The sequence below is a fragment of the Paenibacillus hubeiensis genome, from assembly GCF_032334105.1.
GTDB lineage: Bacteria > Bacillota > Bacilli > Paenibacillales > Paenibacillaceae > Paenibacillus > Paenibacillus hubeiensis.
In genome coordinates this window covers 634,388-692,058 of the sequence record NZ_JAVYAE020000002.1, presented here as the reverse complement: position 1 = coordinate 692,058, position 57,671 = coordinate 634,388, and the positions used below count along the sequence as shown (strand labels likewise).

Genomic DNA, 57,671 nt, shown 5'->3' with positions numbered 1-57,671 from the left:
CAGGTCTCGCCGCGACCGGCCGCGCCATCGGGGTGTCCCTGAACTACCGTCTCGGCCCGTTCGGCTGGCTCTCGCTCTCCCAATACGGTGGCGCGTTCGCGGACGCCACTAACCTCGGCCTGCAGGACATCATCACCGCGCTCAGATGGGTGCAGGAGAACATCTCTCGCTTCGGTGGCGACCCTCAGAACGTCACCGTCACCGGCCACAGCGCCGGCGCGTTCTCCTCGATAGCGCTCCTTGCAGCGCCGGCGGCCGACGGCCTCTACCAGCGCCTCGCTGCGTTCTCCGGCGGCGCATCCCGGATCGTTCCGGCCTGGTGGGCAGAAGAACTAGCGATCAAGTTTCTCACCGAACTCGGCATCGCGGACGAACCCGAACAACTGCTCACCCTGGATGGGAAGCTCCTCGCCGAGACGCTCGTTAAGATTAGCCCACGTGACATCGGCGACCGAAACGGCATCGACAACACGACGATTGGCATCGTGAACGACCACTCTCAGACCGGGGCCATTCTCGCAGACACGCCGCTGCGTGTACTCGAATCCGGGCGTCACCGCGACGTCGACATTCTCTTTAGCACGGCGACGAACGAGGGGGACTGGTGGGTTATCAACGCGACCGAGCAGTTCGACCCGGGCAGCATCGACAACCTCGTTGACGAATTGGTAACGAAGTCGCGGATCCCTCGAAGCCGTGCTCGGCGCATCGTCGCCGCCTACGACGTCAACGGACGCACTCCTGTCGAAGTACGCGGGGCGCTCTTGACCGACTATCTCTATACCCTGCCCGCCGCCCGTGCGGCACTCGCCCACGCCGCTGCAGGCGGCAACGCCCACCTGCTCGCCGTTGGCCCTGTCGAGGGTACGCCAGCCGTACACGGCACGGAGATGTACGGCATCGTCGGCCAGCAACGCCCCCGACATAGCGACGAGCAAGCCATCCGGGACACCTTCGTCCGCGACGCTCTCCTCGACTTTGCCGCAGGCAAGCACGATCGGCTTTGGAGCTCCGTGACCACGGAACCTATCACACATGGGATTGGCAACCCACCATTCGACCCCACCGCCCATGCGGCCGAGGTCCTGCGCATCTTCGAGGGCATTGAACGGCCCTGAACGGCCCCAACGCGCACGGGGTCCCGCACCGATCCAACTCACTTAGCAGCGCCGGCGGCCCGCCACAGCACGTGAGAACAGCTTCATGAACAGGGAATTGACTATGAACATCGGTACAAGTTATTGTCCTTGGATTGGGACAATAACTTGTACTTATAGAACAAAAAAGCCGCCAAAATAGCGACTTCAATGGGAATATGTTCTTGTCCCTCGACAGATCAGGCTGTCCGGGGACAGGAATATTGTTGCTTAAATGACAAAAACATAAACTTGCCCACAACTGTCCCGATACCTTATCAATCATCAGCACCGTTCCTCTAGTTCATCGTATATACCCAATAACGGAATTCGTTCCATGCTCTGGCCTCTCCGTCCTGAATAAATTCGATTCGAATATGCAGCTCCCTCTTGCCTCTGGTATAAGATGCAGGGATCACAAACTCATCATCCAACCATCGTTTGTAGGGATTTCGGTCCGCAGTGTACCACGTTCTTTCTGTTACTTTCACCCCATCTACATGAACGAAAGCCCGTTGTCTCCCTGTGATCTGATCGCATCGCCGCCGCAGCCTTACGCCGCTGTTGTCCTCCCTGATGCGGATTGTGAATTCACTATAACCGTCTGTTTCATGCCCACTATCGCGAATAATGATATCGTCTTGATCCCCTTCATAAGCTGAATCCAGAGTGTAGTAACCGCGGCTGCCTTCTGTTTTGTAATCATGGTTCCTCTCCGATGAGGAGTCGCCAATATCAATTTCATCCGTCAGAACCATTCCCGGATCGTCCACACAATAGTAGAACAGAATGCCTGAATGTTCGAGATACTGGTTGTTATGCTCGCCTGCTTCGATACCAAATACGAGCTCCGTCTGAAACGGATACCAGTCACCGCTGCACATTCTGACCATGGACCACGGGTTGTCAGGAATTCCGTCATAGGCGCTCGATGGATTACATTCAGGCGGCGTGGGAAACCCCCAACCATAACATATCCAGCTCTCGGAACCGTCGCTTTCAACTTGTGGTGTCGCATTGCCGTCAATATGCACACGGACATCGCCCTCACAGCTGATCGTGCCCGGTTTATGGGTAAAACCTGTTACATGACCAGCTACCATGTGTCCTCTTCCCTTAAGTTGACCGATGATGCTGTCCGATCCTACTGTTGCCTGGCGTTCATAATATTTCGATGTGCGAAAATAACCGGTTCGGCCCTTCTCATAAACAGCGTTCCGCTCTTCTGTAAATTCAATGTTTAATTCGGATAACCATACGTCACGGTTCCCTTTGTTCACCAGTTCAATCACCGCATGCTCCCAGTACGGCATGGAGAAATAGTTATAGAACAATCCGTCCCCTCGTCTTCCGTGCGACAATACGCCGACAGGATTCAATCCAAGCTCGTTGCCGAAGAATACACCTATGGGGCACCAAATATCCGGTTGTTCATGTTTATCCCAGCTTGCTTTGATCCAAAGGTGCTGCAGGTCTTCGGATGAAAAGGAGTGGGGATTGAATGCAGCGCTTATGGAGGCGATACTGCCTTGCCCGACCTCTTCCAGAATGGTTAGCTTCTCCCCTGCTTTAACGGTCAACATTTCGTAATATCGAGACTTGCATTCCACGGCCGTTTTGGGATCTTCACCAACCCGAGACCACATTTCGATCAGCGGGGCATAGTTTTCTTTTCCCGTGAACGTAACCACTTGATCAGAGTCACTATAGGAATGATAAATGACATGGCCCCAACCGCCATCTCCTTTGGCTGCTCCTTTCAGTTGAATATCCGAGGTAATTCTGCATGATTTCTTGAAGGGCATAGGGACATAACTTCGGACTACGCGAATAGGTCCGCGTCCATTGTCCTCGGGCCCAATATAAGCGTCTGCCAGTGGAGTTACGAAAGGAAATTTACTCCCGAATTCGGAGGCCTTGATCACAAATCGGGGCGTATCCTCACCGTCAAAATAAAAAGAAAAGGTAGGTTCCGGACTCTCGGGATAACGGTGTTGAACGAAATTATAGATGCATCCTGGACCGCAATAATCAAAAATCACCCACTCCTTCCCGTCCTTATAAAGCCACCAGTCCCAGTCCGCATTGCGTCCCTGCTTGTCGATGCTTCCTTCATAGTGAACCTGCACGCCGTCTTTTAGCACAGGAAGCAAGTCGAACTTTTCCATGTTGCCAATCCCTTTAGGCTGTAAATGGGTCATCATATGCCTGCAACCTCCGAGTCATGAAAGAATACCTGTCCATAGTCACAAAGGATTTCCAATCCTGCCATCCTCTCTGCTCAGCCATACAACGGGCCATATGCAGCACAAGCACGGTAGTCTGCAGCTTCCGGATCTTTCGTGCCAAATGCTGACCAGGCGCTAGGCCGGAAAATGCGCTTTGCTTCAACATTGTGCATGTTAACCGGAATGCGCAATATGCTCGCAAGCGTAATCAAGTCGGCTCCGATGTGGCCATAGCTTACAGCACAATGGTTCGAACCCCAGGCTTCCATCACGCTGTAGACGTCATCGAATATCGGATCACCTGCTACCCGTTTCGGAACAAACCATGTCGTCGGCCACGTTGGCGTCGTTCGCAGATCCAGTCGTTGATGTACTTCCTCCGGCAACTCCAAAGTATACCCTTCCGCAAGCTGAAGCACCGGCCCCAGCCCTGCTATGAGGTTAATGCGTGCCATCGTGACGGGCATTCCCCCTCGCGTTGTAAAGTCGGTAGAATAGCCTCCGCCTGCAAATTGGTCCATATAGGTTGATCGCCAGCTTACAGCATTTAGGCAAGCCTGAACCTCCTGTTCTTCAATCTCCCAGTGAGGCTTCATCGCGGGCTGACCGTCGCGAAGCTGCTCCCCCGTTCCATCAAGCGCCGCCGGTCCCGAATTGATCAGATGCATGAACCCTGCCGCAGCCAAGCCATCCGGCTGCCAGTCTGTCACTCGTTTCACAGCTTCCGGACTCCAAAACGCGCGAACATCGGCAAAAATCTGGGCGGTATGCGACAAATAGTGATTGAACAACATGGTGATGGCGTTCAGATTATCGTTCTCGGTGGCGACCATATAGGGTTCGCGAATGCCATTCCAGTCGAATGAACTGCACAGAATTGCTTCCAGCACATCCGCACTGGGAAGGTGATCGGTCCATTCACGCTGTCCCTGGAACCCGGAAGCAATGGCGTTATAACCATACGCCTCCTCTTCATATCCCAACTCGGCCAGTTTGGGATTGCCAATCATCAGATCACGCACGATCAACGTCATGCGGATGGAAGTTTTCCAGTTTTCCTTTTTGCTCTCTGGATCGATTTGAACCGATTCCGGATTGGGATCAGGTCCTTCTTTGCAATGAAGCTCGGCCCAATCCATAGCTGAGTGGAATTCCTGCTCGTCATAAATATGTTTCTCCAGCCTGCGCGCAACCTCAGTCATGTCCACATAGGCGTTGCGCATGCCCAGATAACGCTGGTAGAAATCTTCGTCTACAACACAACCTGCGATGCCCATGGAGACGGAGCCGATCGACAGATAGGATTTTCCTCGCAGCAGTGCAGCAGCCAGACCCGCACGGGTGAACCGGATCAGTTGATCCCTAACATCCTCTGGCAGATTGCGTTCCTCCCGGTCCTGAATATGCCTGCCGTAGATTTTGAAAATGGGCAGGCCTTTCTGGTTATGCGCCGCATGCAGCGCAGCCAGGTAGACCGCACCGGGCCGTTCGGTGCCATTGAATCCCCAGACGGCGTGCGGCAGGGTTGGATCCGTTTCCAACGTTTCAAGCGGATAACACCAACCGTTTGCCACCGTGACCAGGACGCCGACGCCTTCCTTCCTGAATTGCTCGGCACAGCGGGCTGCTTCGCTCATTCCGGAGATGCATGTATCAAAGATGACAACCTGCACTGGGGAGCCGTCCGGGTTCCGGAGAACGGAGGTAATCGCAGCAGCAGCTTCATGCGCCAGTTCCATCGTGCTGCCAGCTAGCGCAGCCTTTACAAGCTTGCGGCGATCCACGATCGGGCGAATGCCGATCTTTGGAAATCCGTTTTCATAACGATGCGTCATATCCGTCATCTGTATTTCCCCTTTTCTGCATATTTTATCGGATCGTACCGATTGGGATGGAGAAGACGTGTCGTCCCGGGTTCAATTTGTGAGAACGGCGCAGTTTCGCGGCATTTACTGTATCAGGAGGCACAACAAGCGTGGCTGTGGTTCCTTCAGGGATCGTCACCTCCATATGCAGGCCTGCCTCGTCTTTCTTCCATGCTACCGCAATGGTTCCATGTGCCGTCCTTAGCGAAGCGCTCACCCGTTCCAACTTTGAGGGGATGATCGGCTCGATCCATATTTTTTCATAACCTGGCGAGTCGGGCCTAATGCCAGCCAGTCGCGTGTAAAAAGAAACGCTGATGCCCCCGAACATGGCGTGGTCATGGGAATGCATGCCACCTTTCTCGCTCCATTGCTCCCAGAGCGTCGTGGCTCCGCGCTCAATCTGGTATCCGAAGCCGGGATATTCCTTCTTGCTCAGAAGCTCATAGGCAACATCGATGTACCCGTAGTCCGCCAATACGTCAATCAAATATCTTGTGCCATAGATGCCTGTATGAAGATGACCGCCGTGTTCCCAGATAGCTTCCACAAGCCGCTCTGCGGCTGAGGTCCGCTCTTTGACCGGCACCATGCCAAACGCGAGCGGCAGAAGCTGAGCGGTCTGGGAACCGCTGCCGTAAACACCGTTCCCCAAGTTCCAATGGCGATGAAAGGTCTGATTGATATCCCGAGCCAGCCCCGAATAATGTTCATGATCTGCGCTCATGCCCAGGATCACCGCCGTTTCGGCAACAATGGACGTGATTTTGTAGTAAATACTTGTATTCACCAGTTCGACTTCGTGAAAGTAGTTTTCCCAACCATCATCATTGGGAGGGCACCAGTCCCCAAAGCCATCCTTCACCTGATGGTCTGGCCATACCTGATGCAGATGGTCAATATATGCTTTCATGGACGGATAACTCTGGCGTAAAGTATCCAGATCGTTGTAATGCTGATAGAGACGCCAAGGAAGGAAGACTTTGTCCCCGCTCCAGTCCGGGTTGGTCATGCTTTCTTCAATATCTCCGAGCCATTTGCGGTAGTAATTCTGCATATGGAAATGGTGCATGCCGGCTTCCTCAACGACAGCGGAATCCATGAGACAAGGCGTGCGCTCATCACGCTGACAGCAATCCGTGGGTATGCTGACCAGATTGTTGAGGTACGACCAACGAATATTGCTGTAGAGCTGATTGATGCCTTCATCCGAACATTCAAAGCTGCCGGCCGGCTCGACATTTGCATGAATGGGAATGGCCTGAATGGAGAGTTGATCTGTTTCACCGCTGACTTCCACATAACGGAAGCCGTGATAAGTGAAGCGAGGTGCATAACGTTCTTCCGGCTCCCCGCGGAGAATGTACGTGTCGGTTGCTTTGGCATTTCGATTCGTCCAGGGATCGATGCTGCCTTGTTCATCGACCAGCTCGCTGTATCTCAGCCGCACTTGACTGCCTTCAGGACCGGTTACCTGAATGCGAACCCACCCTGCCATGTTTTGACCAAAATCGTATACGCCCACGCCCGGACGTGGCCGAAAGACAGCGATGGGCTCGACCGGGTTGCGAGGCACAACAGGAGGTTGGATGTTCGCTTCAAGCTTGCCGACAGGCGGTTCGGCAGTTACAGCCCTCGACCAATCCCCGTTTTCAAGAAATCCCGGTTGATCCCAACCGATGTGCTCCTGTTGTGCATCATAGGACTCCCCGTCATAGATATCGTTGGAAAGAATCGGGCTTGACGCGAATGACCAAGATTCGTCCGTCATGATAGTGCGCGTGCCGCCATCCTCAAACCGGAGGTCCAATTGCAGGATAAAGGCTTTATCCCGATTCCATTTCCATCCCCACCGCGAATAATTGAAATGGTAACCATTCCCGAGCCACACGCCGAGGACGTTTTCTCCTTCTTGAAGCAGATGGGTCACGTCATAGGTGTCATAGAGCATTCTGCGGGAATACGGCGAATTGGCTGGAGCCAGAACACGGTTGTCCGCCCGGTTCCCGTTGATGCAAAGCTCATACCAACCTACCGAATAGATCCGCAGTCTGGCTTCGAGTGCAGACGACGGCAATTCAAATGTTTTGCGAAACTGAGGGCTGTCAACAGGAAGGGGTGCCTTACAGATTGACAGCATGTTTTCCTCAAGCACGAGCCCATTCCCCGAAGGGCTAATCGTGCCTGTGGTAAAATGAGTCGTCTTCGGATCATAAAAGCGGTTGGAGTACAGCACACGGCCATCACCCCCGCTGAGCTTCAGATCACGGAAGGTTGCCTTTTGCCCGTCTGTCGTCCGGAATGCAATCGTTCCTTCATAATCCGCTGCCATGCAGCGATGCGTGTAATGTTCATCTATGGATACTTGCCATTCCCCGGCTTCCGTACGTATCTTGAGCGAAAGACGTGGAGGAAGTTTGTGCAACGCAGGTAAAACAATCTTCCCCAAAGCCAGGCGTACGTCTTCTTCAACGCGGTAAATGTACACGAGCGTCTGCTGTATGTCTTCTTCATGCTCATGCAGTTCAATACCGCAGTGATTGCCTTCATCACGATAACCGAACAGAAATGCGGCACCACCTTCTTCCACGCTGAGAATGACCTCTGCCTGATATGAAAACCAGTCATGATGCTGGACTACGGGGCGCGTAATCCACTTGGCATACCATTCGTCAGATCCTGATTTCTCCTTCATTTCCACCATGGTCTTCATGGATGTCATGTTATTGCTCCTTCCTGTCAGTCAGCACGATTTGCTTATGATGGGCACGCCGCTCCAGGATGTCTCAAACGCATTCCAAGCACTTACAGTAATTCCGTCCAGCATCACCTCAGGACTGATTTCAAACGGGATGCGTCTCTCTTCTCCCGCAAGCAGTCCAAAATCGTTGTCATCCAGATAACAACCCCACTCGTCGGGAAAATGGTGAATCATCACCCGAATCGCAGGCACGTTTCCCATGTTTCGAATGGCAATGAAACCGTTCTTGTCTTGGGTCTCGACAGACCATTCAAGCGTGGTGCGCGGAAGTTCACGCAGCGGTGCATCGGAAAGTTCGGCGTACAATGCAAACGCCTGCTTGGCCTGATCGCCCGGATATTCGTTTGCTTGATGCCGATGCTCCCTCTCAAAAGTTATCAGCTCTGGGGTCTTCGGCTGGGCATTGAACCAATACCACTGATCGGACACGAGCATTCCATTGCTTTCATGAAGCATGACGGCAATCAAGAACGGCCGAATTGCGGATTCTTCCGGCAAAGTTACTTCCAGCTGATCGATGCAGCTCGCCAGCCCGGGCTTCAAGGTTAGCGCCGGATAATTCCACGTTGTCATCTCGGTTAATTGGCTGTCGTACATCGAGACTTGGATAGCTGCATTTATAAGGACGTTACGCGAATCGTTCACGACATGCAGTGCTGCGCGGAACGTTTCATCTGGCTGCCACGCATCCGATTTGGCGCAGGTGATAAAAGCATTTTGCGGACGTGAAGCCTGTTTGGCACGATAATAGGACAGCTTCGGTGTACCGTAAAAATCGACCACCGCCCACGAATGTCCGGGAAAACAATCCGTGAATTTGTAGTACCAAAAGCCGCTCTTGTCTCTCCCTGTTCCTGCCCTCTGTACATCAGCGGTCAGCCGGATCGCATCACCTTGAGCGGTCTGGGAGTAGTTGATGTAGTCCTGCCAGTCGCGGATCGGTCCGTATGCGGCGTAACGCATGACTTTAATGACATCCTTCAGACCGAACTGGTGAAAATGCGCTTTCCAGCCCCTGCTGTCTTCGGTTGGAGGAAATGACGCCAGTTCTTCCTCCGGCATATAGCGGAGACAGCTTGAAACATTGGTCTGACTTGGAATGCCGAATTCGCCGTAAAACACTGAAGGCATCGCTAACGTTGCCTCATCCAAGGGTTCACCCCCGTGATATACGTTCCAATTATGCACGCTGCCGCCCCATGGATCGGTTCGATGGAACGGTCGGGACGGATCGTATCCGCGGCATCTTTTTCCAACCAGAAAGAGTCCTTCATCTGCACCGCCATGATTGCCGTTTTCGTTGCCGCCGCCCCACATGATCAAGGAAGGATGGTTCCTCAGCCGTTTCACCGAAAGCACGGTCTGCCGGTCGATGACGCCGAGGTCAGTCAGCGGTGAATCGGGCGGACCCCAGCAGAGCGGGAATTCCTGATAGACCATAATGCCTTTTTCATCACACAGATTATAAAATTCGTCACTTTCCACCAACCCGCCGCCCCATGCCCGGAGCATCTGCACATTTCCCCTGCGGGCGAGCTCCAGCAGTCGTTCATACTGCCCTTTCTGCTGGTCGAGCATGGCATCAGGCCAACACCAGTTAGCGCCTTTGATGAACATTGGCTCGCCATTGATGACAAACTGCCAGCGATATTCCGTTTCCGGAGCTGCATCGGTCATAGGGCGCATTTCAAGCGTGCGGATGCCAAAAGACGTGTGAGCTTCGCCAACTTTAATGGGCTCAAAATTTGATCCGGATAACACAAGCTCATAGAGAGGCTGTTCACCGTAACCCGCCGGCCACCAAACCTCGGGATCGGTCAGTCTGATCACGGTACTGAATTTGCTGCGACCATATGGCACTTCAATGGAATAAGTAAAATGGGTATCCCTTTGGCAGCATGTTTGGTTATCGGGGTCAAATGAATCAACATCCATTTTCGATTTCTTTGATCGGATATAACCTTTGATGGATAATTCCACTGGCTCAACGAGACTGCTCTCAGCCGTAAACTCCAAGTGAAGCACAGCTTCATCCGAGGTGTGGGACAGGGTTACAACATACGGATCAAGCAAAGCTATATCCGGTTCGGCCACCACCCGTACATCCTTCCAGATGCCGATTGAAATGAGGTGTCCATAATGCCAGCCAAAGCCCGGACTTGGCTTCATCAGGCCGTTCCAGCTTCGAGGTGCAGGGTCCAGCCGAACGACAACCACATTGGGTTTATCACATCGAACCAATTCTGTAATGTCATGAATGGGGCCGCCAAACATGCCCTGATGATGTCCCAGCGATGCGCCGTTGAGAAATACGGTGCCCGAATAGTCGATCCCGTCGAACTGCAAGGAAAGTCGGCGCCCCACCCATTCTTCAGGCAGTTCAAATGACGTAGCAAACCACCATTCCTTGCATTCCACACGTGTCCTGCGGAACCAGACGGGGGTCTCTTCAGGCATGCCGTGATGCTCCAGTTCATCGATAGTATTAGTATTCCAGTGGGGATCTTCCAGCAGCTCCTGATCAACCAGCGCTTTTTGCACCGTTGTGGGCACGCTGACTTCCAGCCAATCGCTCCGATCGTGAGCCGGTTCGTACCAACGTTCCCGCATGCCTTCACTCGCCCGGGCTTTTCGCCCAAACCAGCCCGTCGCAGGCGCCGGATCTCCATGATCAGCCGCCTCGCCTCCCTTCATTCGCCAGGTTCCGGACAGAAGTAATGTTTCTTCGGAGGAAGAATTGCGATCGTTGTGGGGATTGGCATATGTGAAATCAGGTGATGGCTCTGCACCGGCATGGCGGGATGCTATTGGAGTGTGCGCTTTATCTGTCGTATAGCGGACTGGAATGCGGCTGTCCATCTCCACCCATGCATCCCCATGCAGCGAGGAACGGGCATAGGCCTCGTCCTGAACTTCGTCCAGAAAGCGTTTGCTTTCATTTGTACGGTAATATGAGATGTGTGTCATCGCGCTAACTCTCCATTCTTGATCCGTTTCGCTTTAAATGTGCACTCATAAAGTCCTGTGTACAAGCACTGGTCGGTATCCTTCAGGTGCTTCCATTACAATTGCAATTTCTTTCGGAGCACATACCTCCAAATGAAACGTGGACTCGCTGCCTTCCTCTTCCCGAATCTCCCATTTCACGTCGATCCTTCCGTCGCCAGGAAGAGGCACAGCTCCTTTTGCCCATTGGAGATGGCCAGGCTGGGGAGCAACCCGAACTCGTGTCCAACCGTCTGCAATCGGGCGAACCCCGAGCACCGATATTCCCAAAAAGTAACCTGGTGCTGCCGACCAGGCGTGGCAATGACTGCGTGTCAGGTATTTCGGATTGGGCCGATTCTCGGCAAATCCCGGATACATCTCCCAGCAAGTGGTCGCCTCATGTTTCACCATTTCCCCAAACCTCTCTCTCATGTCCCGGAGCATATGATCCGTCTTGCCGTTCATCACTAGCGCCTCATAATAGAAGAACGTCATAAACGGACTGCCTATGGTTACAAAATCTTCAGGCGGCGATGTTAAATATGCGTTGAGCTTCTCCTTTCGCTCATTTGCTGCAATCCCGGTAACCAGCGCCATCACCTGCGTCTGCATACTATAGGTGCTGGAAAGAGAGCCATTGGCATGGATGCAGTCCATATAAGCCTGCCGATCATCACTCCATAGATAACGATTTATGGCGCGGGCCACTCTTTCCGATGCGGAACAGTAGTATGGGCTGTCTTCTGCGCACCCTGCCAATTCGGCCAATTGGGCCGCGTCTGCCAGCGTGCGCGCAAATATCGCATTTTGATGGGTGACCGTCCCGTCGTTCGGCTGCTCCAATGGTGCCCAGTCCAGCAGATTCCAGGCTTCAATGATCAATAGTCCTCTGGCATCGATATGTGAGATATAGTGATCGAGCGTGAACTTTACCTTGGGCCAGATTTTCGCTGCAAAGTTCCTGCTTCCCGTATGACGGGCATATTCAAGGCAAGCGGTGACCCAGAAAAACGTCCAATTCGGAATCACGCTGCTCCAGCCGCTGGGCACCTGATCCACATAGAGCGGCGTTTGCCGGCTTGATCCCGGAACAAGCTGCAGACAATGTTTTACGATATCCGTTGCACCGAATACATAGTAGTTCACGAGCGCTTCATTGCGGCTGTCGCCAACCCAAAACACCTGTTCATACGTGGGACAATCCACAAATGTATCCTCCATGCACAGCCGGGTGGTATGCTTGCTGATCTCCCAAATGTCGTTCAGGATCGCGTCCGAACTATGAAATCGGCCGATCTCTGCCACCGGATAGTTGCTTTGCACAAGGGTAATGCCGAACAGTCGCACAGGTCTCGCATTCCCGTGTATGGTAAGCATGAGATAACGAAGTCCGCGCCGAATCGGCGATTCGTAGCGTTGTCTGCCTTCGCGGCATACATAGCGAAGCGTATTATCCACGCCAAAGGTATCCTGTCGCCAGTCGCCGTCCATATACTCGAAGCCATACGCGTCGATGACGGTGCCGGCCGCCGCATCGACCTCGAATCGCAGATAGCCTGACCATTCGCGGCCAAAGTCCAGAATCAGCTCCGTGCTCCTTCCGGCAGAGCTTGCCGGAACGATTGCAGGCTGCCGATTTGCGGCGCATACCTGCTGCAAGGACGCAGGAACAGGACGCGCCTGCTCCTGCCTCTTCCAGATGCTGGACGCAAAGATTGAAGCATCCGAGCTTAACCTCTCGGGGAATGGCTTCATCCAGCCGCGGAATGGAGCAAGTTCAGGGACGGAAGCCAAACTGCGGCATCGCAGATATACATCGGCATCCGGAAATGCCTTCTCGTCCAGAGGCTGATTGCCGCCAAAGCCCTGATATGCTCGGATTGGATCGCGATCCGGCTGGTGGTCGATATGCACGAGGGTGGCAAACGGACCCATCAGGACAAACGGTGTTTTGCCCGTTTGCGCATCATCGAATGGCGATACAACCGTAAACGGAACATCGCAGTCGATTCCGAAGTGCAGACCGCCGCCATGATCCTGCCCTGCCAGCTCGATCAGCAGCAGATTGTCTCCCTGCTGCAACGTTACCCGCTGAAGACGGCGCGGCCGTTCTCCCTCCATAGCTGATGCAGGATAATATGAGCCGTTAAGCGCGATGCCGCGAAGAGCATGGAACGCGCTGAAAAATCCGACAACGGCTTCGGCTTCGCTACTTGCGCGAATGACCGCTGCGACATAACCGGCAAAGGATACCGGATTGGCGTGCATCCTGCTTGTCGGCTCCATCGCTTCACGTACATCGAGCACATACGTCCAGGGCACAAGAAATGCTTCTTTCAATGATTCCACGCGAACAGGCCATACTTCTTGCTCCGTCAGTTCGGGAATGTCACTTGCAACCAGGCATTCCCATGGCGCATCGCCAGGCGTGCCGATGATGCGGGCAGGAGTCCAAACGCCGTGCTCTGCGATCGGCAAGGTTTCGACTCCTTGCCAACGATCATTCCAGCGGCGCGCATCCACCTGTTCGGCAAAACCAAGCTGACAGGACATGCGCGCTGACCTTCGTTCATATCCGTCATGCAGAGCCGTCTGCCAGGATGCATCCGTACCCACGATAAGTTCTTTTCTCAGGTAACTCCCATCAGCCTCATAGCGAACCGACTCCAGTTGAGCGAGAAGCCCGCCCCTTCCCGGCAGATACGCGAACGTAGCTGCACCATAGCTGATGACAAGTACAGCCAGTGTATTACGACCGGAATGCAGCAGATGGCCCACTTCATGCACGTGATAGTTAAGTTCAGAAGGCCAAGAGCGATTGGGTCCTCTTCCGCACAGTACACCGTTGACATATAACACATATCTGGCATCTGCTGTGATGGTTACCTCGGCGCTTCCATACTCCCAATGATGCAATTCGAATTCCCGGCGAAAACAACGCCATTCGTTGCGCGGCCAGTCCTCGCCTTCTCCCCAGATCCATGAGGCACGCCACGTGAATGCTTCCGTCTGAACAACGCTTCCTTTCCGTTCCGTCGGCAGATCCCTCCCGCCAGTCGATAAAATGTGATCCATTGCTGCATCAACTCCCGTTCCCCTGTATGTTTCAATAATAAGGGGCTAAAACTTCACAGCTTTAGCCCCTCTTCATGACACTTGCCGTTGCGAGCGAAGTCGTATTACAGCCCGTGAGCTTGACGAAGCCGCTGCACTTCGGCGTTATACCAGGCCGTAAACTCATCTGCTCCTGCTTTTTTGAATGCCGCAAGCGCAGCCTGTTTATTTGCTTCGAATGCCTGTTCATCCTTGGAAAGAATAACTTTGGCCGCTTCGCGCGCAGCCAGCTCTTTAAGTTCGGCTTCCTGTTTCTTCAGCTTGTCGTCCAAGGTTACGCCCGGAACGGTGTTGCGCTGCACGATCTCCTCGTCCGTCATGCCATTCATCCAGGTGGTGAACGTATTTAGTTTGCCTTCATCGATCAACTTTTTGAATACCTCTCCCGAGTAAGAAGCACCATAGTGTTCTGCAAAATCTTTCTCAAGCGGGGTGGCCGCTTTGGACAGCGCCTCCTCCGAGGTAAAGAGGTCGACCGGCATCTTGTCATCGGGATTGATCATGTTGCCGCCAAGACCGATGATGTTGCGATCCAGCGAAAGTCCGGTTGCTTCGTAGGGAGCTCCGCCTGCTGCTTTCAATGCGAGTGTTTCGTCCGTGAGTGTCGGTTTGCCGTCCACCATCTTCCAGTGCTTGCCTTCTACGCCGTTATACATGGTGCGTGCACCCTCATAAGAGTAAATATAATTGAGGAATTCCATCGCTTTTTCAGGATGTTTTGATGTTTTGGATATGCTGTAGGCTTTATCCTGCCATCCGAGCGGATTGACTGCACCCGTCCAGGCCAGTTTGCCGGCAGGCACAACCAGATATCCTTTGCCATCATTGGCATGCTGTGCATTGAAATCCCCCATCGCCCAGGTGGCGGGACCAACAACGATCTGTCCTGCAGTTGCCTTTGCCATGTAGTCATTGTTCTTCATCGTCAGGGAATCCGGATCGAGCAATCCTCTGCGTTGAGCCTTGTTATAGAAGTCCAGTGCAGTCCAGAAGTTGGAGGACTCGTCGGTCAAGTTGCTGATGAAGTCGCTCCCGCCAACTTTGGATGCAGTCAGGTCGCTTGTAGCCCCTACATTCTCGGTAAAGATGATTGGCGGAATCGTATAAGGCCATAATCCCCAATCTTGCCACATGGACACGCCGTACACCTTTTTGCCGTCTTCGGTCTGCGGGTGCTTCTCCACAATTTTTTCGACAACGTCCAGCAAGTCATCCATTGTGGCCATTTCCGGTGTGCCAATCTCCTTGTACCAGTCCCAACGAATCGTCGGGCCTATAGTGATTGGCGCAATTGAAGTGCCCGGTTTGGATTGCACTTGGGGAGGCAGGAAATACAGGTTGCCGGTACCGTTGCTCCAGTTCTTTTTGCTGTATTCGACCACAGTACCGATGTTCGCCGTAATGTCTTTGCCGGATGTAGCGAGCAGATCGTCGAGCGGAACGATCAGATCCCCTTCAATCAGTTGTTTTTGATATTTGTTCACGTCCGTGCGCACCAGGTCGGGCAGATCGCCGCCAGCGAGCAATACATTGAATTTGTTTTCGTCTGCTTCAACGTATTCAATTTTGACACCGATCTTCTCGGCAATGGCTTCGGCCACTTCGTTGTTCTGCTGCGTATTCCACTTGGAACCGGTTTCCATGATGAGCACTCGCAGCGTCACGAGGTCTTTGTCCGAGCCCGTGTCTGACGAACCGGTTTCGCCCGTGCTGGTCTGGCCTGTTCCCGAGCCGCTGCCCGTACAAGCTGCCAGCAGCAAAGACGTCATCATGAGCAGTGCGATGACTTGGCGGAACGACTTTTTAGTTCTCATGTCATAACCCTCCTGTTTCTTCTTCTATAATTATCGGCGATTGCCGGATAATCCGGTTTGGTTGCACCATTTTTCAGCCTCAACCCTTGACGGCTCCCATCATGATGCCTTTGACAAAATACCGCTGCAGCATCGGATACACCAGTACAATCGGCAGCGTGACAAGCATCGTAATGGTCATGCGAATGGACTGCGGTGTGAGCGTCCGGACAACATCTCCGCGGGTCAACTCCTCTGTCGTCATATTGGACAGGTTGCTGGACTGGTTCAGAAAGTTGTAGAGCACCAGTTGCAACGTTTGCACCTTCGGATTTTCCACCAGGAAAAAGTTGTCGAACCAGGTATTCCACTGACCTACGGCGGAGAATACGGCAATGGTGGCGATGATCGGCATTGACAGCGGGAAAATGATGCTGCGATAGATCCGGAAGTAGCCGGCCCCATCGATTTTGGCCGATTCCTCCAGGGATGCGGGCAGCTGTTCGATGAACGTTTTGATCAAAATGATGTTAAAGCCCGACATCGCGCTTGGAATGATGTACAGCAGGAAATTGTTCTGCAATCCATAGGTTTTCATGGTCAGATACCATGGGATAAAGCCTGCATTGAAGTACATGGTAATCAGTACAAAACGGTAAATGATTTTGCGGAACGGCATCTCTTCTTTGGTAATGAGATAGGCAAAGAAGGAACAGCTGAACACCGTAATCAACGTTCCGAGCACGGTCCGGGAGACACTTACAATGGCAGCGTCCATGATGCCCGGCAACTGTACCGTCGCTTGGTATGCTTCAAGGGAGAAGCCGGCTGGCCAGAAATATACGCCTTTCTGAACCTCGATGGGATCGCTGATCGAATAGATGAAAATATAATAGAACGGATAAATGGTGATGATGACAAGCAGGGACAGCACGATGTAATTAAACAGGGTGAACGCAAGGTCTTTCCAGTCGGTATGGCGGACGGGACGAAGCGTCTGTCCTGTGGGTTGTGTGCGCATATTTGTTTTGCTCCTTTCCCTGGGGTCAGACGATGCCTTGACCGCGAACTTTCTTGGATAGAATGTTGACGCTGAAGAGCAGCAGAACACTGATTACGGTTTTGAAAATGCCCACAGCCGTCGAGTACGAGTAGTCGCCCGTCACAAGTCCGAGCCGGTATACGTAGAGGTCAAGCACTTCGATCCGGTCTGCAATCATAACGTTGCTGAACACGAGATATTGCTCAAACCCTGCGGACAGCAGGTTGCTGACGGAGAGCAGCAAAAGCACAATGAAGGTCGGCATGATGCTTGGCAGCGTAATGTGCCAGATCGTACGCATGCGCCCGGCGCCATCCACCTTGGCTGCATCGTACTGTTCGCTGTCTATGCCAACGATGGCAGCCAGATAGATGATGGCGCTCCATCCTGCAGACTTCCACAGCAGCAGCAACGTTTGCACCGTCCATACCCGGTCATAGTTACCGAGGATATCCACGGGTGGACTACCGATCCCCGTTTTCATCATGATGGAATTGACGGCTCCCTCCGTACTGAACATGCTGAATGCGAGAGAAAATACGATGATCCAGCTGATATAATTCGGCAGTGTAGAGACGGTCTGCACCAGCCGTTTGAACCAGCCGGAGCGAACTTCCGAGATCAGTATGGCAAGCAGCATCGGTACCGGGGCGGTGGCAATGGACAACAAGCTCAGTGCCAGCGTGTTCGCCAGCACGGGTCCCATCCGTGGATCATCGAACATGTTGCGGAAATTTTCCAGCCCCAGAAAAGGGGTTTGTTGAAGCGGTATGCCTGGTTTGTAATCAAAGAATGCGTAGATCCATCCGAATAAAGGGACATAGCTGAAGGCCAGCGTAAACAGTATGAATGGCGTGGCCAGAAGCAGGAGCTGCATGCCATCCTTGCGATTCAGCTTGCCGGTCCTTTGGGTTGCGGCGCCGTTCAGGGTCTTGGTACGTTGCATATGAATTTCTCCTTTGTGCGTGTGCTTTCGTTTTGGCTTATTCATATGATAACGCTTTCTTTATTACCCTTGAATGAAAGATCCCCTGATCTGCTTGAAAAAAACAAAGCTGCCCTGCGAGCCGACTTGAACAATTTTGAGGCTCCGCTTGAACGAATAAACAGGGCTCCAATATGAAAAAAACGCCCTCATGTGCTGCCTTCCGGCGAAGCTCACGAGAGCATGGATCATTCGAAGCCGCAGCTCCTCTTCTATAATCGATGTACAGGCAAGGTAACGATGGCCTCAGCGCCCTGATCGGCCGGAACGAAGTGAATGCCGAAGTCCGGTCCATAATACAAACGAATCCGTTTATTGACGTTATTCAGTCCGATTCCGCTCCCGCCAACGGTGGATTTGGGCGATTCCCCCTTGGCCAGCTTTTCGTTTAACATGAAGAGGCTCTCTGCATCCATTCCGACGCCGGAATCGGTGACGCTCAGCATCAGTCGGTCATGGTCGCCCGAGGCAGTAATTCCGATCTGGATGGCAAAATCCTCGCTCTGTCTGCCGGAAGCAATGGAATTTTCCAGCAGCGGCTGCAGAATAAAACGCGGCACCTGACAATCCATCCACTCTTCATCCACGTCCATCGTAAACGTAATATTATTGTTGAATCGCATGTTAATGATCTTCAGATAATTGTCCAGATACGACAGTTCGTCCCGCAGGGAACACATCGAGTCTTTGCTGGAGAATACGGGGCGCAAAATATTGCCCAGTGCTACAATCGTATTTACGATGTTGTCCGCCTTCACAATGACAGCCATCCAGCGGATCATGTTCAGGGTGTTGTACAGGAAATGCGGATTAATCTGATACTGTAGTGCCTCCAGTTCCAGCTCCCTCTTTTTCTCCTGAATCTCATTGTTTTTGTTCACCAGTTCTACCATGCTGAGCGACATCTCATTAAAGCGGCGGATGACCGTGCCCAGCTCATTATTCGGAACATGATCGACGGTAACCCCGAGTTCACCTCGGCTCATGTCTTTCATTTTGCCGGACAATTGGTTGAGCGGTTTGATGATTTTGCGAAGCCAGAAGTAGGAGGCTATGAATATCGCGAGCACACTGATCGTGAACACCAGTACAAGCATTCGTTGAACGCCTAGAATCTGGTCTGCGTACTGACTGAGCGGAATTTCTTTCAGCAGGTACCAACCGCCATCATGGAGTTTGTAATATACAACCTGCATGCTGTGTCCGGCCTTTTCGTCATCCAGGCTTCCGTAAGCTCCGTCCGTCAGTTCCGCACCCGGTTTGAAGTGGCTCTGCGTACCTACCCGATCCGCCTCACTGGCCGAAATGATTGTTCCGTCAGCGCTGGCGATATACATATCGCCTTCTTCACTGTTCAGCGCCGTCGCATAGATGGATGACAGATACCGTTCATCGATATTAAAAATCAGCGTGGCGCTTGTTGTTGGATCATAGATGGCACGCGTGCCCCGCATCAGGCTGATCAGGTAACCATCGTCTTCTCCGGTCAGATACGGATTGTAGAACGATTTCTTGATCCCGGAATGGATAACCAGATGAGGATACTGTTCAAGTGTTTGACGGAAGGGCTCAGAAGTAAAGAAACTCTCCTGCCATGCTTCCCGATCGTAAACGAGCGTCCGCTTCTGACTTCCTCCTACTGCCCCGAGATTGTTCGCCGTAATATAAATCGAGTCAATATAGTTGTAGTTGTCGATGAAATCGGCGATCACCCGCTGCACGTCGTTTTTCGATTCGAGAAATTCCTCTTCCGTTTTCTCCGAAATTTTGTACAAAAACTGCTGAATGTGATCATCCCGCAGAAAAAGCATGGATAAGCGATCGATCTCTTTCACCAGGCCGCCTATGTTATGGTCAAGCTGTTGGAATTGCTGGTAGAGCAACCGTTCGTTCTGGATTTTGATCATGTTCTGCATAAAGGAATAAATAAAATAAGAAGCCCCCGCCAGTACGGCGAGGCTGATGACCATAATATACAGAATAAGCTGTGTTCGGAGCTGTCTGGAGACAAACAGGGATTTGACGGATGTCCTCATTCATGGCACCCTCTGTCTTTGAGCGTCGTTTGGCGGCGGTATTCGTTCGGATTAAGACCTGTGATCTTTTTGAATACCTTGCTAAAATACGTATATTCGGGCGAAAAGCCGACCAGAGCCGGCACATCGGAAGAGCGCAGTTGATTTTGGGCAAGCAGTTCCTTGGCACGTTCAATCCGATAACGGTTCACATAATCAATATAAGTGATCTGCAGCTCTCTCCGGAACAGGTTGCTGAGATACCCCATGCTTAGACCTACATGATCTGCAACCATCTGGAGACTGATGTTTTCGGTATAATGACGCTTGATGTACTCAATGGCGCGGGTAATCTCGTCACTCATTTGTAAGCGTTTGCGAATCAATTCAACCAAGGTGTCCATATAGATAAGGACCTGGTCAAGCATATCCGGCATCGTGTCACAGGTTTCCAACTTTTCGTTCATGCTGAGCAGCAGCGTTTTCTCATTGTTATGATCGTATACATTCGTATTAATCCATTGCACAAGCTGGTAAATGGTGATCTCCATTGATTTTCGCTCTTCGTTCATGCCGCGTTCAATCTCATCCAGAAATTCGTCGTATTCTTTCTGTTTAAGTGACGGAAGCAATTCCCGAATAGGTGTGTGGCCTCGAAGCCGTTCAAGTCGCCCAAGCACGCCCGAATGGTCCGCACGCCCTATTCCTTGATGATGTTGTCCCGGGCCGGTGATGAATTTACGCTGCAATGCGCGCTGTGCTTCGGCGTATTGTCTCGGCAGCGAATCATAACCCCCGTTGATGCTGCTGATCCCGAACGAAACGGTACTGTTGAAATAATGACGAATCGTATCCTGAACATGTTCGAGCAACTGACGAAGCTCCTGCACGATGGCTTGTTCGGACAACATATCGGCAAAATGCAATACAAGCGCGTAATGCCGGTCGTTGATCTGAACCGCCTCTCCCCGTTTATAACCGGACATGATCTCGCTTAAAATGTTTAACAGCGACATCTTGACCAAATGGCCGTGTTCATCCCGAAAACGTTCCTTGAGCGAGGCATAACGGTCCACTTCCATTACGCACACGACAAGACGAACGGGCGAAAGGCGCAGACCGCTCTCCGAGACGAACCTGGCGAATTCCTCCGTTGAGAAAATGCGATAGAACATAAAATCTTTAAACATCTTTTCCTTCACAAGCTCCATATCCGGAGACGCCGTCCCTGTCCTGCCTTGCGGTTGAGGCGGGGTATGCTGCTGATCCAGCTCTTCCCTGACTCCTGTCAGCACCTGCTCAATCTCTTCTTCGGTCATGGTCAGCTTCAGAATATAGCTGGACACGTCCAGCGTCAGTGCTTTGCGGGCCAGCTCAAACTCTTCGAGACATGACAGCACAACGACGCGTGTATGTTTGTCTTGCTTGCGGATGTTGGAGATCAGCTCCATGCCATCCATTCTTGGCATACTGATATCGGTAATGACCACGTCGGGTTTCTCGCGTTCATAATAATCCCATGCGGCCAGGCCATCCGGGAAATCGGCAGTGACCTCCAACCCGAATTTGCTCCATTCGACGGAATTTTTCAGTCCGATGCGAACGAGCATTTCATCCTCGACGATCATCACCTTATACATGCATTAGACCCCCTTCAAAATCAAAATCCAGTCATTCCCTCTTCCGCTGGTTGGGGCTGCAAAACGTTGAATGCCTTGATTCGGTATTGTAGAATCTGAATCCGAATCTGAATCTGAATCTGAAGAAACCTTGGTCGTATCTCCTGTTCTGGGGCAAAACCACATGGCATTCGCTTGCTTGCCCTCAATATACCCCATGACGACGTCAACGTACAAGCCATTGGGCAGATAAATGTAAGCGTTATATTTATTCTGCGCAGCAACGGCTTGATTCGCGCCTGCACGGTTCTGATGAATCAGATTCGAATTGGGTCTCCAATCCGGGCCCAGCTCCCCTTCGAGCAATGCACGCGCATGGCGCATCTGCTTTGCTCCCGGACGATGCAGTGCTTCAAGCCATGGCATAATGAAATAATCGCCTTCGCTGTTCGATTCAATGAGATCATGCGGACCTTGGTACATTGACCATATCGAATGGTGTCCATACGTATGACCCAGCGCGCCGGCAAATAAAGCGTAATACGCAGCTTTCCTCACATCCGCCGCATCGAAATAGCCCTGTTCACCCCGGAACCCGACAGGAATATCCTCGTAACATGGCTCGGCATCAAGCGTGGGTTTCACCGGCTTGCGCTCATAATCTTGCTGCACACGTCTATCATTGGTAATCTCCCGCTCTCCGTGTCCGGATTGAATCATGTTGAAATCAAGCCATGACTCATCATGAAGTTGGCGGGAAGATGAATCGCATCCCGGTGGATGGAAAGCCATAAGCTGCCGGGCACCACCTTGTTTCAGCCCCTGTGCCATGGACGTGACGATGTCGAAATGGCGCTTCGTCTCCAGTGGACGGTCTCCCCCCAGTACCCAGATAATCTGAGGATATTCAGCGTATCGCTCACCCAGCCATTTTCCGTAATCAAAGGCCGTTTCCGGTGTAAATATTTCCGGCCCTTTCCCCCACTTCTTGTTGAACTTGTCACCCCAAGTCGGGAGCAGTGCAACATACAGCCCAAGGCTGCCTGCAAGTTTCAGCATGGCGTCCACATGATCCCAATAGGAGTAAGGTCCATCGGTATCCGGATGGGCTGGATCAGGTTGACCATTCTCGTCCATATGAAAAGGCAGTCTGCCTTGAGCATTGCCCGTTGTGGTACCGCTGAACTCGGCCAGCAGCACCGTTTGAATGACTGTGAAACGCTGTTCGGCCCTTGTACGGAGGTACAGTTCGCTCTCTTTCCGGTTCAAACGGTGCAGAAGTTCCCAAGCCGTGTCGCCGAGCCAAAAAAAAGGGACTCCTTCCGACGTTTCCAGATAGCGACCGTTGTCGGAAACCCGAAGCGCAGTGATGGCAGATTGTGGATTGGTGGACATGTTATTGGACCCTCCCTGTTTTACAGTTCCATGGGCGTTGCTATGGCGATCATTCATGTTTCTGACGAATCACTCTCTAATGAAAAGCATAAAATGCACATTTGTTTTCGTAAAGGGCCTTTACCGAACAGAATCGTTCAACCCGGCTTCGTTTTGTTCAACCACAGCCGCTATTTTTTCAACCGTTTCAATGGATAATTCAAATCTGACTTTTATTGTAAACGCTATCATTTTAAGTGCCGCAAGTCGACTGACATGAAATCACCTCATGGATTGACCTTTGCGGTAAACCATGAAAAAGGAGAGCTGAGATGAAAAGTAGATCCGGTCGTTTAGCTTCACGATGGGGAATTCCGCTCCTTATATCCACCATGCTCGCTTCGTTTGCTCCCGCTCCTTCCCTAATTTACGCCAATCAGAATCAGAGCCAGAACCAGAACCGTACCAGCCACACGATTACGATTGATACGAATGATGTGATTCAGGATGATTTTCTCGGCGTTGGCGTCAACACCATTCCCACGGCCCTGATGCCCGGGCAAACGCAATACGGGTATACGGAAGCCCACTGGGAGGTAGACAACAAGCGAATTCAGACCATTCAGCCCAAGGTGGCCAGAGTGTGGTTTCAGATCGACTGGATGGAGCCTGCGAAAGGAAACTATACGTGGGACAGCGCCAAAATGAAAGCTTTCTACAAATACCTGGACGCCTTCAAGGCTGCCGGAACCGAAATCGAGCTGAACTTTGGCTGGAAAGTAGGATCAACGGTGCATGACTGGTTTACCATTCCGGGGATAGATCCATGGACAAGTGCGCCTGCTGACCTGGATGCTTATGCGGCTTCCGCCTCTGCCCTGCTGGAGGAGTTGATACTGAACCGCGGTTACGACAACGTGAAATATTTGACGTTTTATAACGAACCGAACGGCAGTTGGGACTTTGAGGCTCCCGGTGACCAGAAAGCCTATTATGCCGAAATGGTTAATAAAACGAGTGCCAGGCTGACTGCGGACGGTCTACGCGATCTGATCGAAATCTGGGGTCCCGAAGAGACTGGCGCTCCGGCCTGGATTGAGTACATGAAACAACATGCGGATGATGCCATCGACGGATACAGCTTCCATGTATATGGGGAATCGTACGAAGGACTGGGGAATGCCTTTGCGTTGCGGAAACAGTATGTCGGCGACAAGCCGCTTCATCTGACCGAATTCGGCTGGGCAGATGATCAGGCGAGCAATTGGGATGCGGGTTATGCAAACTCGGTCATTCAAACCGCCAATATGGGCGTGAAATCAGCTCTCATGTGGCAGTTAAACGGGGTTTGGACCAATGATCCTACCGGCGGAACGAACGGAACATATACGATGTGGGATGCGCTGGTACTGGGGCTGACTCCTCGCAAAACATTTTATATCGCAGGCATGCTGAATCGTTATATTCCAGAGCACAGCGAGGTTCTGGCTGTGGATACGGGCGGTTCGACCGACGTACGCGCCGCGGCGTTCAGAGGCGACGACGGCAATTATACCGTGCTCGTAGAGGCCAAAGCCGGCACGGAAAAAGAGATCACGCTCGATTTTGGCAGTACTGCGGTCAACCAGACGTTCCGTAAATTTGAATAACCGTAGCAGCGGCGTATATCAGGCACCACAGGTGACGGATGAAACGATGATTGCGGTTCGCGCGACCAGCACGGCCGATCCATCGGCGTATGGCGTCGCCCTCGTACGCGTCCTTCCTGCGTCACAGGCGGATAAAGTCGAAGTTCCAACATTCAGCCTGGATCGGCACATATTCCCTAGCTCCGAAGTGCTCTATCTGGAGACGGCGACGAGCGGAGCGCAAATTCGGTATACGACAGACGGCAGCGAACCTACGGCCCAGTCCTCCCTGTATGTCAGACCGATTGTGCTGAACGAAGGTTCACTTGCACTCTATAAAGCCAAAGCGTTCAAAGATGGTATGCAACCCTCAGGCACGGTATCCTCCCTGTATCAGATCGGACAGATCAGCAGCGCACCGGACGGGTATAAGCTGTGCATGGTCGAAAACGGTGGAGAGTGTTATTTTCAGGGTAAAGCGGTTGTCGCTTACGGTGCAGACGGATTATTTAATTATTCCATTCAGGAAAACGGCGTTGCTTGTACAAGCGCCATTCTCGGCGATCCGATTCCGGTCGTAGACAAGCGATGCTTTGTTAACCCCGAAATTCCGGATGAGCTTCCGGTAGTCACGCTCTTCAACGCCGGTTTTGAAAAACCGGCTACCACTTCGGCCAGACCGGGACCTATGACCAACGGATGGGTGTTCGACAGCCGCTCCGGCGTGCAGCATAACAACGGTGCATTCCAGGCCACTGCCGCGCCCCAAGGTGTGCAGACAGGTTATCTGAAAACGGATGGCGGCGTCTCCGGCACGATAAGCCAGTCGATCCATTTCAAGCCGGGAACGTACCAAATGTCGTTCAAGGCGGCCAAACGCACCAGCTTTGGCGGCACCCAGTCCTTTGACATCTATTTCGATGATCAAATCATCGGTTCGTATCAGCCTGAATCCGGCAACTTCCAGACCTTCCGCACAGAGCCCTTCGAGACGGCTGGCGGAAAACATACGATCAAGTTCGTAGCCACAACGACTCAAGGTGACAATACGGCTTTTATTGACGATGTACGAATTGCGTTTCCACAGACCCCCTAAGACCCCATATATCGCCAATTCGAGCTTTGAGTCCCCTGTGGTTAACCGATCCGTCAGGCACGTTGAGCGGGGTAGTTGCTGGATGGAGCTTTTATTGATTAGGCAAGGATGTTGCGCGGTGGCAGCAGCGTAACTTCTACTCCAGTACCCGCCGGGGTTCAGGCTGCATTTGTTCGAAATCAACATGGCGTTCAAGGTTCATTTCATCAGTCGCTGACGTTTCCTGCGAGCAGCTACGCCATTAACTTGAAAGCTGCCGCTCAGAATGCAAATGTGCCAACACATATCTCAAAGTGAAGTCATTGCCTCAAGTTGAAGAAACAAGTTTAGACTGATTCCATATTAATAAGCAACGGCCAGTTTAAGATCTTAAAGTCTTAGACTGGCCCTTGCTGTTGTTCAACTAACGTTTCCCGTTAGCCATCCATGTCCCTGTCGGTACACCAGAATAATTTTCAGGGTAGCTTAATGTCTATAGGTATTCTTCGTACTATAATTTTGTATTGTCTATTTTAAAGACAGAAGAAGTGGAAACAACGTTGTTCGTTTCTTCTTCCAATTTCTGTACCGTCTTTTTAATGTTTTAAAGTGACTACCTATCGTACGGGCCTCCTTTTTTTTGCACGCAAAAAAAGACAAAACAGTGTACACGACAATCGCCACATACAATTTTGTCTCCATATTCCAGCATAAAAATAAAAGCCGATGACGTGCAGCACGATGGAAAAGAGCCACATTCCCGGGAACCACGGCGCGATGAGTTCAAACATCTCCTTCGAGAACAACCATACTGCAGCCATGCTTCCAATGAGGTTCAGCGTAGAGGAGATGGCGATGTTCCAGAACGGTTTCAACGTCAAATGATTCCAAAGCCGTTATACATCACGCTGAACACTACCGCAGCAATACCGGCAATGCCGGCCGCATTCCATAACAACGACACACGGACCGTTTCTCCTTGATAAAACAGAGTCAATAACAGCGCCACCCACAACAAGCTCAACGTAAATACCTGAAAAAGCGATTGTCTAAGTTCCTTGATCACGTCCAATTCCTCTTCTACATACTGGCATTGATGACTACAATGGATTGTTCTGCATGCCGGACGGCTTCCTCGCCCTTTTTCCAACGAATCTGTTCATCCGGATGCGTAGTGATTCTGGCTGCATTGCGTTCCATGGCCGAATCGGCTTCAAACGTGACTTTCACTTCTTGTTCCTCCTCTCAAAACCCATATTACAAGGGAAAACGAACTTATCCCATCCATCTGCGTTTAGTTGCATCATTCCGTAAGTTTGTTGCATGACGAACAAGCGAGGGCAACTTTTTGAAGGTCCGAAGTTCTTCTTCTTTGCTCTAAACCCCGTGTTAAAACATCAAAAGAGCGAAAAGCAGTGAATCCTCGATCTGCTTCTCGCCCCATGAAGTGGACCGAATCTTCAATTTAATATATACTAGTATTCCACTTCCGTATGCCACACAAAACACTGCACATAGTATTCGTACTACCTTAGGGTCAACCCTTCAATATTTCATTTTCTTCCACTATATATTAGCCCTTTTAGTATAAAGGCAGAAAGACAGCCACATAGCAACAAGGTTACAATACTTCCCATCCGGTTTTCAGTTGTAGTTTCATAGTAGCCGGAAAGACCAAATACCGCTGTAATAGGATAGAAGGTTTTTAGGGCATTAGACATGCTCATAAATATTCCGGCAAAAGAATACATTTCGGTTAATACTAATGCAAGCCAATAGCTCTTTTTCAAATGCGATACCAAAGCAATAATGGGCGAGATCGCAAGGAATACACCTAAACCGTTCAACAAATATGTTTTCAGAAAACCTAAAATCATTCCCGTCGATAAATCCGAAAAATGTAAAATAGCTTCCGTTGAAAATGCTATAGCAAAGAGCAGCAAGTAAATGAGTATGCTGAATGCGAAAGTAATAATCATTTTTGAAGCGGTTAATTTTGCTTCATTTATGGGAATAAGCCGCAGAGATTTTATAGTGTCCTCCTGTTCTTCACGACAAATCATATAACTGCCCAAAAGGGAAATGACCGCAGGAAGGACAAACAATGTTGCCCATGGTTGAATAACAGTCATATACCAACCTGCACTGTCTATATCTCGCTTGCCATCATACACAACTCCACCTGCTACAAAAACAATGACTGCTACCAGAACTGTTGCAAAAACTGTAATCCAAATAATCTTTGAACGGCGAAGCTTTTGAAGTTCCGCCCAAAGTAATTTTTGCATGATTTACACCTCACTTCCTCCTACCCAATGCGATGTTTGCAAGTAATACTGCAACAATACCCCAACAGCAAATGCATAGAACTGCTAAGGGAATGTTAATTGCCTGTGTAAATACAATGCCCGGAATATCTCTATTTCGTAAGACTATAACTGCCATACTGGATAACGGGTGCAGATACATATTTACCGAAATTATAAAAAAGCCGAAAAAGGTATAAACCAATGCTATACAAACCGGAAGAATATATCCTTTTTGAGATGAAGCTATTGCCAAAATCGGTAACATGGCAAAAGCAGTAATAAAACCAATCTCTATACATTTTTTCAGCAAATAAAAAACGCTTCCCCATTCAAATTCGACATATCCGGGAAGTACGCTGAACAGAACAGAAGCAAGGGCTGTAATTAGCATGAAACAAATGGAGTAAATCAAAACTACAAAAAATTTACTGAAAAAGTATCCCATTTTGCTGATAGGCACAATCCAAAGTTGTTTGAGCATATCATACTGATTTTCGTCGTACATAAGTACGGTGCAAAGCATTCCTAAAATAAATGGCAAGATAATCCAAAGCGTATAACCGAGTGCAGACCATTTATAAAACTGTATTGGATCAACACCTGTTTCCCCAAAATACTTGAAGTATAATAGTGCGAAAAACGGCATAATGAGGGCAGCCAACAACATTAGCCAGACAAGTTTCCTTCGACGCAGTTTAAGGAATTCTGTTTGAATAAGTCTAAGCAATCCCTTCTCCTCCTGTAATTTTTTTGAAATAGTCCTCTAAGGTATCATGACAAAGTTGAGAACTAATAACGGCGACATCCTGCATCACGAGAGCCTTGTTGATTGCTGCCATATCCAGAGTAGTGTCATAGAGCCGCAGCGAATGCTCACCCTGTATCTCATAGTCCTTTACACCAAACTGCCGCTCCAAAATTAAAGAGGCTCTGGGGACATCCGAAACCTGAAGCTGGATGTACTTCCTGTTTTTCTTTTCCAGTTCGCTCATGCTGCTTTCTTCCAAAAGAACGCCATGATCGATGACTCCAATATCATCAGCCAATAATGAGATTTCTGAAAGAATATGACTGGAAATAAGGATTGTCTTTCCGTGCGCGACGCTCAAATTCTTTATAAAATCTCTTACTTCTGTAATGCCGATCGGATCAAGACCGTTTGTAGGTTCGTCCAAAATAAGCAGTTCTGGATCATGCAAAATAGCGTTCGCAATACCAAGACGCTGTTTCATCCCAAGGGAATACTTACTAACCAGCTTTTTATCTTTATAAGGTAAACCTACCACTTTCAATGCGTTTTCCACTGCATGTGGGGCTGCTGTGCCACGCAGCTTCGCAAAAATCTCCAAGTTTTCCGTTCCCGTCAAATTTGGATAAAATCCCGGTGTTTCGATAATAGCACCGATACGAGGATATACTCGTTTTTCCCGGCCTTTGATATTCTTTCCGAATACATCTACCTCGCCAGACGTGATCGGAGTTAACCCTAAAATCATTTTCATGATCGTGGTTTTTCCGGCTCCGTTTCGCCCTAACAGACCGTAAATTCGGCCTTTTTTTACATGGAGATTGACTGAGCTAATTACTGTCTGATCCCCGTAAATTTTTGTAAGTTGTTTCGTTTCAATTACAAAATCATTCATCTAAAATCTCCTCACGCTCATTTATTTTGCTTTCGTACTGTGATAACCAAGTAGAATGAAGAAACAATCACAATGAGAAGTATAAAGCATTAACCTTGCCAAAACCTTGCCGGGACCTTGTTTTAATCTTGTTTTGACAGCAAGAAAGCCCTGTGGGGTCACAGGGCTTTCGGTAATAAAACCGTGAATGTAGTCCCTAAGCCAGGGGTGCTGGCCGCTGTAATCATTCCTTTGTGGGCGCTGACAAGTTCTTTGGCAATAGAAAGCCCAAGCCCGTTTCCTTTGGCAGACCTAGAGTGATCGCCCCGATACATTCGCTCAAAGACATGAGGAATATCTTCGGGTGAAATCCCTTTGCCGTTGTCTGTTACCATGATTTTTGCCTGCTGTGTATCCTCGGTAATGCACAGCACTACATGATTCGCCTCGCTGTGAGTCATAATATTTTGTAACAGGTTATTAAGGATACGGGTATATGCGTTTGGGTCAATCCGAAGGGAATATTCTGTTTCGGGTATCTCAATGTCATAATCTAATCCAGCACTTTCTAAAATGGGAACCCACTCTGCGATAATGTTGCGGGATAATTCGTTGAGGTCATATTGCTCAAAGTGAAAAATCTGTTCCCCCGCATCCAGCTTTACCCATTCAAATAAAGCTGTGACGAAATCTTTTAGGCGATGTGCTTTTTCAGAAGCTACATGAATATATTCGTCTTTTTCCTGTCCGGTTACTAACCCGTTTTCGATTGCTTCCAGATAGCCGACAAGTGAGGCCAAGGGAGTCTTTACGTCATGGGAAAGGCTTGTCATTAGGCGCTTATATGCCTGCTCTGCTTGTTTTTGCTGAATAAGCCGGGATTGGCCACTGATTGCAACTTCGTTGATGTCATAACAAATTTGTCTGGTTATATCGTTTTCACGTGCCAGAACACGGCGGTTGAGATTGCCACTTTTTAAATCATCCAAAGCGTCTTTGATAAAAGAAAGCTGTTCCCGGAAATGATGCAACTTCAAAACAAGATACAGGGTAATCAACAGTGCAAGGACAAGTCCCAAAATCAGATAACCGTTTATACTCATACTCATGCCTCCTTGTTGAAGCGATACCCTACGCCACGCACAGTTTGGATATAAAACGGATGCTCTGGGTCTGGCTCAATCTTTTTTCGTAATTTACTAATAAAAGACATGATATTGCTGTCGTCAAAGGCGTAATCTTCTTCCCAGACCTGAGTGTAAATCTGTTTTTTGGTGAACACACGCCCTTTATTCGATGCCAGGAAGAAAAGCAGATCAAATTCCTTTCCAGTAAGCTCAATCATAGTGTCCTTCACAGTAACAAGACGGTTTGTTTTGTCAAGGACCATTTCTTTCAGCATCATGCACTCGGTGTCTATTCCCGTCGTAGGGTTTAAGGTAGTATAGCGGCGAATAAGGGAATTGACACGGGCCATCAGTTCGTTAATACTGAATGGTTTTGTCAAGTAATCATCAGCACCAAGCCGCAGCCCGGAAACTTTATCTTCTTCGTCACTTTTGGCGGTGAGCATCAGAACAGGGACATTGCTGGTTTCTCTAATTTTTTGAAGCACTTGAAAACCGTCCAAGTCGGACATCATAACATCAAGTATGATCAGCGAAAGGCTATCCCGATGTTCATCAACCAACCGCAGCCCTGTTACACCACCTGGAGCAATCAAAGCCAATAGATTTTCCTGCTCTACACATTTTTTTATAAGAGCGCACAGCTCTTTGTCATCGTCTATAATCAAAACACTAATCATGTTTCTGTTCCTTTCCTCGCTTTGTTCTACCGTCCCTCGGCTTTTCTGCATCTTTCGGAATGAGCCAAACGGATGCCATTTAACTGCACAGGGTATGCGACCGTTAGCCGTAGTAATAATTGGTCATTCGGGGAAATTGACCCCATTTTTTTGCTTATTCTTTTAATGTGATGTAATCCATGCTCTAAAATAGAGATTGTACATCGTATTCTTCCATTATTCAATTTAATAAACCTTCACAATTCCAGAAAAGCGCCCGTTTAGGCTTAAGACTTTGAGCGAGATTTCGGTACCCGATAGCCCCCCATCGTGACAATCTCCTGATATTTTGACAATCGCAACGGCCACCCCCAAAACGAAACCTTCCATTCCTTCATCTGCTCTTCTATATATGTATGGATGACCTATAATGATTCCACTATCATTAATACCTCTCTCATATAGTCCTCTTTCCTTAATCTCACTATAATCTGATCGGACGCTTAAGGATTTGCTCGGTTTGCCTATATCGCGCAGTTATCTGGTGCCGATCGGCTTTGCTTTTACAACTTTGATGAAAATACTTCTGAATAGAAATACATTTGGAAGGAGATGATGCACGCTCAATGTGCCTTCTATCTCTTTGAAAACGTATACGGCTAGACTCTAACTTTAAGTTTTCACTTTTTCAGCTTAAAGGAATAACTAACGACCATCCTTGTCATGTTTAAAAACTTTGCGTATATTTTCGTTAAAATGTTGTTATTCTATCTCTAACTTGGAAGTAAACATAAGCATCCGATCAATTTTAAGAGGTTGTTATGCCTGCCATTCAGTAATAACCGTTTTTGCGTATCCTATGTAAACGATGTGAATGTCATTAACCTCCACCCATTTGCATTAATAAATAAAATCTTCAGTGTGTTTAGCTCATAGAAGAACATATCCACTATGATAAAGAGCCGCTAAATATAGCGACTCCAATAGAAATATAATCTTGCCCTTCCCCCTTATGGTATACATAGCTCATTTTTCTCCTTATTAGTTCAAATTAATTTTAAGAAGAATTATACATTATTTAATATTTTCCATAAAAATCAGCTAGAAACAGCTGAAATTCGCGCGCAGCTTGGGACAGGTAACGCGCATCATTCCATGCAACGGAAAACGCCCGCCTACTTTCCACGCCTTCAATCCGGAGTAAAGGGTAGGACGGAGGTTCATCGCTTTTACATCCGGGAATTAACGCTACGCCCAGACCGGCTTGGACGAGATGGCCTAGAGCGGCGGGCTCCTCCACCTCGCATACGATGTTCCGCTGTATGCCTGCCCGTTCTATAATTCCGTCGTTGACTTCGCGGAACGGATGGCCGTTTTTGTATTCAATAAACGGTTCGTCTGCCACCTCTTTCAAAGAAATGCTGTCCCTGTACGCAAAGCGGTGTCCGCGCGGGACAGCCAGAAATACCTCCGTCCACAGCACGGGCAGGTTAGAGATGCCTGGCTGCGGCGATGGCAGGGACCCGAATGCGAGGTCCACGCTGCCCTCCTCTAGCAGCTCTTTGATACTGTACGTTGCTGCGGGCGCAATTTGATTGATGCGGAAGTTGACCTCCGGATACTGGCTGCGAAAAGCAGCCAGCGCAGGCGAAAGGCGATTCAGCGTATTGGTTGCAATTACGATCGTTCCCCGTTCCAGCCCTGCCATATCCGTGATTTCCTTCCGTCCTTCCTCCAGCAAGCTCAATGCTGCCTCGGCTTTTGCAAGAAATGCTTTGCCAAAGTCGTTAAGCCGAATTTGACGGTTGCTCCGGTCGAACAATGGCACGCCCAAATCCTCTTCCAGCCTGGATATTGTCTTACTGAGAGCGGGCTGCGCGATATGCAGCTGCTCTGCCGCTTTGGTCATGTGCCCCAATCTGGCTGTTATGCGGAAATAGTGAAGCTGCAGCAGTTCCAAGTTTTCACCTTCTTTTCATACACTAAAAGTTATGGATAGTGGACTAAATATATATTCTTCATTATTTATTTAACAGTATAAAATACGGAGTGACTAAAAGAAAGGGTGATTTCCATGAACGTAAAAAAACTATTGTATATCCTCGCCTTCACGTTGATTCTGTCCTCCATGAGCGCAACGATGTTTAATATTGTGCTACCCAAAATGGGAGAGGAATTCGGCTTGTCCTATTCGCAGGTGAGCTGGGTATCCGCCATTTACCTTTTGGTCTATGCTATTGGCTCTGTCGTCTATGGCAAGTTGGCCGATCTGATCAAGCTGAAAAACCTAATGACCTTTGGTCTTGTGCTATTCGCCATCGGTTCGTTGATCGGGCTAATCTCCCAGGACTATTGGATGGTGATCATAGCCCGGGTCCTGCAAGCTTCTGGAGCTGCGGTCATCCCTGCCTCGGCGATGATCGTTCCGGCAAGATACATTCCGGCAGAACGGCGTGGCTGGGCGCTGGGAATAACGGCGAGCGGTTTGGCCATCGGGAATGCACTTGGGCCGATCGTATCCGCCCTGCTCGTCAGCTTTGCCCATTGGCGCTGGTTGTTCTTCCTGCCGCTGCTTCTTGTTTTTACATTGCCTTTGTATCGCAAATATCTCGGAGATGAACAAGGGGACGGTGGTAAGCTGGACTGGATCGGGGGAGGTTTGCTGGCGGGAACTGTAGCATCTCTTATGTTGGCGATTACGTTCTCGGATTGGAGAGCGGCTGTTCTTGCCGCAGTATTCTTGCTGTTGTTCCTTTTCCGCATTTCCAAGGCGGATACACCGTTCGTCAATCCTGCCTTGTTCCGAAACAGCCGCTTTTCGTTGAGCTTGACCATTGCATTTGTGGTGATGGCTATAAGCTACTCACTACCTTTTCTTACTCCGCAGCTGCTGGCGGATGTCCACCGGCTTTCGCCGAATTTGATCGGGTTTGCCATGGTGCCTGGAGCTGCGGTTGCGGCCATTTTGGGGCGAAAAGCGGGTAGACTGGCAGATTCCAGAGGAAACAATGCGTTATTTTCATTAGCCGGCGGGCTGCTCGTGACATATTTTTTACTGCTGTCTTTTTTTGCTGGTTTGCCGCCCGTGCTTGTTGCTTTATTTCTTGTTTTCGGGAACGTTGGGCAAATATTCATGCAAATTGCAGTATCCAATACGATAGCAGGTACACTGCCCAAGGAACAGATGGGAATCGGAATGGGACTGTTCTCGATGGTAAATTTCATATCCGGCGCCGTGGCAACGGGGGTTTACGGAAAAGCCATCGACCAAGGCGCGACCTTTCGCCTCAATCCGTTTTATGATTACGCGGATTCATATGTGTACAGCAACTTGTATACATTATTGGCGTTCGTCGTCTTGGGGGTGTGGACCATCTATTGGCTCTGTTTTCGTAGCGGGGCGCCTATAAGTCCAAGCGCAAAGAACGTTAAGAAACAGGCAGCGAGCTAATGAAATGATAGCAGAAAAAGACACCTCGGGCACCATGTGTAGTAAGCTCACGTCTCTTATACCAAAGACGTGGGCTTTTTGGAATTTATACTCCGTCCCCGACCCTCAACCTCCAGTCATTACATCGTATGGGGGTACCAACAGGGTATTCAAAATCACATTCACCAATAAGGGAGAAGCCGAGCTTGCGACAAATGGCATTAGAAGCAGGATTGCTGATTTTAGGAAAAGCATGAATGAATTCATGTTTCTTTTCAGAATGGATCGAAGCTATGGCTTTTGCTGTTGCTTCTGTGGCGATCCCTCTGCCTTGGAATACTGGTAAAACACTCCATCCCACCTCATAAATCGATTCTCCTTGCCAAGACTGATCCCAATAGCCCACACTGCCAACAACCTCAAGACTCGGAAATAGGAGAATCTTAAACATTCGTCCTGTTCCTCTTTCAGCGATTTCACAATAGCGCCTATGACGAGTCACGAGTTTTTCCTCAGTTTCTGGACCTCCAAGGTGCGCTGTCATCTCTGGCGAATTTAATTGGCGAAGTAAACCTAGATCCCCTTCATTCCAAAGTTCAATGATTACTTTTCGCATATTACTTTGTTCCGTAATGTTACTCACCTCACTGTTTTTTTCGATCGAAACAAAACTATAAAACATCTGCTGTTTTCATTTTAATCATACCGGAACATACATTCTTAATCCATCTAAATTCACCTCAATAAGCAACCTACGCTTCTGCCGCAATTTGATTAATCGTGATGCTCTCGAATTCCTTTTCTGACATTAGCCTCATAAAAGCATCACTAATCGCTTGCCTTGATTTTGAAATACGCTTGGCATAATCCTTCTCCCCTTTACCCCATTCAAAAAATGGTCACTTTGAAGTCCTGTGTTGAAAACTCAACAACCCCGCAACTGCTGCAGTTCAACGGTCAATTACCGTCAGATCTGCTCTTTTCGTTTTAATTCTAAATACTGAATAACCATGACGCATTCTTTCATGACTGTTTAAGCCTTCACGCTCTTCGATGAGATCAACGTTAACGAATTTCAATTGTCCACCCCTTCATATGTTCTGACCCATAAGTAAGGGTATAGTTTTGAAGCAGCTGTTGAATTGTTGCGATCTGCTCTGAAATAGCTTTATTACTTGTTCTCACAATGAACACAGGATGAATATCGTTTTCGCTAAATTTATTAATAATCAATGTCAGAAATTTAATATTACTTTTTTGAGAATTTAAGTTCTCTTCGAATCCAAAAACTTTGTATGGACTTGAGTCATTAGCTTGAAGAATCAATTGTAGATGCTTATCTAAATTACCCATGAGAAATTCAGATACTTTTATCAGGTATGGAGAGTTTGATTTTTGATCATAAGGAACAAATAAATCAATATGAATTCGCTTATTTTTTTCATTGCAAATTGCTTCATCACTGTAAAATAATTCACTATGCATTGGAATAACTAATGTTGGATCGATTATTTCCCTACAGAGTTCTATCTCCTCTTGCTTTTTTTTATTTTCTTTTCGAAATTCTTTCGGTCCCTCTGGGAAAATCTTATTAAACTTTTGATAAAAATATCTCGGAGAAGAAAAACCACTCTCGTTTGATATATCAACAAGGCTTAAATCTGTCGTTAATAATAGTTTGATCGCATGCTCAATTCGTAAGTAATGAAGTAGATTTTGCAGCGTATCTCCTATTAATAACCTGAATTGTGATGATAAATAATCTAAATTTAAATATTCCTCTGTAATTTTGGCAATTTCATTCAAAGATGCCTTGTTGGTATAGCCCTTGAAATGAAATAAATAATTATATATTTTCTCCATTCGTTGCAGCTTGGTTGAGTTTCCTTCGAAAATTCTTTTGACATCAAAATTCGTCATGAGTAGATCCAACAATTTTTCGATAATTTTTATTAGGGTTAAGTATCGTATCTCACTCTTGTTTACAACTGGAGATATTAGTCTGCATATTGCTTCATTCGTTTCTTTTATTCGCTCTGACCCTAGATATGTTCCAGGGCTGAATTCATGAGCAAACCAAATTTTTGATATATCCGAACAATAATCTTTTGCGAATTCAGCATCTATATTTATTTGGAGAACTAAATTATTTTCATTAGTCTGCAATAGACGGTGAACTTGATTGATATTGAAAATTTCAATGGCACCCTTACCTAAGCTTCTCTCCTCGTCTGCAATTGCAATGTGAATGCTGCCTTCCAATACAATAACCACTTCAATGGAATTACTCCAACGAAACGGTTCATCTCTAACTCTTAGAAACTGTACGTTTAAAGGAGTATTCTGGGCCAAATAGCTCTTACTACTCAACGTTTATTCCACCTTTCAAATCAACTGTCATTAAAAGCAGCCTGAGTCTAAGAAATGTACCAACAAGTCAAAGAAATGTGAATTGTTCATTTTGCCTCATTTTAGGAAAATGAAACATGGAACATCAATGAACTTTAAAAAAGATTGGGGGAACTAACATTGAATCAAGTTGAGCTCACTTCCAAGCTTAATCTCCAACAACAAAAACACGTTGCAAATTTATTTTACGAAGCTTTTCCATTGAAAGTAAAATATCTTTGGTTTTATGGAAAAACTAAAGAGCAAGCAGTTGAGCTATTAGCTCAATCCATTCAATTTGAACAAGGCGTATATGCAATAAGAAATGGAGAAGTGGTTGGGTTTCTCGGATATAATATTGGAAAAAAAGCCTTTGTGCCTGCCAATTATATCGCTTTTCGGAAGGTTTACTCTCCATTCGCAGCGATTTGGCGATTTGTTTTTTATGCTGTTTATTTAAGGTTTCATTTGTACAGGGAAGATATATTGCATATTGATCCTATTGCTGTGTCTGAAAAAGCTCGTGGCAACGGGATAGGTAAGTTGTTATTAAACAAGGTAGAACAAATTGCAAAAAACAAGCAAATTCCCAAGATAAATCTAGAGGTTGTTGACACTAATCCGTCAGCACAAAAATTATATGAACGTTACGGTTATATTATCAAAAAAGAGCTTAAATCGGGCGCGCTTACTGTAAAAGCTGGCTTTAGGAAAGTGATATTTATGCAAAAGAGTTTAGATATCCCTACGACAACCTAATCTGATTGACACAAACAGCTGCTGAGCGCTCCAGTTCCTTGTACTCGTTATTGATGTCTTTCTAAAGATACAAAGTAAATCGTGTTATTGAGGTAAGTCGATTACAATAATTTGCCCCATAGTTGATTAAAGGCAGCTGACCATATTGATCAGCTGCCTATTTTGATTGTATTAAGCTGTCGTTTCCCCGTTAGATTCGCAGACTTCAATCGTATAAACCATGCCACAACAGTTATTCTATTATTAACTCACCCTTAATTCTGTACTTCACCTTATTATTAGAAGGCTCTTCTTGTACATAACTTACTTTCATTATTCGAATCTTTATACACCAATATGATATTCAAACTGAATAAATTCAAGTTTTCATTAAATGCCCTTATGTTCAATAAGTATATGTACCATTTAGGAAGATGTATTTTTATACCGTGTTTTTCTGCGCCAACAGGATGAACCGCTCCCATTTCCTCAAGATGAAAATTGATTTCATGTTTGATATTTTCTACTTTATTAAATTCAGAAAGATAAAATGAATGATGATTTTCACCATTGAAAACGGTGTGATCTTTCATAAAATCACTTAATTCATCAAAATTAACCGCAATCTCAACCATGACATTTTCTGCTGGGATATTTCCATGATTATAAACTTCTAGATAAAAACCAGATTTTTCGTCTTGAAACGATTCATCCACACCACTTCCCCAGTCCTGAAAGAGTGATTGATGGAGTTCAACTTCAAATGTTTTAGACGGTATGGCTAAGTTTACTTTTCTACTATTCATCTGTTCATCCGTCGCCGTTTGATGATTCTTTTTCAGTCGAAGCACAGCAAACACAGATATGAATGGTTAATGAATTTACAGGTAAAATAACGATTAGAGATACGCCTAATTGCAATAGGAACATGTTCTTGTCCAACACGGTAATCGGGTACATGGTCTTGTACCGAAAAAAAAGCCGCTAATATAGCGACTTCAATGGGAGTATGTGCTTGTCCCTCGAGATTAAATTCGGTCTACCTCTTCTTGTAAGCAGCCTTATGAAAAGCATTGATATAACCAAACAGTGCTTCGCCATCATCAGGCACATCCGTATTTCCATCCAGTGGCAGCATCATTGCTTGATAAGGCTCTGGCACCATTCTATATTGATGAACATAGGAAGTTAGGACGAACCCGTTGCGTTGCCAAAACTGAATGCGTTCCTGATGAGCCTCCGTTGTGCCGGATTCCGCCTCGATAATCATACTTTTGATCCCGTGTTCCTTTAACCCCCATGCTCTGAGCTGCTCCAGCATCCAAGTCCCGATACCCGATCCGCGCAGCTTCTGATTAACCGCGAGGTAATCGATGATCAGGATGCGGTTCGCTGCCTTCCCCGCCAGTCCAGTAACAGCCATCGCAACCACTTCTCCATGATGCACGCCCGTGTGTAAGTAACCAATCCCCCGGTCCAGCATACTGCGCAGAATCGCTTTTGTCTTGGCGCCGGTTGGAAAAGCCTCATGATAGATCCGCTCCATCCGCGCCCACAATGCTTCATCCCACGCCTCTATAGTAGTAAACTCTAATTCCAGCATCTCATTCGCCTCCAGATTTTTATCATAACAAATTCCGCCTCTGCTAACACTGTTAATGGTACTCTTTATTATTCATTCCGTGTAATCGGTTTAGTACAATTTTTTTGAGATTATCCATTAAACAATTTACTTCTCTGGTTGGGAGTAAATAATGCCCTACTTCAACAGGATATGTTCAGGTCGGCTTTTCCTAAGCAATAAGCAGATAAACCTAAACAAGAACCGGCTCAGCGCCGGTCTAACATAGAGAACATAATAATTGGCTTATACTTATACTAACCATAGGAGTTGTGGGCATTGAAAGTATGTTGATTCCATCTATAATGGCAAACAAATGCTGATCAATTACGAAATGTTCGTGGAAGACTTTTTTCAGAGAATGACTTTGTACACCAACTTGTTAGTGTAATTGGAGCATAAAATAGATGGCCTTCTCGTAAAGTTGGTAAAAAGCAAAAAAGCATCAGCACCTGCTTCGCAGGGATCTGATGCTTCCAGAGAATTGTATTCAATACGATTAGTATAATCTATGATCCTAAGGCTCGTCAGCGCTCGGAATTTCGTAATATTGCTCAAGCCGTGAAGACCTATAATTCCATAAATTCCCATGTCAGTCCCCTAATATCATTCAAGGTTCTAATTCAAGGTGCATCTTGGCTTCCGCCTCATCCCATGGCACCGAGTAACCCGCCCCCTTGGCGCAAAAGATGGAGGAAGATGTATACAATGGGTCTGCCCCTTTGCGGTAGCCCATACGCTCTATGACTTCCTCCGTATTGTGGCAGCGGTCGTAGCCGCCGAACACGCAGCGGATACTGCCTCGTCCATGCGTAAAGGATGCAAATTCGGCACTGTAGTTCATGAAAGTCGACACAGGCACCCTGCCCGTGACCACCGCTTGCGTTCCGGCTGTCTCCGGCGGATTAAAAATACCTGAAGCACGCTGAATATCGGACAGCACCCTGCCCATTTCATCGATAGCGACTTTGATTTTGAAATCGTAATAGGGCTCCAGCAGCACGTTGTCCGCCTTCTCCAAACCCTGCCGTAGTGCTCGAAAGGTAGCCTCACGAAAATCGCCGCCATGGGTATGTTCTTTATGCGCGCGGCCCCTCAGCAGGGTGATGTTCACATCGGTGACCGGCATGCCGGTCAGCAGTCCGTGATGCTCCCGTTCGTAGAGGTGATTCCGAATCAGGTTCTGATAGCTGACATTCAGATCATCGGCATGACATCTGCTATCGAACGTGATGCCGCTGCCCCTTTCTCCCGGTTCAATCAGCAGATGCACTTCCGCATAATGTCTGAGCGGTTCGAAGTGTCCGTACCCTTTCACAGCCGATTCAATCGTTTCCTTATACAAGATTTCCGGTTGTCCAAAAGAGATCGCAAAGCCAAACCGCTCTCTAACAAGCTGCTCCAGCACTTCCAGTTGAATCAATCCCATGACGCGGATCGAAATCTCCTGCAATTTCTCATCCCAAACGACGTTCAGAGACGGCTCCTCCGCCTCCAGCGTGCGAAAAGCACCGAGCACCTTCTGTACAGGTATCGAATTGTCGAATAATACCTTCGATTGTAACGTCGGCTCCGAATCGTAAGCTAACTTGTCGGATATCGCCCCCAGGCCTTGTCCGGTCTCGGCGGCGGACAATCCGGTAACCGCAAACAAATCGCCGGCTTCTACTTGTTCCACCGGCTGCGATTTAAGGCCGTTAAACAAGAAGAGCCGCGTAATTTTTTCATCATATTGAACCCCGCCGCTCTCATAACGAAGCTGTTCTCTCACCTTCAACCGACCACCCAGTGCCTTAATGAACGTAAGTCTCGCTCCGCCTGCATCGTGCCGAATTTTATACACCCGCCCCTGGAACGAAGCATCCCCGTCATAAGTGGTTGTCGTCAGCAGATGCAGCTGATCCAGAAATTCAATGACACCTGTATCCTGAAGCGCAGAGCCGTAAGCACAGGGGAAGAGAAGACCGACCGCGATCATCCTCTGCAAAGCCTCCAGCCAGAAGCCAAAATCATCTCTCCCCTCCAGGAATGCTTCCAGCAAAGCTTCGTCCCGCTCCGCCATGGCCTCACGCAGCGGCTCACCGATGATGCCGTCAGCGAAGCCCTGTGTAATGCAACATACTTCCCCTGTCAACTGCTGACGGATATCCGCCTCGGTTCTGCCTGCATCCGCTCCGATCCGATCCGTCTTGTTGATAAAGAAAAACGTCGGAACCCGATGCTTGCGCAGCAGCTGCCAGACTGTCTCAGTATGGCCTTGGACGCCTTCAACTGCGCTTACAATCAGAATGGCATAATCAATGACCTGAATCGTTCGCTCCATCTCCGGGGAGAAATCGACGTGTCCTGGCGTGTCTATTAAATAGTAGCTGTCTCCTTTATATTCTATTACCGCCTGATCTGCGAAAACCGTAATGCCCCTTGCCCGCTCGATGTCGTGGCTGTCCAGAAACGCATCCTGATGATCCACCCGCCCTCGCGACCGGATACTGTTCGTATGGTACAGCAGCTGTTCCGCAAAAGTAGTTTTACCTGCATCCACATGGGCGAACAGGCCAATCGTTAGTCGCTTCATCGAATCCCACTTTCACCATTTCTTGTTTTTACTGCTCATTTTATTAAAGCATAAAAATCGGGAGAGTGGGTAGGAGTCCGTTTGGAGAGAGAGTTCGATATCGTCCCAGCGAGAAACACTAGTTTCTTGACTTCTCTTTTCTGCTATACTCAACCACGTAAATACTACCTGACATGTGAATGGATTATCGATTTGGTGTGAATGAATTCACACTTACATCAAGGAGTAATCTATGCCAACAAATACTTTCTTTCGTTTAGATGAAGCAAGGCGCGAGGAAATATCTAATAGCGTTATGCGTTATGCATTTTTTTGTTGAAAATCTTTATGAGGATATGACAGTAATAAAATTCCCTTTTCCAGCTTTTCCTTACCGACCATCTTTGATCGTTTTTTACAAGTCATAATGGACTCCGGTGGGAAAATCAACAAACTTCGACTTCTTAGCCTTTAGAGGATTCATCCCTAGCCCTATGTAAATATCTCCGGTGATTGTTGAATCCGTCGCCGCAATAAGTGATGGCCAGGATGATTGATCAGGAGGAGTTCCGAATATTTTCATTAATAGCAGTCCGAATGCTTTGGTCCCCTTCGGTGTGTTTCTTCCGTACTTGATCATCTTGGTCTTTTTCGGTTTCTTCACTGTGACTCCATGGTTGAATGTGACCGTTCCGAATTAATCCGAATACCCTAAAAAATGCACCTCCAATTGTTAGTTGTGTCTAACAATTGGGGATGCATTTCATATCCTTGGGTGTCTTTTATATTGCTTGAATGAATAATATCATGCCTTAGGTATTTCATTGAAGAAAGTGACATCTTCAATCGGTAATCTTACCGTTCGGTGTCCGGGCTTCGTCGCCTTACCGATGGCGATAAGCATAACAGGAGCGTATCTCTCTGGAATATCGAACGCCTCTACAAATTTAGTTTGGTCAAAGCCGCCCATAGGGACCGTATCATAGCCTTTAGCGCGGGCGACAAGCATAAGCTGCATGGATACCAACCCACTGTCAATAAGTACTTTTCGGAGAACATTTTCTTGAGACATGCCCGCGAACAGTCTTTGGTAGCGTTCCACGAATGATTTAGCTGTCTCTTCAGGCATGTAACCCGCATCGACCGCCATTCCATAAATTTTCTCGGCCAATGTGTATCCTTCCAAATCTCCGAGTACCGCAATGACTGCTGAAGCCTCAATCACTTGCTGCTGGCTGTTGGCGATAGGAAGCAGTTTTTGCTTCAGCTCCTGCGAGTCGATTACAAGGAACCTCCACGGCTGCAGATTGGCGCCTGACGGAGCCAACGTAGCTTGCTGCAAGATTTCTTTCATTTCCTCCCGTGGGATCATTACTTCAGTATCAAAGTAGCGTATGGACCGCCGATCTTGAATAATGTTAAAAAACGGCTGCTCCACCTTTTGGTTCGGTTGTACAAAAGACATTCTTCTCTCCTCCTCATACTCACTATCCTCAATTGAATCACAGTTAACAAACTCATTTACTCTGTAAGAAACAAGCCCTAAATTTCATTTCACTTTTCTTTGAAAGGATATCCGGAATCGATTAATTCCGGGAATAGCTTGCGGACACTAGAAGTGTCCAATTCCAAAATCAATATCTTTTAGTTCACATAGCCATACTCCTCCCTAAGCTTTATAAGACTAATTCTGCTTTAGTTAAACCACATAGCACTGCAGTAAAATAAGTCTTATTGTTACTATAAATTATTCAATATATAATCTAAAGTAGACACATTATTTTAATATAGCCTTATAAAGTAGACTAACTATATTATAGTAAGGAATGATTTTGTGGATATAAGCAAAGAGAACGAACTATGCCTCATCTCCATTTGCGAAGCTTTAGAGGTTGTTCGCGGAAAATGGTCTATTTTGGTACTTACCTTACTTAGTTTGGGTCCGCAGCGATTTAATCAAATGCGAAGAAATTTAGACAACGTCAGCATCAAGTCTTTAACGGATGCCCTGCGTCATTTGGAGCAGCATGAAGTAATCAACCGCCAGGTGTTGCCCACCTCACCTGTCACCGTTGAGTATTCGCTAACGGATAAAGGAAGGGCATACACACCCGTACTTCGGGAATTGCGCATATGGGGTGAGACCTGGGGGAGAGAAACGTCTGAAGCACGTTGATGATCGCGAACCCTCCTTAGGTTAAGCTGTTCCATAACTTCTCTAACCGGACTGCCGCTAATCTAATATGAATTGCATTCATCGATATTTACACTGTGGCCACGAAAAAACACCTTCAAGAAAATGCAACCATGTCGTAAGGTATGGACATCATCTTGGAGGTGTTTTTCATTTAATTAGGTTACATATCAGCATCAACTCATGCTTGGATCTTAGCCGCGGTAACCACTCACTCTCATGCAAATATATGCCACCAAGCGGGGGTTGTCCTCTTGTGGGAGATTGGGAAACATCAACTATTCATTTTGGTAACTTCTAACCGTCAGTAGAATGGTATTTAGTTCACTATCTTGCATTATTCAGTACCGCATGCTATTATTCTTTCTGTACTACTGAATAATGAACAATAGCTTGATTTGCGATCTATTTCCAACCTTGACCGGGCCGTGATCTCTTTATTCATTGACAAGAAAACACTCAGAAAACGGCTGTCAAAGTTTCCTCTTCCACGTATCTCTCCCCTTCCGTCGGGATGGAAAGGAGCTATTTTTGGAGTTTCTATGGTTACGTTGTTCATTTGTTTAGTGCAAGCTTTCTATTACCTTGGGTCACGAGGGGTTCAGGACTACTTCGTTGGTACAATATTATCGATTCTGGCCGTTCTTGGACTCACGGGTCTTATTGCAGGCGTGTTGCATTGGGCTAAAAAAATGCCTTCTCGGTATATTTGGTTCCTGCTGGCATCTATTGGTTTACTGTATCTCAGTTTTTTAGGACCCATACCGTTAACGTTATCCATTCTTTTATGCATCCTCTTCTCCTTTTCTTTACTTGGAGCCTTGCTTTATCGATTCATAAAGGGTTCGTATCGCAAAGCTGCAAGGTGGGTAAAAGTAACAGCAAGTTCAGGGATTGCTGCGGTGTTTATTTTCATTTGTGTACTGGGATATTGGCTCACTTGTGGAGGTTTTGCCGAGTTAGAGGTTCAGTATCCTTTACAAACCGTCAAGACTGCGGACAATTACTCAAACTCCGTGGCCAATCCGGCTGAACCTGGTACATTTCGTGTAAATTCAGTGACCTATGCAAGTAATCCTACGTATCGCAAAGATCTTGATACCCAAGGTCGTCTAACGACAAAGACTGTGGATGGATCGGCATTTGTAGGAAATTGGTCTTCCAGACGTACGAACACCTTTGGGTTCGGTCCAGAAGCGATGCCGCTGAATGGCACGGTTTGGTATCCTGAAGGCGACGGCCCCTTCCCGCTTGTCCTTGTTGTACATGGTAACCATCTTGCGACTGAGTTCTCTGATCCCGGATATGCCTATTTGGGAAAATTACTGGCAAGTCGTGGATATATCTTAGCTTCGATCGATGAGAATTTTCTGAATATTTCTCCGTACGATGATCTGTTTATTTTAGATGGATTGGAGGGTGAAAACCGTGCACGAGGTTGGTTACTGCTCGAACATTTAAAAACATGGGAGTCATGGAATGCTTCTGAAGGAAATCCGTTCCATGGCAAAGTAGATATGCAGCATATTGCACTGATGGGACATTCCCGTGGGGGTGAGGCCATCACTACGGCAGCCGCGTACAACGAAATGACAACATATCCTGAAGATGCAACCATCAAGTTTGATTACCATTTTAATATTCAATCCCTTGTCTCGATCGCAGGTACCGACATGCAGTACCAACCGGGCGGACAACCCATCGAGCTTCATGATATCAACTATTTGTCCCTACATGGCTCCCACGATATGGACATCAATTCGTTCGTTGGAGCGAATCAGTATTTTCGTACACGCTTTACTGAAAATAGTCATTATTTCAAATCATATGTGTACATATACGGTGCAAATCATGGACAATTCAACACGGTTTGGAGCAGATCCGATGCTGCCGGGATCGGAAACATGTTATTTAATAACTCCGAGATCCTTCCTGGTGAACAACAAATTCAAGCTGCAGAAGTATTGATTTCGTCCTTTTTGGAAGCCACATTGAGGAACAATCATTCGTATCGGACGGTATTTCAAGATCTAGGATACGCCAAGGAATGGTTGCCCGAAACGATGTATATCAGCAATTATTGGGACGGAAACACGACCACCCTCACTAATTATGAAGAAGATTCCGATCCGGGGACAACCACGTTACCCGGCGGGCGTTTGGAAGGAGACTCCCTAAAGGTCTGGAAAGAAGACAAAGTAAAGATGGAACTGTCGGATGAACAGTATAGCGCGGTTTTCTTAGAGTGGGATAACAGATCGGCTTCCTCCACTCCTGTATATAAGGTCATATTGCCGGATTCGGGGATCGATATATCTGACACAAGTACTCTTGTTTTTTCCATCGCTAACCATGATACCGGGCAAGAAGCTCATGAAGCAGACACTTTAGTCGACCTAACGATCTCCGTTGAAGATGAAACTGGAAACGTGAGTCGCTTGCCACTTAGCAATTTTTCACCCCTTCTCCCCATGTTCGAAGGTGTTCTTGCCAAGCGGCCGTTAGGATTCTTCCAAACGATTAAGGAACCGATTTTTCAAAACTTTGCTTTCGATATGAATGATTTTATTAAAGCCAACACCAATTTAGTGCCCGAACGGATCCGCAAGATTAGTTTTATTTTTGACCAGACCACCAAAGGTAATATCTTAATGAAAGACATCGGTATTCGGAATGATAAAAAATAAATGACTATGGATTTGGAGGTGTAGGCACAGCGGGTTCTCCATCGCGGCCAAGCCGCCGGCTTGCCGTTTCTCTACGACCCGTTGCCGGGACGTGAGTTCCCGCTTTTGCCAAACCAAACGTCGGCATATTGTTGTACATGCATTCATATTGCCCTTCTGGGACCAGATAGGTTTCGTGAAAAATACCTACATCTCCTCCTGTTCCAATTTTGCGGTTGAAATCCCTCCATGCCTTCAAATGGTTAGCTCCGTGTCGGGCATAGTGCTCCAAGTGTTCAAAGCTTCTCCAATATTGAATGAGTGTAAGTCCCCGTCCAGAAAAGTGATAGGAACCTTCCATGAACCCGAGCTCCTCTTTGTTCCGGTACAGTTCCTGAAGCATCGGGGACATGGCATTCATAACAGGCAGCCATTTATGTACCGCCCACCACTTGTTAATCCGAAAACCAATCACGAACACAACGAAGGAACCCTCCATATGTGCGGTATACCGACCTGCAATCACGTTACCCATGCTTATTCACTCCTTCTCCTTTATTTCAAGCAAACCCATATGCGTTTCATAGAAGCGACCGATATCCGTAGAATTGTACAATTGAGCCGTCAGGAACGCACCATAAAAAATGGTGAAACAGATCTGTACAGCTTGTTCCAAGGTAAGAGTGTAATGGAGCTTCCCAGCTTGCTGTTCATCCCTCATGAACTGTTCGAATAAAACAAACATATTAGGCGATTGACTTCCTGCTTCCTCTTGGCCCGGAAAGAGCAGCGATACTTCAGCCCGACTCAGCTCAGGCATGCAAGGCTGCATGTTCTGTTCTGCGAGAAAAGAGATCAAACTCGGCATCATTCCCGGTCTTAATTGATACTCCTTAGCGACCTCGGACAGCAAATGGCGGAATGCATGAAATCCTTTTTTACCTTCCTGTTCGATTTCGATTATCCGTTCAGTGAGCCAAACCCGCATAAAATAAATAAGGAGATCCTCTTTACGTTGATAAAACTTGAAAAAAGTGACCTTGGATATTTCAGCTCTCTTGCAGATATCCTCAATCATGACCTGGCTGAACATCCGATCCTTCATTAAGGATAATCCCGCTTCATACAGCGCAATTTTGTTCTTGGCTTTTTTTAATTCCCTTAATGGGATATCCCGGCTCATAGCGATTGCACCTCCTTAATATTAACCACAGTAAATAAATTAACACGAGTTAATTTATTTTGTCAATGTGGCTAAATAGACAAAAAAATACCCCTTACATCGTTATACAGATGCAGGGGTACGGCCTAGTGTAAATCATTTTTTATCCTACTTGGACTCATTAAATAAATCGCCAAGGCCCGATGTCTGTGATTCGGCGCCCAAACCGCATGGTTCAATAATTAAGCACGAGTTCTTACGGAAACCGGACGCATTTCAAATGGCTGCTCGCGCGCTGGGAATTATGTTCGTCGCAACTTTAATTGGCTTGCGCCGAAGACTCCTGCATCGAACGTGATAACTTCCATTTCCAGATCGCTTGTAAACTCCGATTGGTGCAGCCCAAGCTTTAGAATCGGTTCAACTGCGCTTTTCACTCCAACTCTAACTCGGCTGCCCGGAAGTTTACGGCAGCTTTCAACTCGATAATCACCGGCCATAGTTGATACACCGATCAGTGCGCTCATACTAAAGCAACCCCCTTGCTTGTCCATATGATCTGGAATGAACGAATCTGCAATAACGCAAAGAGCATGATTTTTTGTACCGCTACTGAACATCCAGTCTAATACTGTTAATGCATTAGAGAGAGATAGGCTGCCGGACTGCCCGACGCAGATGGGCATAACCCCACTTAACCCTAATTCTTGTCTCAGTTTAGCACAGCTATTAACACCAGTTTCAAAGTCCGTCTGATGACAGTAACAGAGCAAGTCAATTCCTGCGATCCATTCCCTATTCGCTTCAATTAGATCGGTTATCCGTCCCCATGGCATATCTACCCCCCACGCTTTTTCTGCATGATGAAATGTCAAATACATAACTCGTTCACCTTCTTACCATACCGATGAATCGCACAACCGTAATAGCCACCGAAGCCAATCGAAACCGTCATATACAAGTCCCCTTCCTTCAAAAAACCTGAACGGATAGCGTGATCGATATTATTTAGGATATCGGTGTTGTGAATATGTCCGTCCTTGGAGAGGGTTAGATTGTAGAAACGTTCCAGGGGCACCTTCAGCACTTGAGCCAACATACTCCATACGTGCATCCCCAAATTGGTGCAAAAGATCAAGGCGATCTGACCAATGTGAATACCGCACTCGCTTAATGCTGCTCTCACTGCCTGTCTGACCCCTAAATAAAACGTTGAGTAATATAATTGGATACGATCTGGATCCAAATCGTATACCAGGCCGTCGACTCTCATTGCCGAAGCAATTGTCTGCTGTCCTTGACGCTGCCCCTTCATGTATAAGGCAGCACTCGCGCCGTCACCGAACACCATGAACGTATCGCTCCGTTCATAAGAATTCATAGCCCTGTCGGCAGTGATGAACAAAATTCCTTCACCTTGCTGATGCGGGACCATGAAGTAGTTCGACGCCAGGTACAACGATAAATGCATCGTGGAACAGGCATATTCCTCCAAGGGGATGAATGGGACAGCCTCAAGGGAAAATTCATCGGCTAGGGAATCAAAAAGATTCCGTTCCCCGTTTTCATTATTCGTTACACTAGCAAACATAACCGCCGCGATCTTTACATTCATTTGCAAAGCCCGGCGTAGAATTGGCCTACACACAGTGGCAATCATCTGTTCCAAATCAAGTTCCTCTTCTATAGGAACCAGCTCAAAGCCTTTGTTCAAGTATTCCGAATCGCTATTTCGAAATTTAACGCCGTCAGCCTTCACCTGCTGAATCGCTTCCTTGACATGGATACGTGACTTCGGGAGATAGACGGAATAGTCGACGATTGTCACGTTATACTCATACATTGTGATGAACCCGCTTACGGAAATGCATGATCTTGTACTGGCGTGCCCCACTTTTCATTTCATCGTACAAGGGCGTGCCGGGCACACCCATTGTGTGCCAAATCGCAGTGTCCATCTGATCTTCAGATCCAAAAGCGGCTATGCGATTCTTTTGAACCTGATCACTTGAAAGCATAACTTCCCCCGTGATATCGCGTGATATAAGCAGCTCGAAGCCCAGTTCAAGCAAATATCGTTCACCATCGTTAAACTTCCAGGTCGGCAAATCGTCCGCATAAATGAAAGTCCCGCCCGGCTTCAGCACCCGAAAGACCTCGTCATAGAAGGACTTAATCGATGGGTATAGATCAGACGCTTCCATGTTGAGGACCATGTCACAACATGACGAGCCGATAGGGAGCCTCTCGGCGTCCCCGATACAAAAATAAGCATTTGGGTGTCGGTTAGTCCATTGACAAAATGCAATATTGGCTTCAGTGAGATCTAAGCCAACGACGCTTCTTACACCATAACTTCGACAAAGCTCTCGCACGCTTCCGCCCCTGCCACAGGCTACCTCCAAGATGTTCGCATCCTCGAGATTCAGACCATCCAAACATTCCTGCAGAAGCCGGATAGAGTTTCGATTGACACTAGCCGGAGCCTGACTGCTATTCGAGGCGAACCCCCAATTAATAAATGTCGAGAAACGGGACAAGCCACTCTCGTTCAGGGATTGATTGTAGGCAGTGAACATTTCCATGACACCCTTCTTTAAGGCAGCAGAATCCCTGCTGTCATGTCCCTGTAGTTCACCCAGCATAAATGGAACACCGCCATCACCTATGGAGTAACTGACCGTACAGTCCAGGCACAGCAGCTCTTGATCCGCTTCTTGCAGTTCTGACTTGCAATAGGGACATACTAGGACGATGCCGGTTACCGGCCAACGAATCATATGCATGACATGCCTCCTTAATTAAAGTTTGTTTTCCCTCAACCGCTTGCACTGTTATAACTACGTATTGCCCGACTCCAAACGAAGCGAACGATTAGAAGGAGCACGATTGGTACGGTGACGCCCCATACCGCTAAAGCAGGTGTCAACTGATCCATCACCATCATAGGGGCAAAATTTGTAATGACAAGAAAGGGCAACACGTACACGCCGACTCGTTGGATAAAGCGTGAATAGATCGGCATTGGCATATTATTGGCGTCCCAGATGGAATAGAAAATCCCCGCCAGCCCTCCCGTATTAACAAGCCAGAAGGATAACAAGGCTGGTATAAACATGAGGCAGTAAGTAATGATCAACGCTGTCCCCAAGTATAATGAAAATGCGAGCAAATTCCATGCGGTTACCGGGATGCTTAATGCATTCCAACTGATCACAACCATCGTTCCACCCGCGAAGAAATTCGGAATCGGCATCCCGAGATCGATATATCGAAGCGAAACCAAAAACTGTAGGGAAATCGGTTTAACCATAAGCAGATCCAAAGTCCCGTTGCGTATATACTCGGGTATCCGGACGAAATTAGGAAAAAACAGGCCAGAATAGAGCCCTGTCATAATCGTGTATGTACCGACAAACATCAAGATGCCATCTGGCGTGATCGATCCGATATGCAAGTCCGTCTCATAGACTACTACGACGTAAAGCAGCTTTGCAAACAAGTAAGCGAGCTCCACGGCAATCCCGAGTATGAAGTTCGTCCGGTATTCCATTTGAGCAATAAAGCAGTTCTTAATGAACAAAAAGTAAATCATCAAGTAATTTCGAAGCGTCCCCAGCCATCCTCTCACCGGTCAGCCCCCCAATCCGAGATACTTCTTCATTCCGGCGCGCCATACGAGACGCGAAAAGGCCACCAGCGCGATCATCCAGAAAAATTGCATCCCAATTCCTTGTACTGCCTCATCCATGGACAATCTGCCGTTAATAACATTCGCAGGAAAATGGATCGTATACTTGAATGGCAAGTAGTCTAGAATCGTATTTATGGTCTTACCAAACACCTCAATCGGAAAGACGCCACCACTTAAAATGATGACAAAAAGGCCGGTCATTTCAAAAAAATAGGAGATTTCAGACAGTATAAAGGCAACAGCCGCGAGCGTATAGGAGATGAGAAAGTTTAACAACAAAGACATGACCATCGACACTGTAAAGAGTAAAACGTGTGTCAACGGAATCCGTATACTATAAGTTCCGGTCAAGTAAACGAGTGTAAACAGCAAGATACATAGCATGACTGAAAAAAAGAAAATCTTTTGCCCCAGCATCGTGAATAGCTTTAGAGCGAAAAAACTGACCGGTTGAACCAAATATTTATTCAACCCACCATCCTTGATCTCGGTGGCCACGTTTTGGCCTATATCCGTTGTCACAATTTTCGTCACGATGGCTGCCGTAATTGTGTATAAAATCATTTGGCCGTAGGTGTATCCGAAAAACTCCGATTCTGATCTTCCGTAGACCGCTGACCAAATATAATATTGGATCAGAATCGGAAAGAATGCACTGATCAAGGAAAAGAGAAAGTCAAGTCTATATTCGAGCGAAGACTGAACGCCTAACTGGAACACGCGCACGTATTTGGGAAAGGCTCTCATCCGGATACCCGATCATCCCGCTGATACAAGGATACAACTACTTCCTCGATGGGAATATCTTCGATCGTAATATCTTCAACCGGGTAGTGCGCAAGCAAATCCCTGGAAGCCATGCTAATGCGGTCCTTACTTATCTCCAGCGTGGCCTGAAATCCGTCCGCTTGGCGCACCTTCCCGTACAACTGCAGCTGTCCAGCCGCTACGTATTGCTTAAATTTCAACTGTATAATTTTCGTGTCGTTCAAGACATCGTCGATTCGCTTCAGATCCCCATCGAAGACAAGCCTGCCATCATTGATAATAATCGTCCGCTTGCACAGATCCTCAATGTCCTTCATGTAATGACTTGTCAAAATAATCGTTGTCTTGTGCTGTTCATTGTAATACTTCAAAAACTCCCGTACCTTTTTCTGTGTAACAATATCGAGCCCGATCGTCGGCTCATCCAGGAAAAGCAACCTCGGTTTATGAATAAGCGATGCAAGGAGCTCCATCTTCATACGCTCACCTAGTGATAAACGCCTTACCTGAACATTCATAATGTGCTTGACGTCCAGCAGTTCGATCAGTTCGTTCAGTGTTTGTTTGTAATGCCGATCTTCAACCTGATAGATATATTTGTTTAGCAAAATGGATTCCGCCGCAGGCAAGTCAGCCCATAGTTGGCTCTTCTGCCCCATTACGATAGCGAACTGCTTTTTGAATTCCTTATTTCGCTCGTAAGGCTTGAAGCCCAGTACGATAAGCTCGCCGCTAGTTGGATGTAAAATACCGGAGAGCATTTTCAGCGTCGTCGTTTTGCCTGCCCCATTAGGCCCGAGGAAGGCAACCATCTCCCCCTCTTCGATCGAAAAGGAGATATTTTTCACCGCTTCCTTGGTCAAGCTTTGTCGATAAAAGAGATTTTTAATGGAATGAAGCATCCCTACTTCTTTTGTGTAATAGGTGAAGTTTTTAACTAACTGCATCACATGGATCGCTGTCAATTGCGTTCCCCCTTAACAAATAAAATGAACTTAGAAGGTGACCAAGAACGTTTACCGGCCGTAATGATAGAGCAACCCGCAACGGGAACAGACCGGCATCAGTCCACAAGCTAATACCTCGCGGTGTTTGGCGAAATTCTCCCCGTGCCAAACCTCCTTGACATCCACATCGCGGATGTTGCCGACCGCCATCTCAGGAAAGAACTTGCAAGGAGTGACGCTCCCGCTTGGCAAAACGTCCATACGGGTGGAGATCGCTAAGCATTCTTTCTTATTCATCCCAGTTATTTGGACGCCATTGATAAAATCCTCTATCTCGTCTTGCTCTAACGCAGGCAAAAAGCGAACCCTGCTTCCCCATGTGTGCTCAGAGACGCGGCGAACCTCCTCCTTGAGCGCACCCACCTTGTCGCCAGAAAGGCGATAAGTGAATGAATGCCAACTGCAGCCGCCCTGACGGATTGGATCCATCCAGTCAAACTCCCTGATGAAGAAGTCGTCCATCTCCGATGCCGACTCCGGTGCGATATACCACGGGTATACAAAGTACACCGAGTCCACGCCAAGCTCCTCGAAGAACTTCATAAAATCAAACATTTTTGGAATCATGAGATCATTCATCGTCAAGCTGACCGATACTCTGCCCTTAAAAATGCCCTTCCGCTGCAACTCCAGCAGACGTTCTATGGCACTGACCACCTTCTTGTAGGTCCCTCTGCCCCGAATCGCGTCGTTCTCAGCCTCGAAGCCTTCCAGGCTGGCTAGCACGACAAGTCCCTCACCGATCTTGAGCAGTGAATCTAACTTTTCCTCCAGAAGAATCGCGTTTGTACAAATCGTCGTCGTCCGCTGATCGCGTTCCAGCAGACTCGCAATCTCATCGAACTTGCTATGGTATAACGGCTCTCCGCCCCAAAGATAAACTTTCGATTTCTTCTCATGGGTAAAGGCAAGGAGTTTATCGACCAACGCGACATCGATTTCTTTACCTTGCTCCTCCTTGGACATGTCCCAGTGAAAGCCGTCCGCGTTCCACTCGTAGCAATGCTTGCAACGCAAGTTGCATCCGTTGTTCAGCTTGATCCCGATATCTTCCGGGATCTCCATAGCATAGCGACTATCGGTAGCTCGAAGCCGACTGACCCGGGACATATTCATAATGGTACGTTTCAGGTCGTTAAACACACGCTCATCGAACTTCCGAGTCGTTTTTGGCTGCATCATTTACACCTCCATAAGTTTTGCAATACTCGCGGGCGTTTAGTAGGTTACCATGAGCCCGTTCCAATATTTCAATGTCGAATCCCTGCGTTTTCCAATCCTCAAAGAAAACGCCGAAGCCTTGCTTAATCCAATAATCAGCATTGGCTGTTTCGTGCCTTCCAAAGGGCTCTAGAAAAACCATAGGCGTCGCAGCGGCGAATGATTCCATCAAGGAATAGCCACCCGGCTTACTGATAACGGCTGCGCATCGTCGTATTCGTTCAAATAGCAGGGGAACAGTTCCGCTGTCTAAGTAAATGGGCATCTCTCCATGTTGAATCTTAGCCATTGGAGGAAAACCGAATTTCCCCAGTCTATTCCTCAGCCACGGGCTCCACGTGGGGTCGTTCCGATAGTAGCAAATGCGGGCATCAGGCTGGATATCCTCGTCAAAATAAGCCACAACATCCAGCTCCATACCGCCTTCAAGCAGGTCTCGAACAGCCTGCGGGTAAGTCCCGATTCCCCAGCCGCCACCATGAGCCACCATCCTCTTTTCCCGCTGGCGAAACGGGATCGGTGCTTCGTCCGTCATCGGAAGTTGTAATTCAAAGCGCTTCTTGGTCGGTTCGTAAAACCAAATATGGTTATAGCGCTCGCTTCGAGATCCATAGACCAAATAAGATGGCGAAAGCGAAGCATCGAGATGGAGCATGTCGACATCGAGCTGAGTTCCAACAAACCGTTCATATTGTTCCAAAATCGGGATCCAGAACCCAGTTAACGCAACGAACGACGTCCGGCGCTTACGGGACCAATCTTCCAGCAGTAGCTGTACCTTAACGGGATCCAGGCAATCCGAAATATCGCGAGCCAATTCCACACTCTTTCGGGCGATGGCGAAATTATCATGAAAGGCCTTACGATAAGCCGGCACCTTATTCTTGACACCGTCGAGATATACATTTTCGAGCACACAGACTTCGTTCGAAATGCCAGAACGGTCCAAGTGAATGCCTAGCTGCACGGCGGGCATGTACACACCTAGTGAGTTACCGGATCCGAGTATAGTGACACAAGGCTTTAGATGACTATCCATACCATTTGCCTCCCTGGACTTCAAAACGTTCCCTTACCCTGGCGATCAAACTTTTCTGCTCCTGCACATCTCGCGCGATAACAAACAGATAGAGCCTGCCCTTGATGAAACTGCCTTCACTTAACTTCTGTGGGTAATCCGATTCACCATAGCCAGCAAACAAACACGCCGGGGAAAGCGGGACGATGCCCTCGCCGGTATCATTAGGGTATAAAATGCCGTCAGACTTCAGCTGCCGCAACCACTGCCCGTAATCGAATCGGTGTCGACTACCTACCGATCGAAACGTAAATATTCCGTGCTCCCCATTATCGAGCCGCCGACCCAGATAATGGCTGATCAATCCCATCGATTGACGAGCGTTGATCTCTACAATCGGTACCAGTGTGCCGTCCTTCAGTATCATAGAGTCAACGCAAACATGGCCGAAGTAACCATCTTTATACAGCGAGGAAGCAAGCTTCTCTATAACATCAAAATAACCGTTCTGTATAAGCGAATCGACATGCGCCTCCTCCATCTCTTGCGATCCCATGTACGCAAACTGTCGGTTGAGGATTCGTTGCAGGCCGACGATCCGAAAAGACCCGAATGCATCAATCGAGAATTGACAAGAAAAATCATATTCCACATCAAGGAACGGCTCAACGAGAAAAGCCGTCGAGGACCCGTTTTGCTCTTGTTTACGCAAGTAGCAGACTACACGCTCCAGGGAAGCCAAGGTTTTAAAAAGCATGTTGCCTTTACCAGCCACGCCAAAGGGATCCTTGATCAGTACTCCCTCCGTCCGCTCCAAAATCCCCCGTCCTGCTGCAGCCAATTCATCCGCGCTGAACACAGGTTGGCTGTAAGAGCTACCAAGCAGTCTTTTAGCAAGATCGGCAGAATACAACTTGGAATTCACCCGTCTAACGTCTGTGAGCGCGGGCAGCCTGCTTGAATAGTTGTACCTGTCGATCAGTTCATGGACGTAAGGTACAACCGAAAAGGGAGTCAGTTCGCGGAACCGTTTCAACCGCTCGTCGGTCTCCGGAACTTCGTACAGAGCGCGAAATAGATTTGACTCATGGATTGGGACACCCGCGCTAAGCTGTGTAAAACGAAAGCCGATGTGCGCCAAATAATCCTTGTGCGCCTCATCCATCGCAAAACGGGTCAACAGTGTATCCTCCGGGCCGCATAAGGAAACCAACAATTCATCCATAGCCATTACGATCCGCGACCGCGACGGATCAGGAATAAAGGGCAACCTACTGTTCCCTTCTTCACGCCAATAGGTTTCCGAATCAAAGGTGCCGGCAAACAACATACTACCCGACCTCTTGATTCATGCCGTTCAGGAATGCCATAAAGGCACCTATTGAGCGCAGGCAAGTCAGGTCCAGGTCCTCGTATACGATCTCCACCCCGAAAGCATCTTCAACGCCGAGAATAAACGTTATCATCTGAAGGGAATCTAATTCGACGTCGTTAATCAGGTCGCTCTCCAGTGTGAGAGTTTCACGAAGTGAGTCATCCTCGCGCACAGTTGCAATGATATTTTTTAATGTTTCAAACATAAACGTCATCCTTTCAACTAGTTTTAGACTCGAATGTGTATAATTTTCACACAGTTAATTTAAATAAATGGTATAATAGTTATATATTTCAATTAATGTCACAAGGAGGATTTCAACCTTGAATCACCAATACCTGTTTGTTTCCGCCCATCTGGATGATGCTATTATTTCTTGCGGCGATTATATCGATTCGCTTGTTCGTGCTGGCCATCATGTGACCGTAGCAACTGTTTTCACTGGTGCTGGCACAGATCTATCCCTACTTGCTCGCATTCTGCACAAAAAGTTTG

Annotated in this window: 45 protein-coding genes and 1 pseudogene (2 of these 46 running past the window's edge); 8 read left to right on the top strand and 38 right to left on the bottom strand. The window is 47.9% G+C overall.

Annotation, left to right across the window (positions count from 1 at the left end):
- On the top strand, window positions 1-1,118 hold the 3' portion of the coding sequence (locus RSX24_RS09625; RefSeq protein WP_343260411.1) for a carboxylesterase family protein. It extends 352 nt beyond the left edge of the window; 1,118 of the gene's 1,470 nt are visible here — the last part of the coding sequence; the start codon falls outside the window, past its left edge; its stop codon occupies window positions 1,116-1,118.
- A 317-nt stretch (window positions 1,119-1,435) separates the two neighbouring features.
- On the opposite strand, the gene RSX24_RS09620 is transcribed toward RSX24_RS09625, so the two are convergent.
- The 11 genes from RSX24_RS09620 to RSX24_RS09570 form a co-directional block, all read right to left on the bottom strand.
- Window positions 1,436-3,340, bottom strand: coding sequence for a DUF2961 domain-containing protein (locus tag RSX24_RS09620; protein ID WP_343260410.1), 1,905 nt, complete (start codon window positions 3,338-3,340; stop codon window positions 1,436-1,438).
- Window positions 3,341-3,417: 77 nt separating this feature from the next.
- Complete coding sequence (locus tag RSX24_RS09615) at window positions 3,418-5,208, bottom strand: L-fucose isomerase (protein ID WP_343260409.1); 1,791 nt, start codon at window positions 5,206-5,208, stop codon at window positions 3,418-3,420.
- Window positions 5,209-5,233: 25 nt separating this feature from the next.
- Window positions 5,234-7,951, bottom strand: coding sequence for a family 78 glycoside hydrolase catalytic domain (locus RSX24_RS09610; protein ID WP_343260408.1), 2,718 nt, complete (start codon window positions 7,949-7,951; stop codon window positions 5,234-5,236).
- Window positions 7,952-7,972: 21 nt separating this feature from the next.
- The gene (locus tag RSX24_RS09605; protein WP_343260407.1) at window positions 7,973-10,957 is read right to left on the bottom strand and encodes a glycoside hydrolase family 2 protein; all 2,985 of its coding nucleotides are present in this window, start codon (window positions 10,955-10,957) and stop codon (window positions 7,973-7,975) included.
- A gap of 45 nt (window positions 10,958-11,002) precedes the next feature.
- Window positions 11,003-14,053 carry a family 78 glycoside hydrolase catalytic domain gene (locus tag RSX24_RS09600; RefSeq protein ID WP_343260406.1) on the bottom strand — a complete coding sequence of 1,017 codons (3,051 nt, stop codon included), beginning with the start codon at window positions 14,051-14,053 and terminating at the stop codon, window positions 11,003-11,005.
- Window positions 14,054-14,157: 104 nt separating this feature from the next.
- Window positions 14,158-15,906: an extracellular solute-binding protein gene (locus RSX24_RS09595; RefSeq protein ID WP_343260405.1), complete on the bottom strand. Its 1,749-nt coding sequence runs from the start codon at window positions 15,904-15,906 to the stop codon at window positions 14,158-14,160.
- A gap of 79 nt (window positions 15,907-15,985) precedes the next feature.
- Window positions 15,986-16,906 carry a carbohydrate ABC transporter permease gene (locus RSX24_RS09590; RefSeq protein ID WP_343260404.1) on the bottom strand — a complete coding sequence of 307 codons (921 nt, stop codon included), beginning with the start codon at window positions 16,904-16,906 and terminating at the stop codon, window positions 15,986-15,988.
- A gap of 25 nt (window positions 16,907-16,931) precedes the next feature.
- On the bottom strand, window positions 16,932-17,873 hold the full coding sequence (locus RSX24_RS09585; RefSeq protein WP_339272294.1) for an ABC transporter permease: 942 nt from the start codon (window positions 17,871-17,873) through the stop codon (window positions 16,932-16,934).
- Between the two features lie 251 nt (window positions 17,874-18,124).
- Window positions 18,125-19,948 carry a cache domain-containing sensor histidine kinase gene (locus RSX24_RS09580; protein WP_343260403.1) on the bottom strand — a complete coding sequence of 608 codons (1,824 nt, stop codon included), beginning with the start codon at window positions 19,946-19,948 and terminating at the stop codon, window positions 18,125-18,127.
- Window positions 19,945-21,567 carry a response regulator gene (locus RSX24_RS09575; RefSeq protein ID WP_343260402.1) on the bottom strand — a complete coding sequence of 541 codons (1,623 nt, stop codon included), beginning with the start codon at window positions 21,565-21,567 and terminating at the stop codon, window positions 19,945-19,947. The genes RSX24_RS09580 and RSX24_RS09575 overlap by 4 nt, the downstream gene beginning before the upstream one ends.
- A 3-nt stretch (window positions 21,568-21,570) precedes the next feature.
- Window positions 21,571-22,941, bottom strand: a complete 1,371-nt coding sequence (locus tag RSX24_RS09570) for a glycoside hydrolase family 140 protein (RefSeq protein WP_343260401.1) — start codon at window positions 22,939-22,941, stop codon at window positions 21,571-21,573.
- 311 nt (window positions 22,942-23,252) lie between these two features.
- Between RSX24_RS09570 and RSX24_RS09565 the strand changes: the two genes are divergently transcribed.
- Both RSX24_RS09565 and RSX24_RS09560 read left to right on the top strand, forming a co-directional pair.
- The gene (locus RSX24_RS09565; protein WP_343260400.1) at window positions 23,253-24,569 is read left to right on the top strand and encodes a glycoside hydrolase; all 1,317 of its coding nucleotides are present in this window, start codon (window positions 23,253-23,255) and stop codon (window positions 24,567-24,569) included.
- A complete protein-coding gene (locus tag RSX24_RS09560; protein ID WP_343260399.1) occupies window positions 24,562-25,644 on the top strand; it encodes a chitobiase/beta-hexosaminidase C-terminal domain-containing protein in 1,083 nt (360 codons plus the stop codon). Before RSX24_RS09565 ends, RSX24_RS09560 begins: the two co-directional genes overlap by 8 nt.
- 856 nt (window positions 25,645-26,500) lie before the next feature.
- Here the strand turns inward: RSX24_RS09560 and RSX24_RS09555 are convergent.
- From RSX24_RS09555 to RSX24_RS09515, 8 genes are all read right to left on the bottom strand, one after another.
- Window positions 26,501-26,689 carry a hypothetical protein gene (locus tag RSX24_RS09555; protein WP_343260398.1) on the bottom strand — a complete coding sequence of 63 codons (189 nt, stop codon included), beginning with the start codon at window positions 26,687-26,689 and terminating at the stop codon, window positions 26,501-26,503.
- Window positions 26,690-26,703: 14 nt separating this feature from the next.
- Entirely contained in the window at window positions 26,704-26,853 is a 150-nt protein-coding gene (locus RSX24_RS09550; RefSeq protein ID WP_343260397.1) for a hypothetical protein, read from the bottom strand.
- 323 nt (window positions 26,854-27,176) lie between these two features.
- The gene (locus tag RSX24_RS09545; protein WP_343260396.1) at window positions 27,177-27,911 is read right to left on the bottom strand and encodes an ABC transporter permease; all 735 of its coding nucleotides are present in this window, start codon (window positions 27,909-27,911) and stop codon (window positions 27,177-27,179) included.
- A 10-nt stretch (window positions 27,912-27,921) separates the two neighbouring features.
- On the bottom strand, window positions 27,922-28,659 hold the full coding sequence (locus tag RSX24_RS09540) for an ABC transporter permease (RefSeq protein WP_343260395.1): 738 nt from the start codon (window positions 28,657-28,659) through the stop codon (window positions 27,922-27,924).
- Entirely contained in the window at window positions 28,652-29,575 is a 924-nt protein-coding gene (locus RSX24_RS09535) for an ABC transporter ATP-binding protein (RefSeq protein ID WP_343260394.1), read from the bottom strand. The genes RSX24_RS09540 and RSX24_RS09535 overlap by 8 nt, the downstream gene beginning before the upstream one ends.
- 158 nt (window positions 29,576-29,733) lie before the next feature.
- Complete coding sequence (locus RSX24_RS09530; protein WP_343260393.1) at window positions 29,734-30,657, bottom strand: sensor histidine kinase; 924 nt, start codon at window positions 30,655-30,657, stop codon at window positions 29,734-29,736.
- Window positions 30,658-30,659: 2 nt separating this feature from the next.
- On the bottom strand, window positions 30,660-31,361 hold the full coding sequence (locus RSX24_RS09525) for a response regulator transcription factor (protein ID WP_343260392.1): 702 nt from the start codon (window positions 31,359-31,361) through the stop codon (window positions 30,660-30,662).
- A gap of 1,057 nt (window positions 31,362-32,418) precedes the next feature.
- Window positions 32,419-33,300, bottom strand: coding sequence for a LysR family transcriptional regulator (locus RSX24_RS09515; RefSeq protein ID WP_343260391.1), 882 nt, complete (start codon window positions 33,298-33,300; stop codon window positions 32,419-32,421).
- 114 nt (window positions 33,301-33,414) lie between these two features.
- On the opposite strand from RSX24_RS09515, the gene RSX24_RS09510 reads away from it, so the two are divergent.
- Window positions 33,415-34,791 (top strand): MFS transporter, encoded by a 1,377-nt coding sequence (locus RSX24_RS09510; RefSeq protein WP_343260390.1) that lies wholly within the window; start codon window positions 33,415-33,417, stop codon window positions 34,789-34,791.
- An 85-nt stretch (window positions 34,792-34,876) separates the two neighbouring features.
- Here RSX24_RS09510 and RSX24_RS09505 read toward each other — a convergent pair whose 3' ends face one another.
- From RSX24_RS09505 to RSX24_RS09495, 3 genes and pseudogenes are all read right to left on the bottom strand, one after another.
- Window positions 34,877-35,386, bottom strand: a complete 510-nt coding sequence (locus RSX24_RS09505; protein ID WP_438286798.1) for a GNAT family N-acetyltransferase — start codon at window positions 35,384-35,386, stop codon at window positions 34,877-34,879.
- A 139-nt stretch (window positions 35,387-35,525) separates the two neighbouring features.
- A pseudogene (locus tag RSX24_RS09500) lies at window positions 35,526-35,624 on the bottom strand (TetR/AcrR family transcriptional regulator); the annotation flags it as partial.
- Between the two features lie 211 nt (window positions 35,625-35,835).
- A complete protein-coding gene (locus tag RSX24_RS09495; RefSeq protein WP_343260389.1) occupies window positions 35,836-37,140 on the bottom strand; it encodes a helix-turn-helix transcriptional regulator in 1,305 nt (434 codons plus the stop codon).
- Between the two features lie 159 nt (window positions 37,141-37,299).
- Here RSX24_RS09495 and RSX24_RS09490 point away from each other — a divergent pair, with 159 nt between their 5' ends.
- Window positions 37,300-37,917 carry a GNAT family N-acetyltransferase gene (locus RSX24_RS09490; protein ID WP_343260388.1) on the top strand — a complete coding sequence of 206 codons (618 nt, stop codon included), beginning with the start codon at window positions 37,300-37,302 and terminating at the stop codon, window positions 37,915-37,917.
- Between the two features lie 278 nt (window positions 37,918-38,195).
- Here the strand turns inward: RSX24_RS09490 and RSX24_RS09485 are convergent, their stop codons facing one another.
- The 4 genes from RSX24_RS09485 to RSX24_RS09470 form a co-directional block, all read right to left on the bottom strand.
- Complete coding sequence (locus RSX24_RS09485; RefSeq protein WP_343260387.1) at window positions 38,196-38,702, bottom strand: hypothetical protein; 507 nt, start codon at window positions 38,700-38,702, stop codon at window positions 38,196-38,198.
- Window positions 38,703-38,935: 233 nt separating this feature from the next.
- Entirely contained in the window at window positions 38,936-39,499 is a 564-nt protein-coding gene (locus RSX24_RS09480) for a GNAT family N-acetyltransferase (RefSeq protein WP_343260386.1), read from the bottom strand.
- 628 nt (window positions 39,500-40,127) lie between these two features.
- On the bottom strand, window positions 40,128-42,092 hold the full coding sequence (locus RSX24_RS09475) for a GTP-binding protein (protein WP_343260385.1): 1,965 nt from the start codon (window positions 42,090-42,092) through the stop codon (window positions 40,128-40,130).
- A 784-nt stretch (window positions 42,093-42,876) separates the two neighbouring features.
- A complete protein-coding gene (locus RSX24_RS09470) occupies window positions 42,877-43,536 on the bottom strand; it encodes a nitroreductase family protein (protein WP_343260384.1) in 660 nt (219 codons plus the stop codon).
- A 369-nt stretch (window positions 43,537-43,905) separates the two neighbouring features.
- Between RSX24_RS09470 and RSX24_RS09465 the strand changes: the two genes are divergently transcribed.
- Together RSX24_RS09465 and RSX24_RS09460 are read left to right on the top strand one after the other, a co-directional pair.
- Window positions 43,906-44,247: a winged helix-turn-helix transcriptional regulator gene (locus RSX24_RS09465; protein ID WP_236412742.1), complete on the top strand. Its 342-nt coding sequence runs from the start codon at window positions 43,906-43,908 to the stop codon at window positions 44,245-44,247.
- A gap of 560 nt (window positions 44,248-44,807) precedes the next feature.
- On the top strand, window positions 44,808-46,952 hold the full coding sequence (locus RSX24_RS09460; protein ID WP_236412741.1) for an MFS transporter: 2,145 nt from the start codon (window positions 44,808-44,810) through the stop codon (window positions 46,950-46,952).
- A 4-nt stretch (window positions 46,953-46,956) separates the two neighbouring features.
- Here RSX24_RS09460 and RSX24_RS09455 read toward each other — a convergent pair whose 3' ends face one another.
- From RSX24_RS09455 to RSX24_RS09400, 12 genes are all read right to left on the bottom strand, one after another.
- Window positions 46,957-47,466 carry a DUF4188 domain-containing protein gene (locus RSX24_RS09455; RefSeq protein ID WP_236412740.1) on the bottom strand — a complete coding sequence of 170 codons (510 nt, stop codon included), beginning with the start codon at window positions 47,464-47,466 and terminating at the stop codon, window positions 46,957-46,959.
- 6 nt (window positions 47,467-47,472) lie between these two features.
- On the bottom strand, window positions 47,473-48,114 hold the full coding sequence (locus tag RSX24_RS09450; protein ID WP_236412739.1) for a TetR/AcrR family transcriptional regulator: 642 nt from the start codon (window positions 48,112-48,114) through the stop codon (window positions 47,473-47,475).
- A gap of 281 nt (window positions 48,115-48,395) precedes the next feature.
- Complete coding sequence (locus tag RSX24_RS09445) at window positions 48,396-48,974, bottom strand: hypothetical protein (RefSeq protein ID WP_236412738.1); 579 nt, start codon at window positions 48,972-48,974, stop codon at window positions 48,396-48,398.
- Window positions 48,965-49,921: a 3-oxoacyl-[acyl-carrier-protein] synthase III C-terminal domain-containing protein gene (locus tag RSX24_RS09440; protein WP_343260383.1), complete on the bottom strand. Its 957-nt coding sequence runs from the start codon at window positions 49,919-49,921 to the stop codon at window positions 48,965-48,967. Before RSX24_RS09440 ends, RSX24_RS09445 begins: the two co-directional genes overlap by 10 nt.
- 7 nt (window positions 49,922-49,928) lie before the next feature.
- Window positions 49,929-50,879 (bottom strand): methyltransferase domain-containing protein, encoded by a 951-nt coding sequence (locus RSX24_RS09435; RefSeq protein ID WP_236412735.1) that lies wholly within the window; start codon window positions 50,877-50,879, stop codon window positions 49,929-49,931.
- Between the two features lie 32 nt (window positions 50,880-50,911).
- Window positions 50,912-51,724: an ABC transporter permease gene (locus RSX24_RS09430; protein ID WP_236412734.1), complete on the bottom strand. Its 813-nt coding sequence runs from the start codon at window positions 51,722-51,724 to the stop codon at window positions 50,912-50,914.
- A 3-nt stretch (window positions 51,725-51,727) separates the two neighbouring features.
- Window positions 51,728-52,534, bottom strand: coding sequence for an ABC transporter permease (locus RSX24_RS09425; RefSeq protein ID WP_236412733.1), 807 nt, complete (start codon window positions 52,532-52,534; stop codon window positions 51,728-51,730).
- Window positions 52,531-53,520: an ABC transporter ATP-binding protein gene (locus tag RSX24_RS09420; RefSeq protein WP_236412732.1), complete on the bottom strand. Its 990-nt coding sequence runs from the start codon at window positions 53,518-53,520 to the stop codon at window positions 52,531-52,533. The genes RSX24_RS09425 and RSX24_RS09420 overlap by 4 nt, the downstream gene beginning before the upstream one ends.
- 51 nt (window positions 53,521-53,571) lie before the next feature.
- Window positions 53,572-54,744, bottom strand: a complete 1,173-nt coding sequence (locus tag RSX24_RS09415; protein WP_236412731.1) for a radical SAM protein — start codon at window positions 54,742-54,744, stop codon at window positions 53,572-53,574.
- A complete protein-coding gene (locus RSX24_RS09410) occupies window positions 54,710-55,822 on the bottom strand; it encodes a glycosyltransferase family protein (RefSeq protein ID WP_236412730.1) in 1,113 nt (370 codons plus the stop codon). Before RSX24_RS09410 ends, RSX24_RS09415 begins: the two co-directional genes overlap by 35 nt.
- Window positions 55,815-57,131, bottom strand: a complete 1,317-nt coding sequence (locus tag RSX24_RS09405; RefSeq protein WP_236412729.1) for an ATP-grasp domain-containing protein — start codon at window positions 57,129-57,131, stop codon at window positions 55,815-55,817. The genes RSX24_RS09410 and RSX24_RS09405 overlap by 8 nt, the downstream gene beginning before the upstream one ends.
- A 1-nt stretch (window position 57,132) precedes the next feature.
- On the bottom strand, window positions 57,133-57,381 hold the full coding sequence (locus RSX24_RS09400; RefSeq protein ID WP_236412728.1) for an acyl carrier protein: 249 nt from the start codon (window positions 57,379-57,381) through the stop codon (window positions 57,133-57,135).
- A 118-nt stretch (window positions 57,382-57,499) separates the two neighbouring features.
- Here RSX24_RS09400 and RSX24_RS09395 point away from each other — a divergent pair, with 118 nt between their 5' ends.
- Window positions 57,500-57,671 carry the 5' end (the start) of a PIG-L deacetylase family protein gene (locus tag RSX24_RS09395; RefSeq protein WP_343260382.1) on the top strand. It continues 677 nt past the right edge of the window, so only the first 172 of its 849 coding nucleotides appear in the window; the start codon lies at window positions 57,500-57,502; its stop codon lies beyond the right edge, outside the window.

Bases quoted from the DNA above. Each gene is read 5' to 3' on its own strand.
- RSX24_RS09620 (WP_343260410.1), bottom strand. From the start codon at position 3,340: ATGATGACCCATTTACAGCCTAAAGGGATTGGCAACATGGAAAAGTTC.
- RSX24_RS09615 (WP_343260409.1), bottom strand. From the start codon at position 5,208: ATGACGGATATGACGCATCGTTATGAAAACGGATTTCCAAAGATCGGC.
- RSX24_RS09610 (WP_343260408.1), bottom strand. From the start codon at position 7,951: ATGACATCCATGAAGACCATGGTGGAAATGAAGGAGAAATCAGGATCT.
- RSX24_RS09605 (WP_343260407.1), bottom strand. From the start codon at position 10,957: ATGACACACATCTCATATTACCGTACAAATGAAAGCAAACGCTTTCTG.
- RSX24_RS09600 (WP_343260406.1), bottom strand. From the start codon at position 14,053: ATGGATCACATTTTATCGACTGGCGGGAGGGATCTGCCGACGGAACGG.
- RSX24_RS09595 (WP_343260405.1), bottom strand. From the start codon at position 15,906: ATGAGAACTAAAAAGTCGTTCCGCCAAGTCATCGCACTGCTCATGATG.
- RSX24_RS09590 (WP_343260404.1), bottom strand. From the start codon at position 16,906: ATGCGCACACAACCCACAGGACAGACGCTTCGTCCCGTCCGCCATACC.
- RSX24_RS09585 (WP_339272294.1), bottom strand. From the start codon at position 17,873: ATGCAACGTACCAAGACCCTGAACGGCGCCGCAACCCAAAGGACCGGC.
- RSX24_RS09580 (WP_343260403.1), bottom strand. From the start codon at position 19,948: ATGAGGACATCCGTCAAATCCCTGTTTGTCTCCAGACAGCTCCGAACA.
- RSX24_RS09575 (WP_343260402.1), bottom strand. From the start codon at position 21,567: ATGTATAAGGTGATGATCGTCGAGGATGAAATGCTCGTTCGCATCGGA.
- RSX24_RS09570 (WP_343260401.1), bottom strand. From the start codon at position 22,941: ATGTCCACCAATCCACAATCTGCCATCACTGCGCTTCGGGTTTCCGAC.
- RSX24_RS09565 (WP_343260400.1), top strand. From the start codon at position 23,253: ATGAAAAGTAGATCCGGTCGTTTAGCTTCACGATGGGGAATTCCGCTC.
- RSX24_RS09545 (WP_343260396.1), bottom strand. From the start codon at position 27,911: ATGCAAAAATTACTTTGGGCGGAACTTCAAAAGCTTCGCCGTTCAAAG.
- RSX24_RS09535 (WP_343260394.1), bottom strand. From the start codon at position 29,575: ATGAATGATTTTGTAATTGAAACGAAACAACTTACAAAAATTTACGGG.
- RSX24_RS09530 (WP_343260393.1), bottom strand. From the start codon at position 30,657: ATGAGTATAAACGGTTATCTGATTTTGGGACTTGTCCTTGCACTGTTG.
- RSX24_RS09525 (WP_343260392.1), bottom strand. From the start codon at position 31,361: ATGATTAGTGTTTTGATTATAGACGATGACAAAGAGCTGTGCGCTCTT.
- RSX24_RS09510 (WP_343260390.1), top strand. From the start codon at position 33,415: ATGAACGTAAAAAAACTATTGTATATCCTCGCCTTCACGTTGATTCTG.
- RSX24_RS09505 (WP_438286798.1), bottom strand. From the start codon at position 35,386: ATGCGAAAAGTAATCATTGAACTTTGGAATGAAGGGGATCTAGGTTTA.
- RSX24_RS09485 (WP_343260387.1), bottom strand. From the start codon at position 38,702: ATGAATAGTAGAAAAGTAAACTTAGCCATACCGTCTAAAACATTTGAA.
- RSX24_RS09480 (WP_343260386.1), bottom strand. From the start codon at position 39,499: ATGCTGGAATTAGAGTTTACTACTATAGAGGCGTGGGATGAAGCATTG.
- RSX24_RS09475 (WP_343260385.1), bottom strand. From the start codon at position 42,092: ATGAAGCGACTAACGATTGGCCTGTTCGCCCATGTGGATGCAGGTAAA.
- RSX24_RS09470 (WP_343260384.1), bottom strand. From the start codon at position 43,536: ATGTCTTTTGTACAACCGAACCAAAAGGTGGAGCAGCCGTTTTTTAAC.
- RSX24_RS09460 (WP_236412741.1), top strand. From the start codon at position 44,808: ATGGTTACGTTGTTCATTTGTTTAGTGCAAGCTTTCTATTACCTTGGG.
- RSX24_RS09455 (WP_236412740.1), bottom strand. From the start codon at position 47,466: ATGGGTAACGTGATTGCAGGTCGGTATACCGCACATATGGAGGGTTCC.
- RSX24_RS09450 (WP_236412739.1), bottom strand. From the start codon at position 48,114: ATGAGCCGGGATATCCCATTAAGGGAATTAAAAAAAGCCAAGAACAAA.
- RSX24_RS09445 (WP_236412738.1), bottom strand. From the start codon at position 48,974: ATGTATTTGACATTTCATCATGCAGAAAAAGCGTGGGGGGTAGATATG.
- RSX24_RS09435 (WP_236412735.1), bottom strand. From the start codon at position 50,879: ATGCATATGATTCGTTGGCCGGTAACCGGCATCGTCCTAGTATGTCCC.
- RSX24_RS09425 (WP_236412733.1), bottom strand. From the start codon at position 52,534: ATGAGAGCCTTTCCCAAATACGTGCGCGTGTTCCAGTTAGGCGTTCAG.
- RSX24_RS09415 (WP_236412731.1), bottom strand. From the start codon at position 54,744: ATGATGCAGCCAAAAACGACTCGGAAGTTCGATGAGCGTGTGTTTAAC.
- RSX24_RS09410 (WP_236412730.1), bottom strand. From the start codon at position 55,822: ATGGATAGTCATCTAAAGCCTTGTGTCACTATACTCGGATCCGGTAAC.
- RSX24_RS09405 (WP_236412729.1), bottom strand. From the start codon at position 57,131: ATGTTGTTTGCCGGCACCTTTGATTCGGAAACCTATTGGCGTGAAGAA.
- RSX24_RS09400 (WP_236412728.1), bottom strand. From the start codon at position 57,381: ATGTTTGAAACATTAAAAAATATCATTGCAACTGTGCGCGAGGATGAC.